The organism is Janthinobacterium sp. SUN211 (genome assembly GCF_030587315.1).
GTDB lineage: Bacteria > Pseudomonadota > Gammaproteobacteria > Burkholderiales > Burkholderiaceae_D > Janthinobacterium > Janthinobacterium kumbetense.
Genome location: NZ_JAPWIC010000011.1, coordinates 57,672 through 114,626, shown reverse-complemented (window position 1 = coordinate 114,626; position 56,955 = coordinate 57,672). Strand labels below are relative to the sequence as shown.

The window sequence follows — 56,955 nt, the reverse complement described above, 5'->3', positions numbered from 1 at the left end:
GACGACGATGGCGCGCGCCAGCGCCACGCGCTGCTGCTGGCCGCCGGACATCTGCGCCGGCAAGCGCGTTTCAAACCCTGTCAGGCCGACGGCGGCGATCACCGCTTCCACCTTCGTTTTCAGCAAAGCTGGCGCGACCTTGCGCAAGCGCAAACCGAAAGCGATGTTGTCGTATACATTCAAGTGCGGGAACAGCGCGTACGACTGGAAGACCATGCCGATATTGCGCTTGTTCGGCGCCAGCTTGCCGATTTCGCGGCCGTCGAGCACGATGCGACCCGACTGCAGCGGCATCAGGCCGGCGATGGCGCGCATGGTGGTGGTCTTGCCGCAGCCGCTAGGGCCCAGCAGGGAAATCAGTTCGCCCTGCTCGACGTGCAGGTCCAGGTCTTTCACGGACGTCGTGTTCTTGGCGTAGCCGAGGTTCAGCTTGTGCAGTTCCAGATAACTCATGGTGTGTTGCCTCTTACATGTATTTAGAAATGCCCAGCACCTTCTCGGTCACCATCACGAAGGCCATGGTGAACAAGACCAGCAAGGTCGACAGGGCAGCGATCGACGGATCGAAGCTGTTTTCCATATGCCCCAGCATCTCGATCGGCAAGGTACTGATGCCCGGGCCCGTCAAGAGCAGCGAGACGGGCACCTGGTTGAACGAGGTGACGAAGGCGAGGAAGAAGGCGGCGATCACGGCGTTGCGGATATTCGGCAGCACGATCATGAAGAACGCGCGCAAACGCGACGCGCCCAGCGTGATGGCGGCATCCTCGATATCGACGCGCAAGTTCACCAGGCTGGCGTACACGACGCGCACCGAGTACGGAATCAGCAGCGCGATATGGCCGATCAAGAGTCCAACGTAGACGGGCGCATTGATGGTCAGGACCAGGTGGTGCAGCAAGCCCAGGCCCACGAGGATGGCGGGAATGATCAGCGGCGACGTCAGTATCTGCCGGATGGCGCCGATGCCCGGCGGCGGCATGCGCGAAAACGCATACGCGACGGGAATGCCCAGCAACAGCGCGATGACGGTGGCGATCAGGCCGATTTCCAGGCTGGTCTGGAAGGCGCGGCGGAACTCGGGCGCCGACCACACTTCAAGAATCCAGCGCAGCGAATACGACTCGGGCGGGAACGCCAGGGTTTCGCCGCCGGAAAAACCGGCCAGCACGACGATGGCGAAAGGCCCCAGCAGGAACAGGAATACCAGCCATAAAACGGCACGTGAAAACAGGCTTTCTTTCATACGGAACTCCGGCTCGAGGAAATACGTTTAAGGCCGGCATTCACCAGCAAGGTCATGCAGACGAGGATGACGGCGATGACGTTCGCCGCGCCGAAATCGCTCTCCACGCTGACCTTTTGGTACAGCAGGGTTTCCAGCATCAGCACCTTGGTGCCGCCCAGCAGGGCCGGCGTCACATAGGCCGTCACGCAGCCCGTAAACACCAGGGTGCCGCCGACGACCAGGCCTTCCTGCGTCAGCGGCAGGGTGACCTTGCAGAATACTTGCCATGGATTGGCGCCCAGGGTGGCGGCAGCCGGTTCCACGTCGCGCGGCAGGTTTTCCAGCGCGCCCGCCAGCGACATCAGCATCAGCGGCAGCAGCAGTTGCAGCAGGCCGACAAACACGGCGAACTCGCTGAACAGCAGGCGCAGCGGCTCTTCCGTCAAGCCCATGTTGACCAGCGCCGCGTTGACGGCGCCGTTGCGGCCCAGCAGCACGATCCAGGCGTAGGTACGCGCGATCGGCGAGACCATCAGCGGCAGGATCATCATGCCCACCACCAGGCCGCGCCACTTCGGCGACACGCGCGCCACGGCTTGCGCGGCCGGGTAGCCGAGGATGATGGAAGCGAGCGTCACCAGCGCGGCGATGCGTAGCGTGCGCCAGAAGATGGTGCGGTTGAACTCTTGCGAAAAGAATTCGACGAAGCGGTCCACGCCCCACTGCATGCCGTCGCCGACGCGGAAGGCGTCGACCAGCAAGGCCAGGACGGGCAGCAGGAAGCAGACAACGATAAAGATCAGCGCCGGCAGGACCAGCAGCAGTCCCAGGCGCTTTTTTGGATCAGCAAACATGGTGTTTTCTCCTCGTCACCACTATTTGCTCATGGCCTTGTTCCACTGCGTCATCCAGTTGCTGCGCTGCTTGATGATGGTTTCCGGTTTGACGAATTTCAGCGAATTGATCTGGTCGGCGCCATAGGTGTTGAATTGCGCGGCGGCCACGGACAGGCGCACGTCCTTGTTGACGGGCGAGTCGACCAGGTTGGTCGCCAGCTGCGTCTGCACTTCCTTGGACAGCCAGAAATCCATCAGCTGGTATGCCAGGTCCGCATTCTTCGAGCCGGCAACGATGCCCATCACGTTCATGCCTGCCGCCTGGCCTTCGGCCGGGATGCTCCATTTCAGGGGCAAGCCCGTCTTGAGCATTTGCGACCAGGTGAAGCGCGCCACGGGCGCGGCCCAGATTTCATCCTGGGCAAACAGGGCGGCCAGCTGCGCGCTGTTTTTCGAGAACGTGACGACGTTGCCCTTCATGCCGACGATCTTCGCAAAGCCGGTGGCGTAATCGTCCGTCTTGCCGCCCCAGGCCGCATCGGCCATGCGCAGCATCAACGGGCCCTGCGTGGTGCTCACGTCGGGGAAGGCCACGCGGCCCTTCAGTTCAGGGCGCCACAGGTCCTTCCAGGACGTCAGCGGGGCGATCTTGTCGCTGCGGTACACCAGGCCCACGGAATACAGGGTGTAGCCGACGGCGTAGTTGCCGCCGATGGGGTTTTTCGCCACGTCATACAGGGCTTTGTAATTGCTCAGCTTGGAGTAATCCATGGGCTGGATCACGCCCTTTTGCGCCGCTTCCAGCATGCCGGAATCGGACAGCAAGACCAGGTCGATCACCGGGTTCTTGCTGTGCACCACCAGCTTGGCGATGCGGTCCGCGTTATTCCCCGTTTCCACCTTGATATCGCAACCGCATTTGGCCTTGAACGGCTCGTACACATACTTCATGAACAAGGGCTGGGCAATCGGGTAGGCCGAAATGACCAGCTCGCGTTTTTCCGCGTGGGCGGCGTTGGCCAGCAAGCCTAGGCTCAACGCCAACATGAGGTGCTTTTTCAAGATGCTTCCTTTCAGGGGACGGCGCTGCGGGACAGCGCCTGTAAAGATGAATCAGACTCAGAAATAATGTCGCATGCCGACGATCAACACGCTTTGCGTCTTGCCGCCCGAGGCGCCAAAGCCGAACACGCGCGCGAACGTCGCATCGCCGGCCGCTTTCTGGTAGCTCCAGGTGATGGCGACATCGGTGCGCTTGGACAGGAAGTAATCGGCCTGGAAGTTGACCTGATGCCATTTCGGCGTCTTGTTGATCACGTCATATTTACCAGTGGTAAAGAAATACGACGCGCCCAGGTTCAACGCTTCCGTCAGCTTGTGGTTCACGTTCAAGTCCACGTTTTGCAAGGTCAGGTTGCTCTGGTCCAGGTAGTGGTAGCGCACGTTGGTGTACAGCGCGCCGAACTTGGTCCTGCCCACATTATAAAAGCCTCCCGTGCCGGCGATGGCCTGGCTGTCCACGCCCGCGCCCTTGACGGCGCTCTTGTTGAAGATCAACAGGGAGCTGCCATAGTCATTGCCGATGGCGCCATTCGGCGCGTCCGGGCTGTTCGGGCGATCCATCTTGGTGTAGGCGACGGCCCAGCTGAAGGCATCGACTTTGTAGCCGGCGCCCATGCTGTAGACGCGGTTGCGGTTGGAATCTTCCGGGTTTTCGCTGAAACCGTACAAACCCGTAAACGACAGGTTGCTGATGTTCGGGCTGACGTACTTGACGGCATTTTGCACGCGCAGGTTGTTGTAGCCATTGTCGTTGTCGCCGATGTGCACGCCGTTACTGGCGATGACCACCGGACCCAGCAAGTCCTTGACGGCTTCGTACTGGCGGCCCAGGGTCAGGGTGCCCTTGTCGTTGCTCGACAGGCCCACATACGACTGGCGACCGAACAGACGGCCGCTTTGCGAGGCCGTACCCGTCATGACGTTAAAACCGTTTTCCAGCGCGAAGACGGCCTTGGTGCCGTTGCCCAGGTCTTCCTGGCCGCGGAAACCGATGCGGGGATTCTGGTTCGTGCCGCTCAGCGCATGCGTGCGGCTGCCGTTACCCTCATCCGATACATAGCCGATACCGGCCGACAGCAAGCCATACACTTGCACGCTGCTTTGCGCCTGCGCCTGCGCCGCGCCCTGCGCCGCCAGCAAGCCCCCAACTACCATCGTTCCCGTCATCCATTTGTTCATCGCCGCCGCCCTAAAAAGAATAAACCCTGAGTTTTTTTGGAATTATTTTATTGATGCGTCCCTTGCCTGGCGCACCGCCGCAAGTGCCGGCGCCGCATTCCAGGCTCTTCTCCCGAATGTTGTTGCATTCAAGACAAGTAAAGACCAGTCCAGAATATGGTAAATTGCGGGATAAGAAAATTTGTTTATTTTTATAAATCCATTACTTTTTCTAATAAGCAAAACCATGCATGAGTTGAGCAAGAAGATTTCCTTACGACATTTGCAAGCGTTTGCCACCTTAGCCCGGGTAAACAGCTTCAGCAAGGCTGCACAGGAATTGTGCGTGACCCAGCCGGCCCTCAGCGCGTCGATCAAGCTGCTGGAAAATCAACTGGGAAAAAAGTTGTTTAACCGCACAACCCACCAGCTGGAACTGACGCGCGAAGGCAAGCTGGCGCTCGATTACGCCACGCATTTATTGAATACGGCGAGCAATACCTTTGCCGATATCCAGCGCGCCATCGGCAGCGGCCGCCACCGCATCCGCATCGGCGCCATCCCCTCGGCCATGGCGATGACGGCCGTGGTGGTGGCGCGCTACTGCGAACAGCATGGCGATGAAGTGGAAATCGTCCTGTCGGACATGCCCAACGATGGCTTGCTGCACGCGCTGCATTCGGGCCAGCTGGACTTTTGCGTAGGCATCGAGGTGCCCGGCTCCGTGTCGCTGGAAAGCGTGGGCCTGTTCGAAGACGAGCTGGTGCTGGTGACGGCGGGACGCCATGCGCTGGCGCCGCTCAAGGAAGTGCGCTGGGAACAGTTGGCGGGACAGGAAATCGTCGTGTTTACCAAGGGCAGCATCTGGGAGTTCGCCTCGAGCGCGCTGCGCCAGCATGGCTTGAGTCCGTCGAGCCTGTACCAGATGATCCACAGCGAGTCGCTGTATGGCGTGGTGCGCGCCGGCATCGCCGTGGGCATCATGCCCAGCCTGTACACGACTTTCCTCAACGACGAGGACTTGCACGTGGCGCCGCTGCGCCAGCCTACGTGCAAGCGCAAGATCGCCTTGATGCGGCGCAATGAAATCAGCCGCAACCACCATGTCGACGATTGCTTTTCAGCGTTGCGGCAAGATCTGCAACAGGTCGACCAGTGGTTTTGAGTTAAACCGGGGGCTTAGGCCGGCGCCTTCAGCAAGTTCGCCAGGGCAACATACTGCTCCAGGCCCACGGTTTCCGGACGCAGGGTCGGGTCGATGCCGGCCGCCTTGATCTGCTCTTCCGTAAACATCCCGGCCAGGCAGTTGCGGATCACCTTGCGGCGCTGCGAGAAAGCTTTCATGACCACCGCTTCCAGGGTCGCCTGGTCGCACGCCAGGCGCTCGGCCACGGGGATCATGCGCACGATGGCCGATTCCACTTTCGGCGGCGGGTCGAAGGCCGTCGGCGGCACGATGAACAGCAACGACATGTCATAGCGCCATTGCAGCATCACGGACAAACGGCCATACGCCTTGCTGCCCGGCTCGGCCACCATGCGCTCGACGACTTCCTTTTGCAGCATGAAATGCTGGTCCTGCACCAGCGGCGCGAAGTCCGCCAGGTGGAACAGCAGCGGGCTGGAGATGTTGTATGGCAAGTTGCCCACGATGCGCAGCTTCTGGCCGGCCGGCACGGGAATTTGCGCGAAATCAAACTTCAGCGCATCGCCCGAGTGGATCGTCAGCTTGGCGGGATTGAAGGTCTTTTCCAGGCGCACGATCAGGTCGCGGTCCAGCTCGACCACATGCATCTGTTTCAAATGGCGCAGCAGCTGCTCCGTCATGGCGCCCAGGCCGGGGCCGATCTCGACCATGGCATCGTCCGCCTGCGGCGCGATGGCAGCCGTGATGTCGTCGAGGACGAAGCGGTCATGCAGGAAGTTCTGGCCAAAGCGTTTGCGGGCAACGTGTTTCATATTCTGTTTTTCTATTCTAGAGGCGGTGTAGCGGGGTAAAACCGGTGGGCGGTCAGGCGCGGGTGCTGGCGCGCAGCATGGCGAGCGCCGTTTGCAGGGCTTGCTCCATGCTGTGTCCATCCGCCAGCCCCAGCCCTTGCGCGGCCAGGTCCAGCGCCGTGCCATGGTCGACCGAGGTGCGGATCAGCGGCAAGCCCAGCGTGACATTGATGCCGCGCCCGAAGGTCGCATATTTCAGCACGGGCAAGCCCTGGTCGTGGTACATGGCCAGCACGCAATCGGCATCGGCCAGGTATTTGTGCTGGAACAAGGTGTCGGCCGGATACGGTCCGCGCGCATCGATGCCGCGCGCTTGCGCCGCGGCAATCGCCGGAGCGATGACATCGATTTCCTCGCGTCCCAGGTAGCCGCCCTCGCCCGCGTGTGGGTTCAGGCCGGTCACCAGGATGCGTGGCGCGGCGATGCCGAATTTCTGTTGCAGGTCGCGCTGGATAATGTCCAGGGTGACGGCCAGGCTGTCCAGCGTGATGGCGGCGGACACGTCCTTCAAGGGCAGATGCGTGGTGGCCAGCGCCACGCGCAGGGTCGGTTCGCCATGGCCGGGTTCGCCGGCCAGCATCATCACCACCTGCGGCGTATCGGTTTTTTCTGCCAGGTATTCCGTATGGCCGGAAAAGGCCGCGCCGGCGTCGTTGATCGTGCTCTTTTGCAAGGGTGCCGTGACCATGGCGCCAAACCAGCCGGCCTGGATACCTTCCACGGCCGCGTCCAGGGTAGCGAGCACGGAGCGCCCGTTTTCCTTGTCCAGCACGCCGGGGATGACATTGTTGACGGTGGGAATATCGATCACGGCCAGGCGGCCCGGTCCGAACTGGGGCAAGCCGCTGTTGCGCACGGCTTGCAGCGACAGCGCCGCCAGGCGGATGTCCGGGTCGATCAGGCTGGCCGTCAGCGCCAGGAAGGCGGCGTCGCCCAGCAGGATGCAGTTGACTTCATTGCGCATGGCCCAGGCCGCGCGTATGGAGATTTCCGGGCCGACACCGGCCGGTTCGCCACAAGTGATGGCGATGGCCGGGCGGCGTGCAAGGGGCAAGTTACTCATGCGCAATGAATCAGCAGCATTACTGGTCGTCCGCGCGGAATTCGACGTAGGCACGGTCGCGCACTTCGCGCGCCCAGTTTTCCGTCGCTTCTTCCAGCTTGCGTTCGCGCAAGGCATTGCGCGCGGCGGCGCGCTGCTTCTCTTTCGAGACGTCATCGCTCTTGCGTTCCAGCACTTCGATCAGGTGGAAGCCAAAGCTCGATTCGATCGGCTCGCTCACTTCGCCCGGTTTCAACGCATTCATCGCCGTTTCAAATTCCGGCACGGTGTCGCCTGGATACAGCCAGCCCAGGTCGCCGCCCTTGGCCGCGGAACCGTCGTTCGAGAACAAGCGGGCCAGGTCTTCGAACTTGGCGGCCTTGTTATCGAGACGCTCTTTCAATTCCAGCAATTTGCGCTTGGCTTCGGCAGCCGACAAGGTCGGTGTTACTTTCAGCAAGATATGGCGCGCATGCGTCTGCTGCACGGCAGCGACGGCTTGCGCTTCGGCCGCGCTGCGGCGGTCCACCAGCTTGAGGATGTGGAAACCGGTGTTGCTCTTGATGATAGGCGTGATCTGGCCCGGCTTCAGTTTCAGCAACTGTTCCGTGAACAGGGGCGGCACGCGGTCGCTATGGCGCCAGCCGATATCGCCGCCGCTCAGCGCATCGCTGGCGTCGGAATAGGTGGCGGCCATCTTGGCGAAATCGGCGCCCGTGCGCAACTGGCGGCTGACTTCTTCGGCGCGCGCGCGGCGTGCGGCGATCTGTTCGGGGCTGGAATTTTCCGGAATGCGCACGAGAATCTGCGCCAGGTTCAGTTCCACCTGTTCGCTGGCGGCCGCTTTTTCCGCTTCCAGGAAGTTATCCACTTCGGAATCGGAAATCTGGATCTTGGCGTCGACTTCATGCTCGCGCAGGCGCTGCATGATGATTTCATCGCGGATTTCTTCGCGGAAAGTCGCAAACGGCGTGCCTTCCTTTTCCATCTGGTTGCGCAGTTCCTGTACCGTCATTTTTTGCTGTTCAGCAATACGGCCAATCGCGCGGTCCAGGGTCAGGTCGTCCACGCGCACGCCCATTTCCTTGGCCAGCTGCATTTGGGCGCGCTCGACAATCATGCGCTCCAGCAATTGACGACGCAGGTCGGCAGGATCGGGCAAGGGCACGTTCTGCGCCTTCATGCGCTGCTCCACGCTCTTGATCCGGGCCGCCACTTCATTGCGCGTAATCACCTCGTCATTGACGACGACGGCGATGGAGTCGATGGTCTGGCCACTGCTCGAGGCCGGTGGTGTGAACCCCTTGGCCGGTGCCGCGGCGGCGGGCTTGGCGACAGGCGCTGACGCAGCCTGTTGCGCCCAGACACTACTGGTCGTGGCGCCGGAAATGGCGCACAACAAAACCGTTGCAATTTTGAGTTGGTGCATACTGGCATTACGCATAATGTGTAGAGCGCTCATGAGTTCAGGTGAATAAAAAAACCGGTTTGTGCCAGCGCCGGGAACACCGGCGGCGGCAACGGTGCCTATCTTAACGGAGTGGCTGGCTCAGTGTCTGGTAACCAGGGATGGTTTTTGTAAAAGTTTCCAGGCCATTCGCGCCCAGGCCCAGGCCATTCGACAAGCCCGTCAATTCCAGCTGGAAGAAGATCGGCGTCGAAACGGTATTGGACGTCGTCACGAAACGCTGCGCGCCCATGCGGAACACCCAGCAGTCGCCCTTGTATTCCAGGCCGATCAGGCTTTCCAGCATGCTGCGATCCTTGATGGAGTAACTGATGCGTCCCACGCCATACAGGCGGTCCGTCAACGGCCATTGCGTCGACACTTCCGCATTGCGCAAACTGCCGCGCTGGAAACGATTGCTGAAATTCAATACTTTCTTGGCGCCTGGCTGATATTGCAAGGTGTAGTTATAGCTCATCAAGCGGCGATCGCTGGGATTGTACTGCACCAGGCTGTCGGCGGTCCAAGTCTCGGACACGCGGCCCGTTGCGGCCAGCAGGATATCCGAGCGCGACTGGTTGACGGGCGTGGTCGAATTGAGCTGCACGCGCTGGTCGGCAAAATAGAAACGCTGGCCGAAGGTCAGCCGCATGCGCTCCGTGCCATCCGCCTGCAGGAAGCGCGATACCAGGGCGGCCGTGACCTGATTGGCGTCGCCGATACGGTCGCTGCCGACGAAACGGTTTTCCGTGAAGATCTGCGTCAGGTTGAAGGTGCCGTCGGCCGTATCGAAATTCGGAAACTGCGTCTGGTCGCGGTACGGCGTGTAGACGTAGAACAGGCGCGGCTCCAGGGTTTGCGTGCCGCCCTTGGCGCCAAACAGATTCGTGTCGCGTTCAAACACCAGGCCGCTGTCGACCGAGAAGGTCGGCACGGCGCGTGTAAACGAGGTCGTCGGGAACAGCGCCTTGGTCCTGGCGTCATTATCAAGCTGATAAGCACTGGCATTGAGCATCAGCTTGGGCGTGATGAAGTAGCCAGGGCGCATGATGGGGAAACTCACTTGCGGCACAGCCACGAGGCGCGACCCTTGCACCAGGGTCGGGTGCGCGAAGCGCGTCGCTTCCGCGTCGAAGGTCCAGTCGAAGCCGCCCCAGACGTCATATTTGCCAGCGTGGAAGTTCACCGCCGGCAAGCGGTCATACGGACGCGACACGGTCACCGTGGGATCGGGATCCTGCAGCACTTGGTAATTCTGCACGCGCGCCGTCAGGCTCCAGTCCTCGGTGCGGTAATCGGTGCGCAATTCGCGCAGCAACTGGCGCTCGGTGGCGGTGGCGACGGTTTTCGAAAAATCGTTCGGGTAATTATTGTCGGACGCTTCGCGCAAATCCCAGCTGTAACTCCAGCCCTTGGCCAGCGCCTGCTCATGCTTGGACTTGATCATGTAGCGGTTGGTCTTGGTTTGCTTGTCGTTAGGCAAGAATTCAAACGACGTTTCGCCCTGGTACAGGCCGGCATCCGTTTCGCCCATGTAGCGGCCCGTCGCACCGAGCTGGATGCCGCGCCGCTGGATGTAGCGCGGGTACAGGGTCAGGTCGCGGTTCGGCGCAATGTTCAGGTAGTACGGCATCAGCAGCTCGAAACCGTTCTTCGAGGCAAAGCCCGGCGTGGGCGCCAGCCAGCCCGAGCGGCGCGCGCCCGACAGCGAAAACGAGATGCCCGGCGTGCCCAGGATCGGCACGTCCTTGAAATAGATGATGGTCTTGCTGCCGGTGCCCACGTCGCGGCCCGTATCGAGGTTCAAGGTGCTCGATTTCAGGTACCAGTCCGGATTCGGCCCTTCGCAGGTACTGTAGGTACCGTCGATGACATTGGCTTCGTCGGGGTTGATGAAGTCGACGCGTTCGGCCTTGCCCTGGCCGCCGCCCACTTCGAAGCGGTATGTCGGGTTGAGCAGGAAACCCTTGCCGGTCTCCATGTTCAGCTTCAGGACGTCGCCCGTGTAGTAATCGCCGAAACGCCACATCTTGATATGGCCCTCGGCGTCGAACTCATCTTCAACTTGTTTGTAACAAGCTGTATCGGCCGTCATTTTTGTGGTTTTTCCGCGCTCGATCACGACATTTTGATCGAGATTGAGCTCCCTTTCGGGGCGTCCCTTCATGCTGTTTGCCGTCATGACGGTGGGCGCGTCGGGATCTTCCACATGAACCGGACGCGGCGCTTTCTGGGCGTGGACAGGCACCGTCGTGGCGGCGACAAGCGCGCTGATGGCGAAAGCCCAGCGCTGCGAAGGGGGGGAGGCCGAAAACCAGCTCATGAATTGGAAGGGGCAAGCACCATTGACAGGCGATTTTTTGATTTGAATCCCTTATTATATGGGAATCTGCACCATCAACCCGATTCCACAGGCCGCTTAATGTCATTCTCCCCCAATTCCCCTGCCGCGCCGGCCTCCGCCGACGCTCGCCTGACCCTGTTGAAAGCCTGGTTGGCCCCGCTGAACCTCGTAGCGCCCGATTCCGCCCGCCCCGCTTCCAGCGATGCGAGCTTCCGCCGCTACTACCGTCTCGATGTGCTGCCAGGCAATACAACATTGTCAGGAAGTACATTGATTGCCATGGATGCGCCGCCCGAGCGCGAAAACGTGCCCGCCTTCGTCAAGGTGGCCGGCTTGCTGAAAGGCGCCGGCGTGTCCGTGCCCGAGATCATCGCGCAAGACCTGGACAATGGCTTCCTGCTGCTCTCCGACCTGGGCACGACCACCTACCTCGACGCCCTGAACCACGACAATGCCAGCGTGCTGTACGCGGAAGCGCTCGAGTCGCTGATGAAAATCCAGCTGGCCAGCCAGCCGGACGTCTTGCCCGAATTCGACCGCGCCTTCATCCTGCGCGAAATGAATTTGTTCCCGGAATGGTTCATCGGCAAGCACCTGGGCGCCACCTTGACGGATGTGCAACAAACCCAGCTGGACAAGGTCTTCGAAGCCATCACGGCGAATATCTTGTCGCAGCAGCAAGTTTTCATGCACCGCGACTACCATTCGCGCAATTTGATGCACATCAACGATGGCTCGATTCCCAATCCCGGCATTCTCGATTTCCAGGACGCCGTCTTCGGCCCCGTCACCTACGACATCGCCTCGCTGCTGCGCGATGCGTATCTCCAGTGGGACGAAGAACTGGTGCTCGACTGGGTGATCCGCTACTGGCAGCGCGCCAAGCAGCTGGGCTTGCCAGTCAATCCCGACATCGACGCCTTCTACCGCGATTTCGAATTCACGGCCCTGCAGCGCCATTTGAAAATCCTCGGCCTGTTCGCGCGCCTGAATTACCGCGACGGCAAGGATCTGTACATGGGCGACCTGCCAACCGTGCTCGACTACGTACGCAAGACGGCCAACCGCTATACGGAACTCAAGCCGCTGGTGCGTCTGCTCGATGCCCTGGAGAATAAGACGCCGCAAGTCGGCTATACCTTCTGATGACACCCGCCAAAACCTACTGCGCGTCGCGCTTTGCGGCCGGCGATGCTCACCGTACTACAGTACGGTTGCGCTTCTCGGCCACAAAGCACTGCCGCTCGCTACGGTTTTGTCAGGTGTCGCTACTGCAGAATTAACTTATTGTGCGGCTCACGCCACGCAACAATTACCGAACAAAACAGAAAACGAGTCCTACCCATGAAAGCCATGATCTTTGCCGCAGGCCGCGGTGAACGGATGCGTCCGCTTACCGATACCTGTCCCAAACCGCTGCTGAAAGTGCGCGGCCGTCCACTGATCGTCTGGCATGTGCTGAACCTGGTGCGCGCCGGCATCACGGACATCGTCATCAACCATTCCCACCTGGGCCACCTGATCGAGGAAACCCTGGGCGACGGCAGCGCGTATGGCGCGCGCATCGCCTATTCGCCCGAGAGCACGCCGCTGGAAACGGCGGGCGGCATCGCCCAGGCGCGCCACCTGCTGGGCGAGGAGCCATTCCTCGCCATTTCCGGCGACATCTATTGCCCCTACTTTGATTTCACGCAAGTACTCGACGTGCTGGCCGACAAGGACGTGCTGGGCACGCCGTATCCGGCCGACCAGCGCGACATCGCCTGGACGTACCTGGTGCCCAATCCCGACTTCCATCCCACAGGCGACTTCGGCCTGACCTTGTTCGCGATCAACAATACGGACGACACCAAGTGGACCTTCGCCAACATCGGCGTGTACCGTCCCGAGATGTTCGACGGCATCGCGCCCGGCAGCCACGCCAAACTGGGCGATTTGCTACGCCAGTACGCGGACCAGGGCCGCGTGGGGGGCGAAGTCTATCCGGGCGAATGGACGAATGTGGGCACGCCGGCACAGCTCGACGCCCTCAACGGCGTCACGGCCAAGGCCAGCGCAACATGATGGCCAACTACGCGGCACGGCGCGCGGCGCTGCTGGCGCAGATGCTGCCGGGCAGCGTGGCCATCCTCGCCACGGCGCCCGAAGTGCCGCGCAACAGCGATTGCGATTATCCGTACCGCCACGACAGCTATTTCTATTACCTGAGCGGCTTTACGGAACCCGACAGCGCCGTGGCCCTCGTGGCCGCCAGCGCCACGGCGCCGGCGCGCGCCATCCTGTTTTGCCGCGCCAAGAATACGGAGCGCGAAATCTGGGACGGTTTCCGCCACGGCCCCGAGGCGGCGCGCGCCAGCTTCGGCTTCGACGCCGCCTTCCCCATCGAGGAACTCGACGTGGAAATGACGCGCCTGCTGGCCGACGTCCCCGCCATCTACTATGCGCTGGGCGGCAGCCTCGATGCGCAGGTCAAGGTCTGGCGGCACAACGTGCGGCAAAAGGCCCGCAGCGGCGTCACGGCGCCCGCCATCGCGCATGACATCCATGGCATGCTCGACGCCATGCGCCTGCTGAAAGACACGCAGGAACAGCAGTTGATGCGCCGCGCGGCCGCCATTTCCAGCGCGGCCCACGCGCGCGCCATGCGCGCCACACGGCCCGGCATGCACGAATACGCGCTGGAAGCGGAGCTGCTGTACGAATTCCGGCGCAGCGGCGCGCAATTCCCCGCGTATTCCTCCATCGTGGCCGGCGGCGACAACGCCTGCATCCTGCATTACAGCGCCAACAACGCGGTATTACAGGACGGCGAGCTGGTACTGATCGACGCCGGCTGCGAACTCGATGGCTACGCCTCCGACATCACGCGCACCTGGCCCGTCAACGGCCGTTTCAGCGGCCCGCAGCGGGCCCTGTATGAACTGGTGCTGGCCGCGCAACAGGCGTCGCTGGATATGGTCCGCCCCGGCTTGCCGCACAGCGCCATCCACGAGGCGGCCGTGCAGGTGCTGGCGCAGGGCATGCTGGACCTGGGTTTGCTGGACCGGCAGAAAAGCGGCAGCGCGCAGGACGTCATCGCCGACAAGGCGTATATGCCCTTCTACATGCACGGCACCAGCCACTGGCTGGGCATGGACGTGCACGACGTGGGCGCCTACCGCGACACGGACGCGCCCGGCAAGCCATGGCGCGCTTTGGCACCGGGCATGGTGCTGACGGTGGAACCGGGCATCTATGTGCGCCCCGGCGCGGGCGTGCCGGAGCAGTTCTGGCATACCGGCATCCGCATCGAAGACGATGTGCTGGTCACGCCGCAAGGCCATGAAGTCTTCAGCACGGCGCCCAAGGGCGTCGCTGAAATCGAACAACTGATGTCACAGGATTAACGCCGCCGCATGCATACACCGTCCACTTTCGATCTCGCCATCTGCGGCGCCGGCCCCGTCGGCATGGCGCTGGCCGCCCTGCTGGTGCAGCGCGGCAGCTGCGCCGCCGGCATCGCCCTGCTCGACGCCAAATCCCTCGACCAAGCCAGGCGCGATCCGCGCACCATCGCCCTGTCGCACGGCAGCCGCCAGATTCTCGAGGAAGCGGGCGCCTGGCCCGTGGCGGCGACCCCGATTCACCAGATTCACGTTTCGCGGCGCGGCAAGTTCGGGCGCAGCCTGATGGACCGCGGCGAGCATGGCGTCGAGGCGCTCGGCTATGTGGCCCGTTACGGCGCCGTCGTCAGCGCGCTGGCCGACGTGTGCGAACGCCTGGGCGTGGCCAGTTTGCGCCCGGCCCTGGTGACGGGCAGCGTGGAAGACGCCGATGGCGTCAGCGTGCAGCTGGAACAGGAGGGCGCCGCCTCGAGCTTGCGCGCCAGCCTGCTGGTGCAGGCCGAGGGCGGCCTGTTCGGCCAGCAGCCGGAACGCGCCGTCAGCCGCGATTATGGTCAAAGCGCCATCATTGCCCACGTGCGTACCAGCGATCCCGTCGCCCACCGCGCGTACGAGCGCTTCACCGATGAAGGGCCGCTGGCCCTGCTGCCGCAGGACGACGGCTACGCGCTGGTCTGGTGCGTGCCGCCCACGCGCGCGGAACAGTTGCTGGCGCTCGACGAGGTAACCTTCCTGGCGCGCCTGGGCGCCGCCTTCGGCAGCCGCCTGGGGCGGTTTACCCACACGACGCCGCGCCTGGCCTATCCGCTGGGCCTGAACGCCCAGGCGGGCGGCACGGCGCGCACGGTCGCCATCGGCAATGCGGCGCAAACCCTGCATCCGGTGGCGGGACAAGGCCTGAATCTTGGCTTGCGCGACGCCGCCGTGCTGGCCCGCGTGCTGGCGCAGGACAGCAGCCCGGCCGGGCTGGAACGCTACGCCAGCCTGCGCCAGGCCGACCGGGGGCTGACCGTGCGCGTCACCGACACCATGGCGCGCATCTTCACGGGCAGCGCACCCACGCAAGGCTTGCTGGGCCTGTCGCTGGGCCTGCTGGACGCATTTCCCCCTGCGCGCAAGACGCTGGCCGAGCTGATGATGTACGGCCGCCGCTGAGTCTTAGCAATAAGGAAAGAACACGGGCGAAAAAGAAACAGGCGGGCGATCCGGCATGGAGTAAACGGCCCGCGGATGCGACAATGGCTGTCACCTGGCTTTTGGCGACCGTTCCATGACAGATGCATTGCCCGCAGCACCGCCTGCCGCTCTTCCCGAAGTCCTCTTTTCCCGCCTGCTGGAAGACGCCCTCGACGCCGTCATCATCATCGACGAGCAATGCCGCATCCGCTATATAAATGGCGCCATGCAAACGCTGTCGGGCTATGCCAGCGGGGAATTGCTGGGCCAGACCCTGAACGGCCTGCTGCCCGACGCCGTCGGCGCGCAGCACGACAACCACGTGCTCAATTACATCCGCAGCTCGCGCACCTCCAGTGTGCTGGGCAAGATACGCGAATTCGCCATCCGCCACCGCGACACGCAAATGATCCCCATCGAAATGAAGGCGATGGACCTGGGCGTGGTCGATGGCATGCGCTATTTCGGCGCCTTCTTGCTCGACGTGCGCGAACGGCGCGAACTGGCGGCGAAAAACGCCAGCCTGCTGGCGCAGCTGGAACAGCAGGCGCTGCACGATGCGCTGACGTCGCTGCCGAACCGGCGCGCCTATGAAGCGCAAGCCGAGCAGGCGATGGCGCGCGCGGCACGCAGCGGCGCCGCCCTGAGCGTGGGCGTGGCCGACCTCGACCACTTCAAGAAGATCAACGACCGCTATGGCCATGCCGTGGGCGACGCCGTGCTGCGCACGGTGGCGCAGGCGCTGCGCGACACGGGACGCATCACCGACGTGGCGGCGCGCCTCGGCGGCGAGGAGTTCGGCCTGCTGTTCCCCGACGCCAGCCTGCAGCAGGCACACCAGGTGGCCGAACGCATCCGCGCAGCCGTGGCGGCGGCGGTCACCGTGCTGCCCGACGGTTCCCCGCTGCACGTCACCATCAGTATCGGCGTGGCGCCGCTGGTGCAAGGCGCCAGTCTGGATGCGGCCATGTCGGATGCCGACAAGGCCCTGTATGTCGCCAAGCACCAGGGACGCAACCAGGTCGTCGCGGCAGCGGCCGGCCAATAAAAACGGCCCGCGCAAGGCGGGCCGCTCCTCCTGCACCGGGAGACTTTACTCGATTGCCTTCACCATATCCTCGATCACCTTCTTGGCGTCGCCGAACACCATCATCGTGTTCGCCTGATAGAACAAATCGTTGTCCAGGCCCGCATAGCCGGATGCCATCGAGCGCTTGTTGACAATGATGCTCTTGGCCTTGTAGGCTTCCAGGATCGGCATGCCGGCGATCGACGATTTCGGGTCTTTCGCCGCCGGGTTGACCACGTCGTTCGCGCCCAGCACCAGCACCACGTCCGTCTGGCCGAATTCGCCGTTGATGTCTTCCATCTCGAAGACCTGGTCGTACGGCACTTCCGCCTCGGCCAGCAGCACGTTCATGTGGCCCGGCATGCGCCCCGCCACGGGGTGGATCGCATACTTGACGGTCACGCCCTTGTGCGTGAGCTTTTCCACCAGTTCTTTCAGCGAGTGCTGCGCGCGCGCCACGGCCAGGCCGTAGCCGGGCACGATGATGACGGTTTCCGCATTGCCCATGATGAAGGCGGCGTCGTCGGCCGAACCGGATTTCACGGGACGCTGTTCCTGCGCGCCCGCCACGCCGGCGGCCGGCGCATCGCCGCCGAAGCCGCCGAGGATGACGTTGAAGAACGAGCGGTTCATGGCCTTGCACATGATGTACGACAGGATCGCACCGGACGAGCCGACGAGCGAACCGGCGATGATCAGCATCGAGTTATTCAGCGAAAAACCGATGCCGGCCGCGGCCCAGCCCGAGTAGCTGTTGAGCATGGACACGACCACCGGCATGTCGGCGCCGCCGATGGGGATGATGATCAGCACGCCCAGCGCAAAGGCGATGACGGCCATGACGATGAACGGCGTCCAGGCCGGCTCGGCGCCGTCGGCAAAGCAGAACACCAGGCCCAGCGCGATCATCACCAGCGCCAGCACCAGGTTGAGCATGTGCTGGCCCTTGAAGCTGACGGGCGCGCCCTGGAACAGGCGAAACTTGTATTTGCCCGACAGCTTGCCGAAGGCGATCACCGAACCGGAGAAGGTGATGGCGCCGACAAAGGTGCCGATGAACAGCTCGAAGCGGTTACCGATGGGCAGCGCCTCGCCCTGTTTGGCGATATTGAAGGCCCACGGCTCGGAGACGGCCGCCACGGCGATGCACACGGCCGCCAGGCCGATCAGCGAATGCATGGCCGCCACCAGTTCCGGCATCTTCGTCATTTCCACGGTTTTCGCCAGGTAGGCGCCGATGGCGCCGCCCGTGACGATGCCGATGATGACGAGGGTCAGGCCCATGCCGCCCGCTTGCTGCTCCTTCAGTTTCAGGATCAGCGCCACGGTGGTGACGGCGGCAATGGCCATGCCGCTCATGCCGAAGGCATTGCCGCGGCGCGCCGTCGAGGGCGACGACAGGCCTTTCAAGGCCTGGATGAAGCACACCGAGGCGATCAGGTACATCATCGTCACCAGGTTCAGGGTGACGAAGCTCATGGCATGACTCATTCTTTTGCTCCTTGCTTGGCTTTCGGTTCTTTTTTACGGAACATCTCGAGCATGCGCTGCGTGACGAGGAAGCCGCCAAACACGTTGACGGCGGCCAGGGCCACGGCCAGGGTGCCGGCCGCCTGCGCCAGCGGGCCTTGCGTCAGGCCGGCCGCCAGCATGGCGCCGACGATGATGATGGCGGAAATGGCATTGGTGACGGCCATCAGCGGCGTATGCAGCGCCGGCGTGACGGTCCAGACGACGTGGTAGCCGACATAAATGGCCAGCACGAAGATGATCAGGTTAATGATGGTGTGACTGATTTCCATGATGTGGTTCTCTCCCGGTGCCGCGTTGTTTTTGTAACTTATTTACGTAAGATTTCGCTGCCCGCACACACCAGGCTGGCCTTGATGATTTCATCCTCGCGGTCGATCAGCAACTGGTCGTCCTTGTCGATGATGAGCTTCAAGAAGTCCAGCACGTTGCGCGCATACAGGGCCGAAGCGTCGGCCGCCACCAGGGTCGCCAGATTCGGTTCGCCCACGATGTAGACGCCGTGCTTGAGCACCGTCTTGCCCAGTTCCGAGAGCGGGCAATTGCCGCCCTGCTCCACGGCCAGGTCGACGATGACGGAACCGGGTTTCATGGCTTTCACCGTTTCTTCGGAAATGAGCACGGGCGCGGCGCGGCCGGGAATCAGTGCCGTGGTGATGATGATGTCGGCCAGTTTCGCCCGTTCATGCACCAGTTCGGCCTGGCGGCGCATCCAGTCGGCCGGCATGGCGCGCGCATAGCCGCCCGAACCCTTGGCGATCTCTTTTTCTTCATCCGTGAGGAAAGGCACGTCGAGGAACTTGGCGCCCAGCGACTCCACTTGTTCCTTGACGGGCGGGCGCACGTCGGACGCCTCGATGACGGCGCCCAGGCGCTTGGCCGTGGCGATCGCCTGCAGCCCTGCCACGCCCACGCCCATGATCAGCACGCGGGCCGCCTTGACAGTGCCGGCCGCCGTCATCAGCATCGGCATGAAGCGCTGGTAAGTGTTGGCCGCCACCAGCACGGCCTTGTAGCCGGCGATGTTCGCCTGCGACGACAGCACGTCCATCGACTGCGCGCGCGTGATGCGCGGCACGGCTTCCAGCGCGAAGGCGGACAGGCCGGCCGTGGCCATGGCGACGATATTGTCCGCGTCAAACGGGTTCAACATGCCGATCAGTACCGTGCCGCTGGCCATCAGGGCCCGTTCATCGGCATCGGGCGCGCGCACCTTGAGCACGATGGCGCAGCCATAGGCTTCCTGGGCGGTGCCGATCTGCGCGCCGGCGGCGGCATACGCGTCGTCGGGAATCGATGCCTGCAGGCCCGCTCCCGATTGCACGACGATCTGATGTTTGGCTGCCAGCTTCTTGACTGTCTCGGGCGTTGCTGCCACCCGTGTTTCACCAGGCCGTGTTTCGGCCGGTATGCCTATCCTCATGATGCCTCCGCTAATTGATAAACTGACTAGAATCTAACACGGAAAGCAGCGCGTTAAACGTTTGTGAACCAGCAACTTTTAGTCGTACGACACTAATTTCACCAGCATCCCACGATTCGTTTCACCATGCGGCGCGGCGCCCATATTGTGGGAAAGGTGTGTCAATCTCACCACAGTCGAGCGTGCGTGCGCGCTTGTTTTGGCCACAGGGAAAGCCTATATTAGCGGGCGTTTCCTGCCATCTTGCCGCCTAAGCCCCCATGCTAGTGCGCTCCCCGGGAAAGACGTAAGTACCTCCCACCGCTATTTGCTAAAACGTTGTCATTTATCAATATGTCCGCGCAACAGAAGGCCGGGTTCAAACCGCGCGCGCAGAACAAGATAAAATGTCGGCTCTTTCAAGGATGGAATCATGCCGAGAATCTGGAAACCCTCTGTCACCGTTGCCGCCATCGTCGAGCGCGACGGCCTGTTTTTACTGATTGAAGAAGAGACCAGCGAAGGCATCAAGCTCAACCAGCCGGCCGGTCACCTCGACCCGTTCGAGTCGCTGGAACAGGCGGTGATCCGCGAAACGCTGGAAGAAGCGGCCTACGATTTCATCCCCACGGCACTGGTCGGCATGTACATGTCGCGCTATCAGTCACTGCGCACGGGCGAGGACGTGACCTATTTGCGCTTCACCTTTTGCGGCACGGCCGGCGCCGAGCATGACCGCCCGCTGGACGAAGGCATCATCCGCACCCTGTGGATGACGCGCGACGAGCTGGCGGCGTGCCAGGAACGCCACCGCAGCCCGCTGGTGCTGCAGTGCGTGGACGAATACCTGGCTGGCCGGCGCGCGCCGCTGGCCCTGCTGCACACGCATGCGTCCGTTTTCAATAGCGCATAGCAACACGCATTGCCATATTATTAAAGTAACTGGAAAGCAAGATGAGCAAGAAGAAAGTCGTTATCGGCATGTCGGGCGGGGTCGATTCCTCGGTCGCGGCATGGATGCTGAAGGAACAAGGCTATGAAGTCATCGGCCTGTTCATGAAAAACTGGGAAGATGACGACGATTCGGAATACTGCTCCACGCGCCAGGACTGGATCGACGCGGCCAGCGTGGCCGACGTCATCGGCGTCGATATCGAAGCCGTCAATTTCGCCTCCGAATACAAGGACCGCGTGTTCGCCGATTTTTTGCGCGAATACCAGGCCGGCCGCACGCCGAACCCGGACGTGCTGTGCAACGCCGAAATCAAGTTCAAGGCCTTCCTCGACCACGCCATGACCCTGGGCGCCGACCTGATCGCCACCGGCCACTATGCGCGCGTGCGCCAGGCGCCCACCGATGCGGGCCGCTACGAGCTGCTGAAAGCCGTCGACGCCAGCAAGGATCAAAGCTACTTCCTGCACCGTTTGAACCAGGCGCAGCTATCCAAGACCTTGTTCCCGCTCGGTGAAATTCCGAAGACGCAAGTGCGCCAGATCGCCGAGAAACTGGCCCTGCCGAACGCGCAAAAGAAGGATTCGACGGGCATCTGCTTCATCGGCGAACGCCCGTTCCGCGAATTTTTGAACCGCTACCTGTCGTACAAGCCGGGCCCCATGAAGACGGCCGACGGCAAGACCGTGGGCGAACACGTGGGACTAAGTTTTTATACCCTGGGCCAGCGCAAGGGCATCGGCATCGGCGGCGTGAAGTCGTACCAGAACGCGGACGGCAGCAGCGACGCCTGGTATGTGGCGCGCAAGGATATCGCCAACAACACCCTGTGGGTGGTGCAGGGCCATGACCACCCGTGGCTGCTGTCGCCATCCTTGACCGCCGACCAGGCCAGCTGGGTGGCAGGCAGCGCGCCGCAGGCGGGCGCCTTGAGCGCCAAGACGCGCTACCGCCAGGCCGACGTGGCTTGCCAGCTGCTGCCGGACGGGAATGAACTGTTCAGCCTGGCGTTTGACCAGGCGCAATGGGCCGTCACGCCGGGCCAGTCGGCCGTGCTGTATGACGGCGACGTGTGCCTCGGCGGCGGCATCATCGCCAGCGCCACGGGCCTGAGCGGCGTCTAGGAATTGCCTTGCGCGGCGGCGGCCAGGGCTTGCTGCTTGCGCACCATGGCAATGACGGTATTGCGCACGGTTTTCAGGACCGTGTCGGCCATGAACGGTTTCACGATGAAGCCCGACACGCCCATAGCGTGGGCCGCCTGCAGCGAGGCGGCGTCGATACCGCCCGAGACCATGAAAATGAGCGTCTTCGGATACTGGGCGCGGATGGTCTGCACCACATTGCTCCCGTCTTCCACCTGCTCGCGCGCGATGCACACGAAATGCGGGTGGTGCTTGACCAGCAGCGCCAGCCCCAGCGCGCTGGTATGCGTCTGCCCGCAGACATCGTAGCCGCCATCGGTCAGGACCGTGTTCAGCAGGCCGCGCGCCACGGCGCTGCTATCGATCAGGACTGTCTTTAACATCATGATTACTTTCCTTGCTTGATTTATTCCGTGTTCTGGCCAAAAGAGCTCTATTTTTCCCACACGAGCTTGTTCCAGGTCACGCCTAACGTGACATCCGTTTTCAGCGCCACTAACTTTCTTGAAAGATACAGTATTTCCCGCTCTTTTCGCAGGCTTTCGCCCAGCGCGCCCGGCAAAATGCCCGCGCCGGCCATCACGGCATCGATATTGCCGTAGGCACGCAACAGTTTCGCGCCCGTCTTCAGGCCGATCTTCGACACGCCGGGGATGCTGTCGGTGACGTCGCCCATCAGCGCCAGCAGGTCGGGCAGCAGTTCCGGCGGCACGCCGAACTTTTTCTCGACCCAGGCGTGGTCGTGCCAGACGCCCTTGAAATGGTCCCACACGAGCGCGCCATGGGCGATCAAGCCGTGCAAATCCTTGTCGGTGGTGGCGATGACGGCCGCGCCGCGCCCCTCGTGCAGCCAGCGCATGACGGCCGTGCCGATCACGTCATCGGCCTCGACCTCGGGAATGCTGACCACGTGCATGCCGAAGCTGGCCAGCGTGGCATAGAAGCCGGGCAAGGCGTCGCGCAGCACCTGCGGCATGGGCTGGCGCCCCTCGCGGTAACCGGCATACAGGGCGTGGCGCCAGGTGGGGCCGCCAAAGTCGAAGGCCGGCAGGATGTGCGTCGGCTCGTGGTCGTTGATGAGGGTGCGGAACGACGACAGCGCATGGCGCAGCGCGATCTCCGCCTTCAGGTCGGAATCGGGTTCAGGACTGGCTTCGTAGACGCGGCGTACGATATTCAAGCCGTCGATAGCGAGGAGTCTGGCCATGCGGTAAGTGGATACTGGTTGAATCGGGCATTTTACCGTATGGTTCCCCGCATATCGGGCTTGAATGCCGCTTATTTGGCGAAATCGTAGGGCCCGCCTTTTTCCAGAGCGCGCTGGTAGGCCGGGCGCGCATGGATGCGCTGCAGGAAGGCCGTCAGCTTCGGCAGGCGCTCGTCGAGTCCGCCACGCATGGCCGCCGCTTCCAGCGGAAAGCTCATCTGGATGTCGGCCGCCGTGAATTCATTGCCGGCAAACCATTTGGTTTTTTCCAGCTCCGCTTCCATATAGGCCAGCTGGCTGTTGATATTGGGCATGATGAAGCTGCTCTTGACCTTACTGGCGATGCCGCGCGCGATGGGTTTGACGAAAAACGGCATCGGCGACGACTCGACCTTGTCGAACACCAGCTTCAGCAGCAACGGCGGCATGGCCGAGCCTTCCGCGAAATGCAGCCAGTAGGTCCAGCGCAGCTTGTCCGGCGTGCCCGCCGCCGGGATCAATCGGCCATTGCCGTAGCGCTCGACCAGGTAGTCGATGATGGCGCCCGATTCGGCGATGGTGTTGGCGCCATCCGTGATCACGGGCGACTTGCCCAGCGGATGCACGACCTTCAGCGAAGCGGGCGCCAGCATGGTCTTCGGGTCGCGCTGATAGCGCTTGACCTCGTAGTCGAGGCCCAGTTCCTCGAGCAGCCAGAGCACGCGCTGCGAGCGCGAGTTATTCAGATGGTGGACGACGATCATGGTTTTCCCGGTAACAATGGTTGAGTTCCAGTATAGCCGGGGACGGCCGGATCGGGCCAGCGCAAGCGAATCGACGAAAAAATTGCGAAAAACAGTATTTTCAATTGATAACTTTTCAATAATCCCTTATCTTGTTTTGTTTCCAATAAGTAAGGAAACCCCTGTGGATTTCGACGCAAACAACACTACTCCCCGACAAGAAGCCATCACCTTCAGTGCCACCGGCAGCGAATACTTCCGTATCTGGATCGTCAACCTGCTGCTGAGCATCGTCACCCTGGGCATTTATTCCGCCTGGGCCAAGGTGCGCCGCAACCGCTACTTTTATTCGAGCACCCACCTGGCGGGCGGCAGCTTCGAATACCACGGCAACGCCGTCGCCATCCTGAAAGGCCGCATCGCCGCCGTGGTGCTGATCGCCGGCTACAACATCGCCTTCCAGGTCTCGCCCGTCGTGGGCTTGCTGATGTTCGTGCTGCTGGCCGCCATCCTGCCCTGGCTGGTCTGGAAAAGCCTGCAATTCAAGCTGTACAACACCAGCTACCGCGGCATCCGCTTCGGCTTTGGCGGCAGCGCCAAGGAAGCCTACAAGTACTTCCTGTGGCTGCCCATCCTGAATACCTTCACGGGCGGCCTGATGACGCCTTTCCTGCACCAGCGTCTGAAGCGCTTCCAGCACACGCAAAGCCGTTTCGGCGCCACCCATTTCAGCTTTGACGCCACGGTCGGCAGCTTCTACAAGACCTATTTGCTGTTCTTCGCCCTGCTGCTGGGCGGCTTGCTGGTCCTGATTTTCGTCGTCTTCGGCAGCGTGTTCGCCTCGTTTGCGGCCAATGCGAATGACAAGACCAAGGTTGGCAGCCTGCTGTTTGCCATCGGCGCCCTGTACCTGTGGGCGTTCACCGTGCTGCCGCTGTTCCTGACCATGATCCAGAACCTGATCTGGAACCACACGCGCCTGCAGCAGCACCAGTTCCAGTCGCATCTGACGTGGGGCCGCACCACCTTCGTCATGCTGAGCAACCTGCTGGGCATCGTCGTCACCTTGGGCCTGTTTACGCCATTCGCCCACGTGCGCTGGCTGAAGTACCGCCTGGAAGCGACGTCCATGCTGGTGCACGGCAGCCTGGACGAATTTGTCGCCGCCACGGGCCAGCAAGTGTCGGCCACGGGCGAAGGCGTGGTCGACCTGCTGGACTTCGACCTGTCGCTGTAGCATGACGCTCGATCACCACGCGCCGGGCGCGGCCCCCGTGCCCGCGCGCTATTTCGACGGCCAGACCTCGCGCCTGTACCACGTCACGCTCAGCGTGCGCGATGGCCAGGCCGTGCTGGCCGGCGACATCGAGCGCAGCTGCCCGCTGGACGAGCTGCACGTGTCCGAACGCAGCAGCCACGCCGTGCGCAAGGTCAGCTTTGCCGATGGCGCCTACCTGGAAATCGCCGACCAGGCGGCCTTCAACAGCCTGCTGCACGACACGGGCCACCGCGACGGCTGGGTGGTGCGGCTGCAGCAAAGCTGGCGCGGCGCCCTGCTGGCCACCGTGGCCACCATCGTGGCCCTGTGGCTCAGCTATCAATACCTGCTGCCGCTGGCGGCCAAAGGCATCGCGTACACCCTGCCGCAGTCCGTCGAACGGCAGCTGGGTCAGGGCGTGCTCGACATGCTGGACCGCCATGTATTCGCGCCCAGCCAGCTCGATGGCGCGCGCCAGCAAGCCTTGCGCGCCCAGTTCGCCCGCCTGGCCACGCCCGGCGACAGCACGCCCGAGCACCGCATCGTGTTTCGCAAGAGCAAGATCGGCCCGAACGCGTTTGCCCTGCCGTCCGGCGACATCGTGCTGACCGACGAAATGATCGAACTGCTGCCGGACGACCAGGCCATCATGGGCGTGCTGGCGCATGAGCTGGGGCATTTGCAGCAGCGCCACCTGACGCGGCGCATCATCCAGACCTCGGCCGTGGGCGCCGGCGCCGCGCTGCTGTTCGGCGACGTGTCGACGGTGGTGGCGACCCTGCCGCCGCTGCTGCTGGACTTGAAGTACTCGCGCGATGTCGAACGCGACGCGGACGACTACGCGATCGCCATGCTGCGCCAGAACGGCATCCCGCTGGAACACCTGGCGCAAGTGTTTGTCGCCCTGGGCAAGCTGGACCACGGCACGCCGTACCTGTCGAGCCATCCGGCCAGCGCCGAACGGGTCGAGCGCATCCGCGCCGCACAACGGTGAACACGCGCGGCGTCCAGCGGGCGCCGCGTTCTTTCCAGCCAGCACGTTCCGTGAATCGAAGGTAGACTCATCAGTTATCAGTCTGACTTCCCCGGAGTGCCCATGCACCTAGTACCATTTCGCTACCTGACCTTCATTGCGACGGCAGCCATCTTTGTCCTGTCCCTGTTCTACTACGATCACTACTGGCTGCCCGTGCTGGCCGGTGCGCTGACCCTGGTCGGCATCAGCGACCTGCTGCAAACGAAGCGCGCCCTGCGCCGCAATTACCCCATCCTCGCGCATTTCCGCTTCTTTTTTGAAAGCATCCGCCCTGAAATCCGCCAGTATTTCCTGGAAAGCGACAGCGAGGCGACGCCATTCTCGCGCAGCCAGCGCAGCATCGTCTACCAGCGCGCCAAGGAGCAGACGGACAAGCGCCCGTTCGGCACCCAGCTCGACGTGTACGAAGCTGGCTATGAATGGATCAACCACTCCATCGCCCCCGCCAAGGTGACGGGCCACGACTTCCGCATCGACATCGGCAATCATCCGGACTGCCCACGCGCCAAACCGTATTCGGCCAGCGTCTTCAATATCTCGGCGATGAGCTTTGGCGCCCTGTCGGCCAACGCCATCCTGGCCCTGAACGGCGGCGCGCGCAGCGGCGGCTTCATGCACGACACGGGCGAAGGCAGCATCAGCCCCTACCACCGTGAGAACGGCGGCGACCTGGTGTGGGAAATCGGCTCCGGCTACTTCGGCTGCCGCAACCAGGACGGCACGTTTTCCGAGGAACGCTTCATCGCCAACGCCAGCTCCGAGCAGGTGAAAATGATCGAGCTGAAAATGTCGCAGGGCGCCAAGCCGGGCCACGGCGGCGTGCTGCCCGGCCCGAAAGTGACGATCGAAATCGCCACCACGCGCGGCGTGATGGTGGGCGAGGATTGCGTCTCGCCGGCCGCGCACAGCGCCTTTTCCACGCCGCTGGAAATGCTGCACTTTATCGACCGCCTGCGCACGCTCTCCGGCGGCAAGCCGACGGGCTTCAAGCTGGCCATCGGCCACCCGTGGGAATTCTTCGCCATCGTCAAAGCCATGCTGGAAACGGGCATCACGCCCGACTTCATCGTCGTCGACGGCAGCGAAGGCGGCACGGGCGCCGCGCCCCTGGAATTCACCGACCACGTGGGCACGCCGCTGCAGGAAGCGCTGGTGCTCGTGCATAACACCCTGGTGGGCGCAAACCTGCGCGACCGGATCAAGATCGGCTGCTCGGGCAAGATCATCACGGCATTCGACATCGCCCGCTTGCTGGCGCTGGGCGCCGACTGGTGCAATTCGGCGCGCGGCTTCATGTTCGCCCTGGGCTGCATCCAGTCGCAAAGCTGCCACACGGACCGCTGCCCCACGGGCGTGGCCACGCAAGACCCGCAGCGCCAGCGCGCGCTGGTGGTGTCGGACAAGATCTCCCGCGTGGCGCACTTCCACCAGAACACCATGAAGGCGCTGGCCGAACTGATCGCCGCCGCCGGCCTGGCGCATCCGCAGGAACTGCGCCCGCACCACCTGGTGCGGCGCATCTCGCCAAACCAGGTGAAACTGGCCTCGGCCCTGCTGCCCTTCCTGGAAGCGGGCCAGCTGCTGGATCCGAGCCAGCTGCCGCAGCTGCCGCCCGTGTTCGGCCTGTACTGGCCGAAGGCACAATCGGCATCGTTCCAGCGCCTGGATTGAACCCGGCCTTGCGCAAGTGGAGCAATACCACTTAATAACCACTTGCGCAAAAACCCAAATCCAATACAATACCAAAACAAGTACAAAACCAAGGCAGCTTGTCCGGTGACCGCCACGATGCGCCACCACGGTGCCAGAATACGTATGCCGTCGTCACAATAAATACCGGAGGAGTTGCAGCATGGAGCAGGGTTTGCGCGAGAAAGTAGGACAGCTATTCATGGTGGGCTTCGACGCCCTGCAGGCGGACGAGCATATCAAGACCTTGATACGCGACAAGAAGGTGGGCGGCGTGATCCTGTTCCGCCGCAACGTGCACACGCCAGCGCAAGTGTCCGCCCTGTGCCGCGAACTGCAGGAGATCAACGCGGAAGTGTCCGACATTCCGCTGCTGATCTCCATCGACCAGGAAGGCGGCATGGTGATGCGCATCGAGCAGGGCGTCACGCCGATTCCCGCGGCGATGGCTTTCCAGGCGGCCGGCTCCATCGACGATTGCGAACGCATGAACCAGATCAGCGGCGATGAAATGCGCCAGGTGGGCATCAACCTGCTGCTCGCCCCCGTGCTGGACGTGAACAACAACCGCAACAACCCCGTCATCGGCGTGCGCGCGTATGGCGAGGATGCCGCCACCGTCATCGACTACGGCATGGCGGCCATGCGCGGCCAGCGCGCCAGCGGCATGGCCGTCACCGCCAAGCACTTCCCCGGCCACGGCGACACGGCCATCGACACGCATTACGCCATGGCCCTGGTCCCGCACGACAAGGAACGCCTGCGCGCCGTGGAACTGGCGCCCTTCCGCGCGGCCATTGCCGGCGGCGTGGACGCCATCATGACGGCGCACGTGGTCTTCCCCGCCTTCGAGGCCAACACCAGCGTACCGGCCACCCTGTCGAAAGGCGTGCTGACGGACCTGCTGCGCGGCGAGTTGAAATACCAGGGCGTCGTCATTACCGACTGCCTGGAAATGGCGGCCATTGCCGACGGCATCGGCATCGCCCAGGGCGCCATCGCCACCCTGCAGGCAGGCGCCGACATCGTCCTCATTTCGCACCGCGAAGCGCAGCAGACGGCCGCCATCGACGCCGTCATCGACGCCGTGGAGCGCGGCGACATTGCGCTCTCCCGCATCGACGCGGCTTGTGCCCGCGTAGCTGAACTCAAGCGCAACCGCGCCGTGCGCGACTGGCGCGCGCGACCGCTCACCCCGCCGGCGCTGATGCAGCCGGCCGCCATGGCCCTGTCGCAGCTGCTGCAAAAAGCGGCATTGCGCGTGCAGGGCGATTACCGCCCGCTCGACGCGGGCCTGCCCGTGACCCTGCTGACGGTGGAAGTGCGCTCGCGCAGCGAAATCGACGAAGTGGCGCTGGGCCGCAACAAGGAAGCGCGCAGCTCGATGCTGCCGGCGCTGCTCGAAGCGGGCCTGGACGTGCGCGAGTACGCCTTGTCGGCCGAGGCGCTGGACGACGAAGTCAATGCGGCCATCGCCTTTGCGCAAGGCGCGCAGCAGATCGTGCTGCAAACGTATAACGCCATGTTCGTCGACGGCCAGCGCCGCCTCGTCGACGCCCTGCCGCAGGATAAACTGTGGCTGGTGGCGGGCCGCTTGCAGTATGACCTGGACCTGGCGCCGAATGCGCAAGGCCGCCTGGCCGCCTTCGGCTGCCGCCCGGCCGCGCTGGTGCCCGTGGTGGAAAAACTGGCGGGCAAGGCGTAAAGCCACGCCCCTCTCCTGCACATGCCGGGCCTTGCCCGGCATTTTTTATGCCGCGTCGCAATCGAAGCGCACGCCCGTCATCTGTTCGCTCAGCGTCCATAGCCGGCTTGCCTGCCCGGGATCGATGGCCCAGCGCCGCACGCCCGGCCCCATGCTGTCATCCTCCACCAAGGGGGCGATATCGCCATCCTCGCAATACACGCCACCGATGCCCTCAAGCTGCGCGCTGGTGGCGCACCAGACGGTGGTGGCCGCTCCCTGCGCCACATTCTTGAAACCCGACTGCGGCGGCGGATTCACCTTGCCATCATCATCGAGCGCACCCACGCGGCGCAAGTCGTCGACGTCCAGGTGGCGCACCAGCGGTGTCAGGATGGCGCCCGGATGCAGCGAGTAGGCGCGCACGCCGTGCGCCGCACCACGTCGGTCCAGCTCCACGGCAAACAGCGCATTGGCGCTTTTCGACTGCGCATACGCGCGCCATTTGTCGTACGGCTGGCGCAGGAAATGCGGGTCATCCAGGTCGACGCCCGCCTGCCGGTGTCCCAGCGACGACACGCACACGACGCGCGCGCCCTGCGCCTGCCGCAAGGCGGGCCACAGGCGCGCCGTCAACTGGAAATGCCCCAGGTGATTCGTCGCGAACTGCGCCTCGTAGCCACGTGCATCGCGCAGCAAGGGCGTGGCCATGATGCCGGCGCCGTTCACCAGCAGGTGCAGGGGGCGGCCGGTGGCAAGGAAGGCGGCCGCGAATGCGTCGATCGATTGCGGATCGAGCAGGTCGAGCGCCGCGACCTCCACACCAGTCATGCCGGCCAGGACCGCTTGCGCCTGATGCTGGTCGCGCGCCGGGACGAGCACCCTGGCGCCGGCGCCAGCCAGCACGCGCACCGTTTCCAGCCCCAGGCCCGACGCGCCGCCCGTGACGATGGCCTGCACGCCGGACAGGTCGCGGCCGGCCAGCACCTCGCTGGCGGTCGTGGCCGCGCCGAAGCCGGAATGAAGGGGAATTTGCCTGTGATCACCGTATGTCATGTCTGCCTCTGCATGTGAGTGGCCAGCGCGGGATGGCTGGCGACATGCGTATTTTGCGCGAGCAGTTCTGGACGGTGAATGGCGTAAAATCCGCAATACTATCGCCATCGTCCAGAATTGCCGCCACCATGGATTTGCTCTCCGATGTACTCTCGCTGTTTGATACGCGCAGCTCCTACTTTGCCGGCCTGAAGGCGGGCGGCGAGTGGGCCATCGATTTTCCGCCGCCGGACGGCGTCAAGTTCAACGCCGTGATCGAAGGCGCTTGCTGGCTGACGGTCGCGGGTATCGACGCTCCCGTGCAGCTGCAGACGGGCGACTGCTTCCTGCTGGCGCCGGGACGCGCGTTCACCCTGGCCAGCACGCCCGGCTTGCCGGCCGCACCAGCGCTGGACGTGTACCGGCACACGCAGCAGGGCGTGGCCCGCCACGGCACGCCGCAGCACGATTTCTTCCTCATCGGCGGACGCTTCCACTTTGGCGACGAAGCGGCCATCCTGCTCGACTGCCTGCCGCCGCTGCTGCACGTGCGCGGCGATACGGACCAGGCCAGCGTGCTGCACTGGGCCTTGCAACGGCTGGCACAGGAACTGCAGGCGACGGCGCCCGGCGCGGCGCTGATGACGCGCCACCTGGGTCACATGATGCTGCTGCAAATGCTGCGCCAGTATCTTGAAGCGCAGGCCTCGCACCCGGTGGGCTGGCTGTTCGCGCTGGCCGATCCACGGCTGCGCGCCGCCATCGAGGCCATGCACGCGCAACCGGCGCGGCGCTGGACCTTGTCGCAGCTGGCTGCCGTCGCGGGGCAGTCGCGCTCCGCCTTTGCCTTGCACTTCAAGAAGCGGGTGGGCGTGACACCGCTCGACTATCTGCTGCGCTGGCGCATGCGCCTGGCCACGCGGCGCCTGAAGGACGGCAGCGCACCCGTCACCTTGATCGCACAGGCGCTGGGCTACGATTCCGACAGCGCCTTCAGCCACGCCTTCAAGCGCGTCATGGCCTGCTCGCCGCGCCAGTACCGGCTGCGCCACGCGAACGCGCAGGCGTAAAAAAACCCGCGCTTGCGGGTTTTAATCATACAAGGTCAGCGCGCCGGCACGGGCGGCAAGGCCGCTACCGCCAGCAAGGCAAACGGTCCGAGAAACAGGCCGATACCGAACCACAGTCCCCCGTGGCGGCCGCGCCGGCTGGCCAGCAGCCAGGTGGCGACCGCAAACAAAAACATGAAGATCAACAGTATCGCCATTGCCACTCCTTGCCATGCGGAAAGCCCAGTGTAGCCCACGGGCGCACCCGTGGCTAGACGTACATCAGTCCTGGCGCTGCACCTGCATCAGGATCACGCGCTTGCTGCTGCCATCGGCTGGCGGCGTGCTTGACGGCGGCGGCGGGCTGTCGCACGAGCCGCAGGAACCGCAACCGCTGCCGCAGCCCGGCGCCACCTTGAAGAAGGTCGACATCTTCACCTCATCGAGGCCGCAGCGCACGAGGCCCCGCACGATGGCGCGGCGCACGCCCGCCGGCAGGTACTTGGTCGAAAAATGCAGCAGCGCGGCTGCGACGATCAGGGCGACGATGAGGGTTTGCCACATGGTTTTCTCCTAAGCGCCCAGCATCAGGGCGACACGGTACGTGATGAACGAGGCGGCATACGCCAGCGCAAACATGTAGCCGGCCATCAGCAGCGGATAGCGCCAGCCGCCCGTCTCGCGTTTCACCACGGAGAGCGTCGACAGGCACTGCGGCGCGAACACATACCAGGCCAGCAAGGACAGCGCGGTGGCCAGCGACCACGAATGGGCGATCAGCGGCTCCAGGGTGGTGGCCAGCGCATCGCCCGTTTGCGACAGCGCATACACGGTACCCAAGGCGCCGACGGCCACTTCGCGCGCCGCCATGCCAGGCACCAGCGCGATGCAGATCTGCCAATTGAAGCCGATGGGCGCGAAGATCACTTCCAGGCCGCGGCCCAGGATGCCGGCCAGGCTGTAGTAGATCGGCGGATGGATGGCGTTATCCGGCGCGCCGGGGAAGGTGCTGAGGAACCACAGGATGATCATCAGGCTCAGGATGATGGTACCGACGCGCGTGAGGAAGATTTTCGCGCGCTCCCACAGGCTGACGGCCAGGTTGCGCAGGTGCGGCCAGTGATAGGCGGGCAATTCCAGCATCAGCGGCTGGTTGCCGCGCACGCCCATGCCGCGCTTCATGACCCAGGCCACGGCCATGGCCGAGATGATGCCGGCGAAATACAGCACGAACAGCACCAGGCCTTGCAGGCTCAGATAGCCCCATACCTGGCGTTCCGGGATAAAGGCGGCGATGATCAGCGCATACACGGGCAGGCGCGCCGAGCACGTCATCAGCGGCGCGATCATGATGGTGACCAGGCGGTCGCGCGGATTCTGGATGGTACGTGCCGCCATCACGCCGGGAATGGCGCAGGCAAAGCTCGACAGCAGCGGGATGAAGGCGCGGCCGGACAAGCCCACGCCGCCCATCAGGCGGTCCAGCAGGAAGGCGGCGCGCGGCAGGTAGCCGCAGTCTTCCAGGCTCAGGATGAAGAAGAACAGGATCAGGATCTGCGGCAGGAACACCAGCACGCTGCCGACGCCGCCGATGATGCCTTCCACCAGCAAGCTTTTCAGGTGACCGTCTGGCATGTTCGCCGTCAACACGGCGCCCAGGTGGCCCACGCCATCGGTGATCATTTCCATCGGCGTGGCGGCCCAGGCAAACACGGCCTGGAAGATCAGGAACATCAGCACGGCCAGGATGATGGGACCGAACACGGGGTGCAGCACCACGTCGTCGATCTTTTCCGTCAGGTTGCCCTTGTCGCTCGTGTCATTGCTGACGGCGGACAGGATGCGGCGCACTTCGCGCTGGGTTTCTTCGACGGTGACGGCATCGATGGCCGCCAGCGGTTTCGCTTCCACTGCCGGCAGCGGCAGCATGGCGTCGATGGCGTTCAGCAAGGCTTTTTCGCCATCGTGCTGCACCGCCACGGTTTCCACCACGGGCATGCCCAGTTCCTGCGACAGTTTCACCGTGTCGATCAGCATGCCGCGCTTGCGCGCCACGTCCGTCATGTTCAGGGCCAGCAGCATGGGCAGGCCCAGGCGCTTGACTTCCAGCACCAGGCGCAGATTCAGGCGCAGGTTGGTGGCGTCGACGACGCAGATGATGGCGTCCGGACGCGGGTCGCCGCGGCGCAAGCCGCCCACCACGTCGCGCGTGATGGCTTCATCGGGCGTGGTGGCCGACAGGCTGTAGGCGCCCGGCAGGTCGAGCAGGCGCACGGGCTTGCCGGCCGGCGAGGTGAAATGGCCTTCCTTGCGCTCGATGGTCACGCCGGCGTAGTTCGCCACTTTCTGGCGCGCGCCCGTCAAACGGTTGAACAGGGCGGTCTTGCCGCAGTTCGGATTGCCCAGCAAGGCAATTTGTGGCTGATGCGGCGGCTTGTGCACGCCTGCATCCACGATAGTTTCGACAGCACCCATGGTCATTCCGGTTGAAGCAGCGGTTGAATCGTAATCAGCGCCGCTTCGAAGCGGCGCAGTGCGAACGTGGCATTGCCGACCTTGATGGCCAGCGGATCGCCGCCGGGAATGCCGCGCTTGAGCATGCGGATACGTTCGCCGGGAACGAATCCCAACTCCATCAAGCGGCGGGCCAGGTCGACGCCGTCCTCCGTCTGTCCTGCCGTGTGGGGCGTGATATGCAACACCGTGCCGCTCTGGCCGACTGCCAGCGCATCGAGCGTCATCATGGGTGGAACTAGAGTCATGAGCAAATTCCGTTCAAATTAAGAACACCTGATACCGGCGACGGCGCAAGGCGCCTTGCACCGGTTCCAGGTTTGTGAGGTAAAACGCAACTGTTGCGCATTACCGACAAGCGGCCATTCAATCTGTCCAGACGGTGACCGTCCGAGACAATACCAGCATTATAAACATGAATGCGAATAGTTTTTATTTAGCCCGGAGAGCCGCCCCCATCAAGGGCTGCGTCATTCGGAAACATGGCCTGTGAAGCTGCGGCGCCAGGCCGCCAATTGCCGCACACTTGATCAAAATCACTTGCATTGTCCCCCGCTTTGCGCGACAATGAAACGTAATGATAATGATTCTCATTAAAACACTAGCAACAATGCTTTCCAGCACTAGTGTCTGTTCATCCTCCAGCCAGAAGGTGTATCAATGATTGTATGTGTCTGCAACAACATATCTGATCGTGAAATCCGTCAAGCCGTCGATCTTGGCCTGTCCAGCATGGCCGAACTGCGCCGCGACCTGGGCGTGGCCACCTGCTGCGGCAAATGCCACACCTGCGCGCGGGAAGTGCTGAACGATCACCTGAACGCCACCGTGGCGCTGCAAGAAACCGTATTGATGCGAGCTGTACTGACAAACTAAAGAAAGCGATGAACGCCATGACGATGATGCCCCCGCCCGTAACGGTGCAGGCCGTGCAGCAATTTGCCGACTTCGACAAGAAGCGCAACAAATTCGCGCCGCTGATGGCCATCGTCGTCCTGCACATCGCCGGCTTTTACGCCATTCAGAGCGGCCTGCTGAGCCGCGTGGTCACGGCGGCCATGCCGACCATCACCACCATCAGCATCATCGCCCCGCCGGCGCCGCCCAAGCCGCCGGCACCGTCCGTACCGAAAACCGTGGAATTGAGCGCCCCCGTGCCGCGCGCCGTGATCCCGCCGCTGCCGCTGATCGCCGTAGCGCCGAGCGAACCGACGATCACGCCGCCGCAGCCGACGCGCGCCGAAGCGGCACCGGTTGCCACCGCCGCACCGACAGCGCCATCGACACCGTCGCCGACGCCACCGGCGCCGTCGACGCCGCGCACCGTCAGCAGCGTCGAATACATCAAGGCGCCGCAACTGATCTACCCGAATCTGTCGCGCCGCCTGGGCGAAAGCGGCACCGTGGTGTTGCGCATCCTGATCAATGAAAAGGGCTTGCCCGAGCAAATCCTGATTCATAAATCGACCGGCTACGGCAACCTCGATGAAGCGGGCCGCCAAGCCGCCCAGCGCGCGCTGTTCAAGCCGATGATCGAGAACGGCAAGCCTGTTCCCGTGTACGTGTTAGTACCGCTGACCTTCCAACTGAGCTAGCCTTCCGGCGGCCCTTGCGCCGCTGCCAGCCCGCAAGCACCGCACCCTGTGCCCTGCTTGCTTTTTTGCGCCCTGTTTTCTGTACCAGTCAAGCAACTGCTTGTTTCAGTCTGCCAGCCTACATCCCCGGGCCAGGCAGACTTTTTTTTGCGCGCTACATCTCCGCCCACATCCTGAGCAGATTGTGATAATGCCCCGTCAAGCCCACCGTCGCCGGCGAATCGCCGTGTTCTCCGCGCACGCTCTGGATGTTTTGATCGAGCTCAAACAGCATGCTGCGCTTCCAATCCTCGCGCACCATGCTTTGCGTCCACAGGAAGGAGCAGATGCGCTCGCCGCTGGTGACGGGCAGCACCTGATGCACGCTGCTCGACGGATACACGATCACGTCGCCGGCCGGCAATTTCACTTCATGCGTGCCATACGCGTCGACCACCACCAGCTCGCCGCCTTCGTACTCGTCCGGCTCGCTCAAAAACACGGTCGACGAGACGTCGGCGCGCATCGATTGCATGCCGTTTTTCGGCGTGCGGATGGCACCGTCGATATGCAGGCCATAGTGCTCGCCGCCCGCATAGCTGTTGAAGAACGGCGGCAGGATGCGCAGCGGCAGCACGGCGGAAAAGAACAGGGGATTGGCCATCAGCGCGCGGCTGACGATCTCGCCCAGTTCCAGCGCCAGCGGCGAACCTTCCGCCAGCTGGCGGTTGCGCTTGACTTGCGCGCCTTGCGCCCCGACGCTGGCGCGCCCGTCGACCCAGTCCGTCTGCGCCAGGCGCTGGCGAAACTGCGTGACCTGTTCCGGCGTCAGCACGCCGGGTATATGCAGCATCATCTTGCTATCCTTTTTCAGTAAATATCGCTGCCTGATTATCGCATCGCCGGCAGCGGCCAAGAAGACACAAAAGCAAGAACGGAGCAACATTTCCCGCCTTTTCAGCGCGGCCATGCAGGCGCGCCAGCCGCAGCAAAAAAACGCCAGGAACGCGAATGAGAATGGCCATCATTTTCCTTAGCAAATAAAAAACGGAAAAATGTGCCAATCCATTTGAGAATGGGTTTTATTCGCACGATATTTACGTTAAAAAGACGGAAAAATGCCGTTTACCGCCCGAAATCGCCCATATTTTGCGCTATCATGCGGGCATAGCGAAACCGGCAACCTGCGCGCCACCAGGCAGCCAGCGCCACCCGGCAGTGAACGCCAGCAGCCTCCGGTTTCATCATCGAACGCGACACAGAACAAAGGAAATCCCATGAAGGGCGATAAAGAAGTCATCCGCATGCTCAACGCACAGCTCACCAACGAACTGTCGGCCATCAACCAGTACTTCCTGCATGCGCGCATGTACAAGCACTGGGGCCTGGAAAAGCTGGGCAAGAAGGAATACGAAGAATCGATCGGCGAAATGAAACACGCCGACAAGCTGATCGACCGCATCCTGATGCTCGACGGCCTGCCGAACCTGCAAGCGCTGCACAAGCTGCTGATCGGCGAGAACACGCCGGAAATGCTGGAATGCGACTTGAAGCTGGAACGCGCCGCGCACGCCACCGTCAAGGAAGGCATCGCCATCAGCGAAAAAGCGGGCGACTACGTCTCGCGCGACCTGTTCCTGATGATCCTGGAAGACACGGAAGAACATATCGACTGGCTGGAAACGCAGATCGACCTGATCGCCAAAGTCGGCATCCAGAACTACCTGCAAAGCCAGATGGCGATTGAAGAGTAATTTTTCTTCGAGGCAGATAAAAAAACCGGCAATCGCCGGTTTTTTTACGTCCGCGCCTTATTGCGGCACGGTGTCCTTGAACGACTGCCGCTCGGACAGTTTATCGAACAGGCGCGCCAGCGCGGGGTGATCGGCGCGCCAGTCGATTTCCGGGAAGCGGAAGCTGAGCCAGCCCAGGGTGCAGCCCACGGCCACGTCGGCCAGCGTGTAGTTCTTGCCGGCGCAATACGCGCTCTCGCCCAGGCGCGCTTCCAGCGCCGCCAGGCCCAGGGTGACTTTGTCCAGCTGGCGCGCGATCCAGGCCGCGCTTTGCTGCTCGGGCGGGCGCTGCGTGCGCTCCAGGCGCACCAGCACGCCCGCGTCGAGAATGCCGTCGGCCAGCGCTTCCCAGTTCTTGATATCGGCCCGCTCGCGGCCGTTGCCGCCGGCCGGCAGCAGCTTGCACACGGGCGTGAGCGTGTCGAGGTATTCGACGATGACTTTCGAATCGATCAAGGTGCTGCCATCCTCCATCACCAGGCAGGGCACCTTGCCCAGGGGATTGGCCTGGGCGATGCGGGTTTCCGGCACCCACACGTTTTCCAGCTCGAAGACATAGTCGAGCTTTTTTTCCGCCAGCACGATGCGGGCTTTGCGGACATACGGGCTGGCGAGGGAACCGATCAGTTTCATAGGTACTTTAAGGTAAGGGAGCAGCAAGCAGTATAGCATCGGCGGCAGCGCTGTTTGGCAGCACGCGCCCGGCGGCCCGGCGGGTGTGGCAGGCACGCCGCATCGGCGCCGGATTCGGTCCAAAAGCGGCGTGCCGGCGGCCAACGGACGGCTGGCCAGCGGCCAGCGGTGGTAAAATCGCCCTTTACTGTGGCGCCGTCAGTGTTGCTGTATTGCAATGGCCCTTCCCTCCCCGCGCGCCACACGCCAACCGTTTCTTTAACTTGCGTCCGCTCTCATGACTTCTACTACTCCGTATTCCACGCTGTCGGCCCTGTCTCCGCTCGATGGCCGCTACGCCAGCAAGACCGATCTGCTGCGCCCGATCCTGTCCGAAGCCGGTTTCATGCACCACCGCGTGAAAGTGGAAATCTCCTGGCTGCAAGCGCTGTCGCAAGCCGGTTTCGCCGAAATCAAGCCGTTTTCGGCCGAAGCGACCGCCCTGCTCGACAAGATGGCAGCCGACTTCTCGGAAGCCGACGCGGCCCGCATCAAGGCCATCGAAGCGGTCACCAACCATGACGTCAAGGCCGTCGAGTACTGGCTGAAGGAACAAGTGGCGGACGTGCCGGAACTGGTGGCGGCGTCGGAATTCATCCATTTCGCCTGCACCTCGGAAGACATCAACAACACTTCGCACGGCATGATGCTGAAAGCGGCCCGCGATGGCGTGATGCTGCCGGCCTTGAACGGCCTGGTGGCCAAGCTGACGCAGATCGCGCACGACAATGCCGACGTGCCGATGCTGTCGCGCACGCACGGCCAGACGGCCAGCCCGACCACCCTGGGCAAGGAATTTGCCAACGTCGTGGCCCGCTTGCAGCGCGCCGTGAAACGCATCGAACAAGTGGAAATCCTCGGCAAGATGAATGGCGCCGTCGGCAACTACAACGCCCACCTGTCCGCCTACCCCGGCTTCGACTGGCCCGCATTCTCGCAGGCCGTCATCGAACAGCGCCTGGGCCTGGTGTTCAATCCGTACACCATCCAGATCGAGCCGCACGACTACATGGCCGAACTGTTCGACGCCTTCGCGCGCGCCAACACGATCTTGCTGGACCTGAACCGCGACATCTGGACGTACGTGTCGCTGGGCTACTTCAAGCAGAAACTGAAAGCGGGCGAAATCGGTTCCTCGACCATGCCGCACAAGGTCAACCCGATCGACTTCGAAAACTCGGAAGGCAACCTGGGCCTGGCCAACGCCGTGCTGAAACACCTGTCGGAAAAACTGCCCGTCTCGCGCATGCAGCGCGACCTGACCGATTCGACCGTGCTGCGCAACATCGGCGTGGGCCTCGGCTACACCCTGCTGGCCTATGACAGCTGCCTGCGCGGCTTGAACAAGCTGGAAGTGAACCATGCGCGCCTGGCGCAAGACCTGGACGCGACGTGGGAAGTGCTGGCCGAGCCCGTACAAACCGTGATGCGCCGCTATGGCATCGAAAACCCGTACGAGCAGCTGAAAGAGCTGACGCGCGGCAAGGGCATCTCGAAAGAAGCGCTGCAAACCTTCGTCAATGGCCTGGCCATTCCGCAGGATGCCAAGGACGTGCTCCTGACCATGACGCCGGCTAACTACATCGGTATCGCCGCGCAATTGGCCAAAGCCATCTAAGCAGTTTCCACATGGGGATCTTCACGATCCCACTCCCGCGGGGCGGCCAGCACACAAATGCTGCCCGCCCCGCGGTTTTTCCGGCAATCTTTCTTGTAGAATCTGCAGCACGCAGCGCAATTTGCTTTTCTTTGGTATATTAGGCCGAATTAGTCCTAACACGTACTACTTTCAAGAAAGCCGTCGATGCAACGCTACACCACCACCGCCATCATCCTGCACTGGCTGACCGCCCTGCTGATCATCAGCGCCTTCGTCATGGGCCTGGTCATGGTCGATATTCCCGGCCTGACGCCCACCAAACTCAAATATTTCTCGTGGCATAAGTGGCTGGGCGTGACCGTGCTGGCCATCGCCGCCATCCGCCTGTTGTGGCGCAAGGCCAACGTGCCGCCGCCGCACCCTGCCAGCATGGTGGCCTGGCAAAAGAAGGCGGCCGACGCCATGCACGTGCTGCTGTACATCCTGATCTTCGCCGTGCCCGTCTCCGGCTACCTGTACACCCTGGCCGCCGGCGTGCCCGTGGTCTACCTGGGCCTGTTCCAGCTGCCCGTCATCATGGCGCCGAACCCGGAACTTAAGCCGCTTTTAAAAGAAATTCATTATGTTCTGAACATGACGATGGCCGCCGCCGTGGCCGCCCATGTGCTGGCGGCGCTGAAGCACCAGTTCATCGACCGCGATGGCGTGCTGAAACGCATGCTGCCATAAGAACGTCGAACCAAACCCGCTGCGCGTCGCGATTTGCGGTTTTGTCCGGCGTTCCAAGCCCTTCTTAATCTGCTTTGCTCACTGAAACTCCAGGAAAAATAAGATGAAAACCACCCAACGCATCGTCCTCGCTTCCCTGCTGGGCCTGTCCGTGGCCGCCACTGCCGCCACCCTGCTGAAAGTCGATCCCGCCAAGACCAGCGTGTCGGCCGTGTTCAAGCAAATGAACGTGCCCGTGGAAGCGAAGTTCAAGAAATTCAATATCGCCATCGATTACAACCCGGCCACGCCGGATGCGTCGAAAGCATCGGTGGAAATCGAGACGGCCAGCATCGATATCGGCGACCCGGAATACAACAAGGAAGTGGCCAAGAAAGAATGGTTCAACGCGGCCCAGTTCCCGAAAGCCACCTTCGTCTCGAGCAGCATCAAGGCCGCCGGCGCGGGCAAGCTGACGGTCAGCGGCAAGCTGAGCATCAAAGGCAAGACCACCGACGTGACCTTCCCCCTGACGGTGAAAGCCGACGGCGGCAAATATGCGTTCGACGGCGCCCTGCCGATCAAGCGCCTGACCTACAACATCGGCGAAGGCGAGTGGAAAGACACGAGCATGGTTGCCGACGAGGTCACCATCAAGTTCCACGTCGCCGCGCAGTAACACCTGAGAAAACGTCCATGGCTGCGTTGCTCTTGTCTCGTCGTACTATTCGTACTGCCTTCGGCAAGGCGCCTTGCCCTGAACGTTTTTCAATCGCTACTGATTAAAATCACACCACCAACCGATTCTTTTTAGGATATTGATGAAACTTAAGCACTTGATGATCGCCGTGCTGGCAGCCGCCGGCGCGGGTTCGGCCATGGCCGCTACCGACACCTACAACCTCGACCCGACGCACACGTTCCCCAGCTTCGAAGCCGATCACATGGGCATGTCCGTGTGGCGTGGCAAGTTCAACAAGACCAAGGGGACGGTCACCCTGGACCGCGCCGCCAAGGCGGGCAGCCTGGACCTCGTCATCGATGCCGATTCGATCGACTTCGGCCTGGACGCCATGAACACGCACGCGAAGAAAGCGGACATGTTCAACGTCGAGAAATTCCCTGAAATCACCTACAAGAGCAAGTCGCTCAAGTTCAACGGCGAGCAGCTGGTGGAAGTCGATGGCGAACTGACCCTGCTGGGCGTGACCAAGCCCGTCAAGTTGAACGTGAGCAAGTTCAAGTGCATCATGCACCCGCGCTACAAGCGTGAAGTGTGCGGCGCCGATGCCACGGCAGAATTCAAGCGCAGCGACTTTGGCTTGAACTACGGCATGCCGGCGTTCTCGCCGGAAGTCAAGCTGGCCATCCAGGTGGAAGCCATCAAGGCCGATTAAACACTGCCTTGCCGCATGACAAGCCCGCCTCGCTGCCCGCAGCCAGGCGGGCTTTTGCATGCGCCATGCGAATCCGCTGGACTTTTCTATCGTGCGGCATCAGTATCAATTTGCCATGACGTGCAGGCCGCACCGCTCTGGCACAACCACTCATCCATCGCGCGGAGGATTACATGAATTTCATTATCTGGATCGTTATTGGCGGTGTCATCGGCTGGCTGGCCAGCATGGTCATGAAAACGGATGCGCAACAGGGCATCTTCCTCAATATCGTCGTCGGTATCGTCGGCGCCTTCCTGGGCGGCTGGCTGCTGGCGCCCCTATTCGGCACGGGTACCATCAACAGCGACAATTTCAGCCTGTCTTCGCTGCTCGTCTCGTTCCTGGGCGCCGTGATCCTGCTGGGCATCGTAAATCTTTTGCGCCGCGGCAAAATACGCTAAGCAGACCAAAAGCAGCACATCCGCAAGTGGCCGGGCCGCGCAGGCGCCCGGCCATTTTTATTGCTGCCAGGACAATTGTATGGACAATACCACAGCCGCGGCACGGGAAAATGCCAGCTGGCAGCCGCTTTCTGCCCCTGTGATGCCGAAAATAATGTCATTTAAACAAGCAACCACAAACATGCCGCCGGGAAAATGTGATTGACTAGTGCGAGTTCGGTGCGGATACTCTAGGTCACCCGCTGAGAAAAAACACTGGGTACACGTTGGTTCCGACTTCCCTTCATGTAAAAGACTAGAACTCGAATGAAAAAATCTTTAATCGCGCTCGCTATCCTGAGCAACTTCGCACACGCCGACGAAGGCATGTGGATGCCCCAACAGCTGCCACAAGTAGCCAAGGAACTGAAAGCGGCCGGACTGAAACTCGATCCGACCACCCTGACCAAACTGACCGAGTTCCCGATGGGCGCCATCGTCAGCCTGGGCGGTTGCTCGGCCTCGTTCGTCTCGCCGCAAGGCCTGGTTGCCACCAACCACCATTGCGTCTACAACAGCGTAGCGGTCAATTCGACCAAGGAGCGCGATTTGCTGGCCAACGGTTTCCTGGCCAAGACGTTCGCTGAAGAATTGCCGGCCGCCCCCGGCAGCCGCATCTTCGTCACCTCCGCCGTGACCAATGTCAGCGACAAGATCATCACCTCCGACGTGGCCAAGCTGCAAGGCAAGGCACGCATCGACGCGATCGAGAAAAACCAGAAGAAACTGGTCGCCGAATGCGAAAAAGAAGCGGGCTTCCGCTGCACCGTGTCGAGCTACTACGGCGGCCTGGAGTTCTACCTGATCAAGCAACTGGAAATCCGCGACGTGCGCCTGGTGCACGCGCCTCCTGCCGGCGTGGGCAAGTTCGGCGGCGACACCGACAACTGGATGTGGCCGCGCCACACGGGCGACTACGGTTTCTACCGCGCCTACGTCAGCAAAGACGGCAAAGCTGCCGACTTCAGCAAGGACAACGTGCCATACCAGCCAAAACACGTGCTGAAACTGGCCAAGGATGGCTTGAAAGAAGGCGATTTCGTCATGGCGCTGGGCTACCCTGGCCGTACCAACCGTCACCGCCTGCCATCGGAAGTGGCGTTCACGTTTGACTGGAACTACCCGGCCTTCGTGAAAGCGTCGGGCGAAACCCTGGCCATCATCGCGCGCGAAACCAAGGACAACAAGGATGTTGCCCTGAAATACGCGGGCCAGGTGGCTGGCGTGAACAATTACTACAAGAACCGCCAAGGCATGCTCGATTCGTACGCGGGCAGCGACTTCCTGGCACGCAAGACGGCAGAACATGAAGCCCTGAAAACCTGGGTCAACGCGAATGCTGCCCGCAAGGCGGAATTTGCCGGCGACATCGAGCAAGTGGAAAAGCTGATCGCCGAGCGCGATGCCGACACCAAGCGCGATTTCTTCCTGGGCTACGCACAGCCACGCCTGCTGAACACGGCACGCAGCCTGTACCGCCTGTCCAACGAAAGCACCAAGGCCGACACGGAACGCAAGTCCGGCTACCAGTCGCGCGACTTGCCACGCCTGGAAGCGGGCATCACGTCGGTCGAGCGCACCTACGATGAAAAAGTCGACAAGGCGCTGGTACTAAACAGCCTGACCAAGTACGCCGCGCAACCGGCAGCACAGCGCCGCGCCAGCTTTGACGCCGCCATCGGCATCAAGGACGGCATGTCGCCAGCCGACCTGTCCGCCGCCCTGGACAAACTGTATGCGGGCAGCAAGCTGGCCGACAAAGCCGAGCGCGCAGCATGGCTGAAACGCACGCCAGCCGAATTCCAGGCCAGCAAGGACAGCTTCATCCAGGCAGCCGTCGCCATGTACCCGGATTCGCTGAAAAACGAAGCGGAAGACGAAGAACTGGCCGGCAAGATCCAGCAAGCCTACGCCAACTACATGAAAGCAAAAATTGCCTTCATGAAGAGCAAAGGCCAAGCCGTCTATCCTGACGCCAACAGCACCCTGCGCGTCACCTTCGGCCGCGTTGCCGGCCGTGACCATGGCGCCGACGGCACCACCTGGACCGCGTTCACCACCGTCAATGGCGTGGTGGCCAAAGCCACGGGCCAGGGCGAGTTCAATGCACCGGCAAATCAACTGGCCGCGATCAAAGCCAAGGACTTCGGTAAATTCGTCGATCCGAAGCTGAAAACCGTGCCGGTCGACTACCTGGCGACCCTGGACATCACCGGCGGCAATTCCGGTTCGGCTGCGCTGAACTCGAAAGGCGAATTCATCGGCCTGGCCTTCGATGGCACCTTGGACTCGATCATTTCCGATTGGGACTACAACAAGGCCAACACCCGTTCGATCCAGGTCGACCTGCGCTACATGCTGTGGAACATGAAACACATCGACCACGCAGACAACCTGCTGAAAGAAATGGGCGCTGAATAACAAAAAGCAATAACCCGGCAACGGGCGCTTTAGCCTGAGCCACTCCTGCGGGAGTGGCTTTTTTTCGCCTAACGTTTTTTCACTTTCGCAAAACGGTAAGGCACGGCTTGCTCTGCGCCAAACACTTGCGCGCTGCCACTTCCCAACGGCAACATGACCCGCCGGCCATCCTGCAGCAGCAAGGCCAGGTCGGCGCCGGGAAAGCGCTGCGCCAGCAATGGATGGGCTTGCCGCTCGATGGGGGCGGCGGGAATCACGATGCGGTAATCGCTCTCGCCAAAGTCCAGCAGCAGCGCGGGAAGCGCTTCAAGCCCCGGCAGCGCCGTGATGCGCAGGCGCGCGCTTCCCTTGACGAGCTCGAAGGCCGACCACAGGGGCAAGGTGCGCTGCGTGGCGCCGATCTGCAGCAGCGGCGCGTGGCGCGCATCCGCCGACGTCAGCACGATGTCAGGCCGCTCTTCCGGCACGGCGCCATCGATGGCCAGCAGCCAGCCCCGGTAGCGTATCAACGCGCCCTGCGCGACGGCCGTGACGGACCCGCCCTGCGCCACCGGTTCCTTGCCCGCAGGCAAGCGCAATGGCGCCGCCTGCGCCGCCAGGCCTATCCCCCACACCAGCGCCGCCAGCGCTGCCATCGCCGCCTTGCCCATGCCGCCTCCCCTTGCGCGTGAAACGTATTCATAACACAAGTATGGCAACCAGCCCCTGCGGCGCCTCAAGGCAAGAGCCGGTGCTACAATTGGCCCCTAGCGGGCGTACTTACCCAGCGCGCCTTCCCCCTCCCAGACTCAGACCGCTATGCCACCAGACTTGCGCACGACCTACGAACTCGGTAACCACAACCAGACCACGACCTGGCTGGAATGCATCACCTTCTATCAAGATCTTGCCGCACGCTATCCGCAGGTGCTGCACTTCGAACAGATCGGCCTGTCCGACTCGGGCGTGCCCATCCACGCTGGCGTCGTCAGCGCGGATGGCGTGTTTGACCGCGAGCAAATCAAGCGCGCAGGCCGCACCGTATTCTTCAACAATAACGGCATCCACCCGGGCGAACCGGAAGGCATCGACGCCTGCATGGCCATCGTGCGCGACCTCTGCACGCAGCCGGAACGCCTGGCGGCGCTGGGCAGCACGGTATTGCTGTTCATTCCGATCTACAATGTCGATGGCAGCCTGAACCGCGCCAACACGTCGCGCGTGAACCAGGATGGCCCGGAGCAATTCGGTTTCCGCGGCAACAGCCGCCACCTGGACTTGAACCGCGATTTCATCAAGTGCGACAGCCTGAACGCGCAAGTGTTCAACCGCCTGCTGGCCAGCTGGGACCCGGACGTGATGGTCGACACGCACACGTCGAACGGCGCCGACTATCCGTACACGATGACCCTGATCCACACGCAGACGGATAAGCTGGGCAATGGCCTCGGCCCCTTCCTGCAAGACACCATGCTGCCGCACATCTTTGCCCAGATGGAAAACGCTGGCTGGCCCACCTGCCCGTACGTGAATCCCGTCAAGGACAGTCCCGACCACGGCATCGCCGAATTTCTCGAAGTGCCCCGTTTCTCGACCGGGTTTGCGGCCTTGCATCACGTCATTGGTTTCATGCCGGAAACGCACATGCTGAAACCGTTTGCCGACCGCTACGCATCCATGCGCGCCCTGCTCGACATCACCATGGCGTTCACGGTCAAACATGGCGAACAGATCAAGCAGCTGCGCGCGCAAGCGAAGGCGGCCGGACGCACGCAAGCCGCATGGCCGATCCACTGGGCCATGAATGAAGAACAGCCGTCGACCTTCCCCTTCAAGGGCTATGCGGCGCAATACACGCCGAGTATCCTGGGCGACTACCAGCGCCTGTCGTATGACCGCTCGCAGCCGTGGGAACGCGATATCAAGTATTACAACCGCTTCGATGCGGACGTCACCGTGGCCGCGCCAAAAGCCTATATCGTGCCGCAAGCGTGGCGCGAAGTCATCGAACGGCTGCGCTGGAACGGCGTCGAAATGAACCGCATCACCACCGAACAGACGATAACGGCGCGCTACTACCACATCACCGACGTCGGCACGCGGGCCACGGCCTACGAAGGCCACATGTTCCACGACAATGTGGAACTCGAAGCGCGTACGGGCCAGTTCACCGTGCAGGCAGGCGATTATGTCGTCAGCCTGGACCAGGACAACGCCCGCTACGCCGTGGAAACCCTGGAGCCGCAGGCGCACGACAGCTTCTTCCGCTGGGGTTTCTTCAACAGCGTGCTGGAGAAGAAAGAAGCGTTTTCCGATTACGTGTTCGAAGACATGGCATCCGAGCTGCTGCGCGACGAGCCGGCGCTGGCCGCCAAATTCGCCGAGTGGAAAGCAGCGAATCCGGCCCTGCTGAGCAATCAGGAAGCCGTGCTGAATTTCATCTTTGCACACTGCCAGCGCTTTGCCGAGCCAGAATGGCGTAGATATCCCGTGATTGCCCTGATGTAAATCAAGGCTGTAGCGACTGCAACATCCTGGCGCCGCATCGGAGACCCCGGTGCGGCGCCTCTTTCTGTGCCCTACCCACAAGGTAATCCCATGCACTACGCACTGAACCTGCGCACCTTTATTTACAGCCATTATTTTTACCTGGGCTTGCGCGTTGCCATCGGTCTCGTCGGCCTGGCCTTGCTGACCCAGGAAATCAGCGACAGCGCCACCGCGATGACGGTGTGCATCGGCGCCCTGTGCACAACCCTGATGGACATGCCCAGCCCGCTGCGCCACAAGTTCAATGAGATGCTCGCTTCCGTGCTGCTGTGCAGCGCCGTCACTTTGCTAATCAGCCTGTGCGGCCCCGTGCAGTGGCTGTTGATGACGGTGCTCGTGCTCGTGAGTTTCCTCGCCAGCATGATGGTGGTGTACGGCAAGAAATCCATGCCCTTGCAGCTGGCCGCCCTGTTCATCATGACCATGTCGATGGAGCACCAGATGACGTGGCAGCAATCGTTCCACCATGCGGGCCTGTTCATGCTCGGTGGCCTCATCTATCTGGCCTACGCCATGGCCATCGCCTGGGTCTTGCGCCACCGCATCAAGCAGCAAGTGCTGGCCGAAGCCCTGTTCGAACTGGCCGCCTACATCGACATCAAGGCCGATTTCTACGACACCCGTTTTAACCTGACGGAACAGTTCAACAAGCTTGTGCGCCATCAAAGCATCCTGGCCGACCGCCAGCAGGCATCGCGCGACTTGATCTTGCGCAGCCACAAGAACAGCAAGGATGCTATCGTCGTGCAGGTGCACGTGTGCATGCTGGATCTGTATGAACTGATACTCTCCACGCACACGGATTACGCGCTGCTGCGCCAGCACCTGGCGGACTCCGACGTGCTGAAATCCTTGCACGACCTGGCTTACAAGGCGGCGCGCGACATCGAAGCCGTGGCCTACGCCGTCACGCGCAAGCGCGCCTCGTATGCGCAGATCAGTTACGACAAGGAATGGGCCGATATCGAAGAGGAAATTGCCCGTCTGCACGCAAAAGGCGATGCTGCGCAGGAAGCGCTGGCCACCCTGCGCGCGCAGCGCAACAAGATCCGCGCCATTCTGAAAATGATCGCGGAATTGCACTTGGCCAGCCAGAAAGTGTATGACAACGTGCCGTTCTGGAGCGGCGCGGACATGGCGCCGTTCTTGTCGCAGCAGAAATACGAACTGAAAACCCTGCTGTCGAATCTGCGCCCGGACTCGCCCGTGTTCCGCTTCGCCCTGCGCGTCTCGATGGCCATCTCGGTGGGATTGCTGATCGGACACTGGCTGCCATATGCGGCGCACAGCTACTGGATCGTATTGACCATCGTCATCATCTTGCGCCCCACGTTCAGCATGACGCGCCAGCGCCGCGCCGACCGCATCATCGGCACCATCATCGGCTGCATCATCACGGCCATCGTGATCCGCTTCGTGCACAGCAATATCGTGCTGATGGCCATCCTGTTCCTCTCCATCGTGGCCACGCCCACCTTCATCTATTTGCGCTACCGCTACACGGCCATCGCCGTGAGCCTGATGATTCTGCTGCAAATGCACCTGGTGGCGCCCAGCAACCCGAACCTCGTCAGCGAGCGCCTGATCGATACCCTGATCGGCGCGGCAGTGGCGACCGTGTTCAGCTTCGTGCTGGCCAATTGGGAATACCAGAGCCTGCCACGGCTGGTGCGCCAGGTGCTGAATGTGAATGTGAGCTATATGCAGGCCAGCTTCGCGCTGCTGCAGGGGAAATGTTTCGATGACTTCGCCTACCGCATCGAGCGCAAGCGATTGATGGACAGCCTGGCTGCGCTCAGCTCGGCGCTGGTGCGCATGCTCGATGAACCGGCCAGCAAGCAGCGGGCCGTGGAAGACATCAACCTGTTCATCGTGCAAAATTATTTATTGGTCGCCCACGTGGCGGCGCTGCGCTCCATCCTGGGCCGGCATGCCAGCCAGCTGCCCGTCGCGCCCGTCAACGCCCTGCTTGGCCACAGCCATACGCAAGTGTGTCTGACCCTGTCGCGCGCGCTGGAACAGCTCGACAACCAGGCCGCCATCAGCGCCCCGCTGGCAGTGCCTGCCGCGCCGCCCGTCAGCGACGTGGCCTGGTCGGGCTGGCCTCTGGTGCAGCGCCGCATCCGCTTGTTACAGGCAGATGCGGACAAGATCGTGATACATAGCGCGGCGATCGTGCATATTGTAGCGCCGCGCTAAGCTGGCGCAACTTACTTCAGATACTGCTCAAACCAGCCGATGGTGCGCTTCTGCAAGTCGCGCTGATGCTCGGGCTTGCGGAAGGAATGGCCTTCGCCGTCGTAGATGAACAGGCTGGACGGCACGCCCATGGCGCGCAAGCCGTGCCAGAATTCCAGCGACTGGGCAGCTGGCGTTTCCACGTCGCGCTCGCCCACGTAGATCAGGGTCGGCGTCTTGGCCGCCTTGATCGATTCGATGGGTGAAGCCTTGCGGTAGACGGCCGGATTGTCATACGCGGAGGCGCCAAAGAACGGGATCATCCACTGGTTGATGCCGTTCTGGCCGTAATAGCTGATCCAGTTCGACACGCCCGCACCCGCCACGGCCGCCTTGAAACGGTCGCTATGCGTGACGCCCCACATGGTCATGAAGCCGCCATACGAATGGCCGATCAGGCCCAGGCGGTCCCCATCGATGGGCGCCACTTTTTGCGCGGCATCAATGCCGGCCAGGATGTCGCGCCAGTCGCCGCCGCCGAAGTCGGCCATGTTGGCGCGCGTAAAGGCCTGGCCCTGGCCAAAGCTGCCGCGCGGATTGGGCAGGAAGACGAAATAACCCTTTTGTGTCAATTCGTGGATCAGGGTGCTCGCTCCCACGTAACGGGGCGAGGCGGCGGCGCCCGGGCCGCCATGCACATTGACGACCATCGGGTAGCGCTTGCCTGCGTCCGCCTTCAACGGCCCCAGCAGCCAGCCTTGCACCTTGTATTGCTCGTTATTCCAGCCCACGTTCTGCACCGTCAGTTGCGGCGCAAAACCGTCATTGTCGCGCGTAATCTTTTTCAGCTGGCCCACCGGTCCCGCCACCAGGTAGCTGGCGTGCGTGAAATCTTCCTGAGCGGCAGCGGCGTGACGCCCATCGGCGCTGAACGACAGGCGGCCATCGCTGCCGCTGCTGCTGAGCTCACCGAGCAGCACAGGCCGGGCCGGGCCGCTTTGCGCATCGATGGGCACCAGCGCCAGCTGCGAGTCGATCAGGGCCGTTGCCAGCAAGCCGGCGCCGCGCCAGACGACGCCATTGAAGGTGCCGCGATAGTCTGGCGTGAGATTGCGCGGCGTGCCGCCGGCCAGCGGTACGGTGTAGATATCGCCGCCGATGGAGCCGAAATCGCTCATCAGGCCGCCGATGAAGACCACCGTCTTGCCGTCCGGCGAGACCGAAGGCAGGTTCAGCTGCATGGCCGGTGACGCGATCACGCGCAGGGCGCCCGTGGCCGCATCAATATGGCTGAGCTTGGCGACCCACCAGTTGCTGTCGCCATTGCCTTGCGCGCTGGTGGCGACAAAGCCGCGGCCATCGGGCGTCCAGCTGTATTCATACACATAGGTGTCGCCTGGCGACAGCAGACGCGGCTCGCCGCCGCTGGCCGGCACGACGGCGATGCGCTGGGCATCGTCTTCGCTGCCCACTTCGCCCACCTGGCGCGCCCCCGCTTCCACGGCGCCGGCCAGCTTGCGCGCGCCCACCGTCGCGAGCAGGGCCAGCTGCTTGCCATCCGGCGACCAGCGCGCCGTACTGGCCACACCTTTGATGCTCGTCAATACTTGGGCTTGCGCCTGTGTCATCGTGGCCAGGTACAGTTGCGCCGTGCCGGCCTTAGCGTCGTAGCCGACAAAAGCCAGCTGCCGGCCATCGGGCGACCAGCTGGGCTTGTCGTAGGAACACACGGCGCACGGATCGAATTGCTGCACGATGGCGCCGTTGGCGGCGTCGCGCACGACGATGACCGCATGCGGGCGCTGCGGCTGTTCGCCCGCCCGGCTCGATTCGATGGCGGCGATGCGCTGGCCGTTGGCCGACAGGGCGACGGCACGGTAATCGCGCAAGGCCGGCGCGGTGGCGGGAGCGGCCTGTGCCAGGGTGCCCAGAAGGCTGCTTGCCAGCAAGCTGCAAGCGGCCAGATCAGTTATTTTCATCATGTAAATTCCGGTTAGAAATAAAAAAAACCGCCGGCAAGCGCGGCGGTTTCGGATGGAACAGACTGCATTAGCGGGCCTTCTTGCCCAGGTGCGAATGCCGCATGCTGTACAGGAAGTAAATGGCCACCGTTACCGCCATCCACACACTGAACACGACAAACGTCGTATGCGGCAAATCGCGCATGATGTACAGGCAAGCGAGCACGCTGAGGCCAGGAATCACGTACGGCCCGAACGGCACGCTGAAGCCTTCGATGCGGTTCGCGCCCTGCTTGTGGCGCAGCACGGGCACGGCAATCGACACCACCATGAAGGCTGTCAAGGTACCGATGCTGACCATGTCCCACAGATACGTGGCATCGACGGAACCGGCCACCACGGCCACCACCAGGCAAACGATGATCGTATTGCTCACCGGCACCAGGGTGCGCGGGTGGATCTTCTGGAACGACTTCGGGATCAGGCCGTCGCGGCTGACGGCAAACAGGATGCGCGTCTGGCCATAGATCGTCACCAGGGTCACGCTGAAGACGGAAATGACGGCGCCGGCCGACAGCACCAGTGCGGGCCAGGTCTTGCCCGTGACGTTTTGCAGGATCACCGCCAGGCCCGCTTCCTGGCCTTCGAACAATTTCGCCTGTTGCGCGCCGAGGGCGGCCACGGCCACCAGCAAATAAAATACGGTGACGATGAGCAAGGCGCCGAGGATGCCGCGCGGCACATTGCGCGTGGGATTTTTCACTTCGTCACCGGCCGTCGCCACCGTATCGAGGCCGATGAAGGAGAAGAAGACAGTGCCGGCCGCCGCCGTCACGCCCGTCATGCCGGCAAAGCCCTTGCTATTGTCGGCATTGAAGAAGGGGAAGAAATTGTCAGCATTGAAGCCGGAAAACGCGATGACGATGAAAAACACGAGGATCGCCAGTTTGATGATGACCATGATGGCGTTCATCAGGGCCGATTCCTTGGCGCCGCGCAGCAGCAAAAAGCCGCACATGCAGATCAAGAAGATGGGCGGCAAGTTGATGTGGCCGGCATGAAACTCCATGCCATGCGGGCCGGAAACGATCATCGGCGTGCGCAGCATCTCGGGAATGTGCCAGCCGAAGGCATTTTCCAGGAAGTTGTTCAGGTAGGACGACCAGCCGATGGCCACGGCACTGCCCGCCAAGCCGTATTCGAGCAGCAGACAGGCGGCCATGATGAAGGCCAGGAACTCGCCCACGGTGGCGTAGGCAAACGAATACGAGGAGCCGGAGGCGGGAATGCGGAACGACAGCTCCGCATAGCACAGGGCCGTCAGGCCGGCCGTGATGGCGGCGATCAGGAAAGACAGGACGACCGATGGGCCCGCCTTGGGGACGGCTTCGACCATGGTAAAGAAAATGCCCGTGCCGATGGTGGCGCCCACGCCGATCATGGTGAGGGAAAACAGGCCGATGGACCGGCTCAAGCCACTGCTGCTGAGGCCTTCACCATATTCGACCGTGGTATCGATCGGCTTGGTGCGGCAAAGTTTCTGGACCAGGGTTTGGCTCACTAGCATTCCTTTATGAGGCACACGTATTTTCGCATGACGGGTAAAAACAAATAGCACTCCGGCCCCACCTGGCAAAAAACCGGAAAGATCGCGTCCATTTTCAAAACTAAGCGATTATAGGGCTTTCATCGGTTCAGCTAAACAGAACTTTGATGCAAGGAAACAACGCCAGGCGTGCGCCATCAAACGCGCACTGGCGTTAGTGCTGCATGGAATGGCCAATATGAAAGAAAAAGCGCGCCGCTGCAAGTGCAGGGGCGCGCTTTTGATTCAGCTCAACTAGGCTGGATTACTTCTTGCCGTGCGGCACATCGGCCGGCGGCCAACCCGCTTCGTAGCCTTGCGGCACGTCATCGCGGCGGTCTTTCGGCGCCAGGCCCAGCGCGTAGTACAGCACCGTCAGCAGGATCAGCCAGGCCGGTCCCACCATCAGGGCGATGCGCGTATCGGGGAAATACGCCATCAGGCCGATCACCAGCGCCAGGAAAGCCAGCGAAATCCAGGAACCGTAGGGCGCGAACGGCATGCGGAAGGCCAGGTTCTTGATTTCCAGCGGCGTCAAGGTCTTGCGGAACTGGATTTGCGTGACGAGGATCACGCCCCAGGTCCAGACGGCGCCGAAGGTGGAAATCGAGGTGACCCAGATAAACACTTTTTCCGGCACCAGGTAGTTCAGCAGCACGCCCAGCAGCAGGGCAAACACGGATACCAGGATGGCGCGGCGCGGCACGCCGCTGGCCGTCGTTTCCGCAAACGCCTTCGGTGCCTGGCCTTGCAGCGCCAGGTTGTACAGCATGCGGCCCGTGCTGAAGATACCACCATTGCACGACGACAAGGCTGCCGTCAGCACGACGAAGTTGATGATGCCGGCGGCCGTCTTGATGCCCAGGCGTTCGAACGTCATGACGAAGGGACTGCCGGTGGTGCCGATTTCATTCCATGGGTAAATCGACAGGATGACGAACAGTGCGCCGACATAGAAAATCAGGATGCGCCAGAACACGGAATTGATGGCGTCGGGAATCGATTTCTTCGGGTTCGCCGCTTCGCCGGCCGTCAGGCCGATCATTTCCACGCCCAGGTAGGCAAACATCACCATCTGCAGCGACATCAGCACGCCCTGCGCGCCATTCGGGAAGAAGCCGCCATGCGTCCACAGGTTGGAAATGCCGATGGCCACGCCGCCATTGCCGAAACCGAAGATGATCATGCCCGTGCCGCCGACGATCATCAGGATGATGGTGACCACCTTGATCAGGGCAAACCAGAATTCGAATTCGCCGTAGGCTTTCACGGCCAGCAAATTGATCGCGCCCATGGAGCCGAGGGCCGCCAAGGCCCAGATCCAGCGCGGCACATCGGGGAACCAGATGCCCATGTAGATGGCGACGGCGGTAATTTCCGCCACGCACGTGACCAGCCACAGGAACCAGTAGTTCCAGCCCGTCAGGTAGCCTTGCAGGGGGCCCAGGTAATCCTGGGCATAGCGGCTGAAGGAACCGGCCACGGGATTGTGCACGGCCATTTCGCCCAGCGCGCGCATGATCATGAAGATGACCGCGCCACCGATGATGTACGACAGCATGATGCCGGGACCGGCCATCTTGATCGCATTGCCGGAACCCAAAAACAGGCCCACGCCAATCGCGGCGCCCAGCGCCATCAGGCGAATCTGCCGCTCGCCCAGGCCGCGGTGCAAGCCTTGTTCACTCGTTTTCATTACGTGTCTCCGTTTTTTTCTTGAATACACCGATCCCTCCACCCCAATGGCGGTTCCGCTCTTGCTGGAAAGGAGGAAAAGGCGAGCCGGCGACAGGCACCGGCATGCTCAGGTGATCAGGCCAGTTCGGCGATCAGTTCGATCTCGACGCAAGCGCCCAGCGGGATTTGCGCCACGCCGAAGGCGGAGCGGGCGTGCTTGCCGCTGTCGCCGAAGACTTCGACGAACAGTTCCGAGGCGCCATTGGTCACCAGGTGCTGTTCCGTGAATTCGGAAGTGGAATTGACCAGGCTCATGACCTTGACGATGCGCTTGACCTTGCTCAAGTCGCCGCCGCACGCGTCTTGCAAGGTGGCGATCAGTTCGATGGCGATGCCGCGCGCAGCGATCTTGCCTTCTTCCGTGGTGACGTCCTTGCCCAGTTGCCCCACCCAGACCTTGCCATCCTTCTTGGCCAGGTGGCCGGACAGGAAGACGGTGTTGCCCGTGCGGGCATGCATCACGTAAGCGGCAGCTGGTGCGGCAACGACTGGCAATTCGATGTTGAGGGCTTTGAGTTTTTCGTAAAACGACATGCTATTTCTCCAAGAAAACAATATAAGCGAAACCAAAATTCATGCACGGCAGGGCACGGAGGATGACGCCCTGGCAGCGCGGCAGTGACCGACAACAGTGCCAGATTAAACGTCATCATATTGGTGAACCAGCAGTTTTAGTTCACAAATAGGCCCGGTTATTCAGTGGATTATACCGACAATCAAACAAAATTCAGCATCGGTTCATGAAGCATGCTCTCCAGGCATCGAGCGTGTATTTTTTCATTCAATTATCACTTATGCAATGTCAAGCCCTCCGGGTCAAGGTTTATCGCCTCCAGAAATGCCTGGTCATGCGAAACCACAAGTAACGCCCCCTGATATTGCAGCAGCATCTGCTCGAGCGCCTGCAGGCTGGCCAGGTCCAGATGATTGTCGGGCTCATCTAACAGCAGCAATTGTGGCGGCGTCTGCGCATACAGTTCGGCCGCCAGCGCCACCTTCATGCGCTCGCCCCCGCTCAGCAAACGGCTGGGCATGGTGGCGCGCGCGCCGGCAATGCCCAGCAGCGCCAGCCGCGTGCGCAACTCGCCTTCCGGCACAATGCTGTTGCGTTCCTGCAAGCGCTGCACGGCGCTCCACTCGCCGTCTTGCAGCCCAGCATGCTGGTCCAGCCGGGCCACCTGCGCATGGCAGCGCAGCGCGCCGCTGGCGGGCGCCAGCTGTCCCGCGATCACGCGCAGCAGGGTCGACTTGCCGCTGCCATTGTCTCCCGTCACGGCCAGGCGGCGCGGGCCGCTCAGCACCAGGTTGATGGCGTGCGCCTGGCCATGCGGCAAGACCAATTCGCGCAGCTCCAGGATCAGTTTCCCGTTCGGCACGCCACTCTCGGGCGCCAGCAGCAGCCGTTCGGCCTCGGGCGCGCAGCGGGCGCTGGCGTCCATCACCCTTTGCTGGCGCGCCTGCTGCGCCTCTTGCGCGCGCACGCGCAGCCTGCCCTGGTTATCCTGGCTTTTCTCCTTTTTCGCGTCCAGCAGCAGCTTGCTTTGATTGCCTTCGCGGCCCTCGCGCTCACCGCGCGTCACCCGTTTCTGCTGGCGTTCGGCCTGCTGCTGCGCCTCGCGCTGTTCGCGCCTGGCGCCGGCCTTTTCCGCCTGCAGGGCGGCGGCGTAGCCAGCCTGCTCCAGCGCGCGCTGCTGCGCAAACATGGCGTAATTGCCGCCATAGCTGCGCAAGCCCTGCGGCGACAACTCGACAATTTCATCGACGTGCTGCAGCAAGCCGCGGTCATGGCTGATCAGCAGCAAGCCGCCCGGCCAGCGCGCCATTTGCGCCACCAGGCGGGCACGTTGATGGACATCAAGGTGATTGCTCGGCTCATCGAGGACCAGCCAGTCCGCCTGCGACAGCCAGGCGCCTTGCAGGGCGATGCGCTGGCGCTCGCCACCGCTCAGGCCAGCCGTCGGCGTGTCGGCGTCGACATGAGATAAATCAAGCGCGTCGAGCGCCTGGCGCAAGCGCGCATGGGCATCCCAGCGGTCTCCCACCAGGGCGTAGTCGGCCTCGTCGATGCTGCCTTCGGCGATGCGCGCCAGCGCCGCCAGCAAGCTGGCCACGCCGGCGAGGGCCGCCACGGTGGGATAGCGCTGCGGATCGAGTTCCTGCGCCACGTAATGCACGGCGCCGTCACAGCGCACGGCGCCAGAAGACGGCTGCGCCTGGCATGCCAGCAGGCGCGCCAGCACGCTCTTGCCCACACCGTTATCGCCGACGAGGCCGATACGATGCGGGGCAAACGCGAATTGCAAATCGGAGAACAGGGTGCGGCCATCGGGCAGCACGAAGGAAAGACGGTCG

Annotated in this window: 52 protein-coding genes (2 of these 52 running past the window's edge); 24 read left to right on the top strand and 28 right to left on the bottom strand. The window is 62.5% G+C overall.

The annotated features are described in order from the left end of the window. The 5 genes in view from O3301_RS27185 to O3301_RS27165 are tightly spaced (at most 57 nt apart) and all read right to left on the bottom strand, a layout consistent with a single transcriptional unit that may run on beyond the window. Nucleotides 1-453 carry the 5' end (the start) of an ABC transporter ATP-binding protein gene (locus O3301_RS27185; RefSeq protein WP_099666258.1) on the bottom strand. 579 nt of this gene lie to the left of the window's left edge, so only the first 453 of its 1,032 coding nucleotides appear in the window; the start codon lies at nt 451-453; its stop codon lies beyond the left edge, outside the window. A gap of 13 nt (nt 454-466) precedes the next feature. Beyond that, nucleotides 467-1,246, bottom strand: coding sequence for an ABC transporter permease (locus O3301_RS27180; RefSeq protein WP_305058000.1), 780 nt, complete (start codon nt 1,244-1,246; stop codon nt 467-469). After that, nucleotides 1,243-2,082, bottom strand: coding sequence for an ABC transporter permease (locus O3301_RS27175; protein ID WP_099666257.1), 840 nt, complete (start codon nt 2,080-2,082; stop codon nt 1,243-1,245). Before O3301_RS27175 ends, O3301_RS27180 begins: the two co-directional genes overlap by 4 nt. A 21-nt stretch (nt 2,083-2,103) precedes the next feature. After that, entirely contained in the window at nt 2,104-3,126 is a 1,023-nt protein-coding gene (locus tag O3301_RS27170; protein ID WP_289912733.1) for an ABC transporter substrate-binding protein, read from the bottom strand. A gap of 57 nt (nt 3,127-3,183) precedes the next feature. Then, nucleotides 3,184-4,305, bottom strand: coding sequence for a porin (locus O3301_RS27165; protein ID WP_369812246.1), 1,122 nt, complete (start codon nt 4,303-4,305; stop codon nt 3,184-3,186). A gap of 226 nt (nt 4,306-4,531) precedes the next feature. On the opposite strand from O3301_RS27165, the gene O3301_RS27160 reads away from it, so the two are divergent. Further along, nucleotides 4,532-5,449, top strand: a complete 918-nt coding sequence (locus O3301_RS27160; protein WP_034778821.1) for a LysR family transcriptional regulator — start codon at nt 4,532-4,534, stop codon at nt 5,447-5,449. Between the two features lie 14 nt (nt 5,450-5,463). On the opposite strand, the gene rsmA is transcribed toward O3301_RS27160, so the two are convergent. The 4 genes from rsmA to O3301_RS27140 all read right to left on the bottom strand — a co-directional run bounded on the left by rsmA (nt 5,464) and on the right by O3301_RS27140 (nt 11,094). Beyond that, the gene (rsmA, locus tag O3301_RS27155) at nt 5,464-6,243 is read right to left on the bottom strand and encodes a 16S rRNA (adenine(1518)-N(6)/adenine(1519)-N(6))-dimethyltransferase RsmA (RefSeq protein WP_076573213.1); all 780 of its coding nucleotides are present in this window, start codon (nt 6,241-6,243) and stop codon (nt 5,464-5,466) included. 52 nt (nt 6,244-6,295) lie between these two features. After that, nucleotides 6,296-7,345, bottom strand: coding sequence for a 4-hydroxythreonine-4-phosphate dehydrogenase PdxA (gene pdxA / locus O3301_RS27150; RefSeq protein WP_305057999.1), 1,050 nt, complete (start codon nt 7,343-7,345; stop codon nt 6,296-6,298). 19 nt (nt 7,346-7,364) lie between these two features. Beyond that, nucleotides 7,365-8,753 (bottom strand): peptidylprolyl isomerase, encoded by a 1,389-nt coding sequence (locus tag O3301_RS27145; protein ID WP_305057998.1) that lies wholly within the window; start codon nt 8,751-8,753, stop codon nt 7,365-7,367. A gap of 103 nt (nt 8,754-8,856) precedes the next feature. Continuing rightward, nucleotides 8,857-11,094 carry an LPS-assembly protein LptD gene (locus tag O3301_RS27140; protein ID WP_289907287.1) on the bottom strand — a complete coding sequence of 746 codons (2,238 nt, stop codon included), beginning with the start codon at nt 11,092-11,094 and terminating at the stop codon, nt 8,857-8,859. Nucleotides 11,095-11,193: 99 nt separating this feature from the next. On the opposite strand from O3301_RS27140, the gene O3301_RS27135 reads away from it, so the two are divergent. The 5 genes from O3301_RS27135 to O3301_RS27115 all read left to right on the top strand — a co-directional run bounded on the left by O3301_RS27135 (nt 11,194) and on the right by O3301_RS27115 (nt 16,722). Beyond that, nucleotides 11,194-12,261, top strand: a complete 1,068-nt coding sequence (locus O3301_RS27135; RefSeq protein WP_305057997.1) for an aminoglycoside phosphotransferase family protein — start codon at nt 11,194-11,196, stop codon at nt 12,259-12,261. 198 nt (nt 12,262-12,459) lie between these two features. After that, nucleotides 12,460-13,179, top strand: coding sequence for an N-acetylmuramate alpha-1-phosphate uridylyltransferase MurU (gene murU / locus O3301_RS27130; RefSeq protein ID WP_305057996.1), 720 nt, complete (start codon nt 12,460-12,462; stop codon nt 13,177-13,179). Continuing rightward, nucleotides 13,179-14,501 (top strand): Xaa-Pro aminopeptidase, encoded by a 1,323-nt coding sequence (pepP, locus tag O3301_RS27125; RefSeq protein ID WP_305058048.1) that lies wholly within the window; start codon nt 13,179-13,181, stop codon nt 14,499-14,501. The genes murU and pepP overlap by 1 nt, the downstream gene beginning before the upstream one ends. A gap of 9 nt (nt 14,502-14,510) precedes the next feature. Continuing rightward, complete coding sequence (locus O3301_RS27120) at nt 14,511-15,653, top strand: FAD-dependent monooxygenase (RefSeq protein ID WP_289917748.1); 1,143 nt, start codon at nt 14,511-14,513, stop codon at nt 15,651-15,653. A 115-nt stretch (nt 15,654-15,768) separates the two neighbouring features. Further along, nucleotides 15,769-16,722, top strand: coding sequence for a sensor domain-containing diguanylate cyclase (locus O3301_RS27115; RefSeq protein WP_077408800.1), 954 nt, complete (start codon nt 15,769-15,771; stop codon nt 16,720-16,722). A 45-nt stretch (nt 16,723-16,767) separates the two neighbouring features. Here the strand turns inward: O3301_RS27115 and O3301_RS27110 are convergent, their stop codons facing one another. Genes O3301_RS27110 through O3301_RS27100 form a run of 3 tightly spaced genes read right to left on the bottom strand, consistent with a single transcriptional unit; the run spans nt 16,768 to nt 19,696 of the window. Next, nucleotides 16,768-18,222 (bottom strand): NAD(P)(+) transhydrogenase (Re/Si-specific) subunit beta, encoded by a 1,455-nt coding sequence (locus O3301_RS27110; RefSeq protein WP_099666245.1) that lies wholly within the window; start codon nt 18,220-18,222, stop codon nt 16,768-16,770. A gap of 8 nt (nt 18,223-18,230) precedes the next feature. Beyond that, nucleotides 18,231-18,545, bottom strand: coding sequence for an NAD(P) transhydrogenase subunit alpha (locus O3301_RS27105; protein ID WP_034778841.1), 315 nt, complete (start codon nt 18,543-18,545; stop codon nt 18,231-18,233). Nucleotides 18,546-18,583: 38 nt separating this feature from the next. After that, a complete protein-coding gene (locus O3301_RS27100; RefSeq protein ID WP_099666244.1) occupies nt 18,584-19,696 on the bottom strand; it encodes a Re/Si-specific NAD(P)(+) transhydrogenase subunit alpha in 1,113 nt (370 codons plus the stop codon). A gap of 412 nt (nt 19,697-20,108) precedes the next feature. Between O3301_RS27100 and O3301_RS27095 the strand changes: the two genes are divergently transcribed. Continuing rightward, entirely contained in the window at nt 20,109-20,588 is a 480-nt protein-coding gene (locus O3301_RS27095) for an NUDIX hydrolase (protein ID WP_010401817.1), read from the top strand. Between the two features lie 41 nt (nt 20,589-20,629). Next, nucleotides 20,630-21,751 (top strand): tRNA 2-thiouridine(34) synthase MnmA, encoded by a 1,122-nt coding sequence (gene mnmA, locus O3301_RS27090; RefSeq protein ID WP_251351315.1) that lies wholly within the window; start codon nt 20,630-20,632, stop codon nt 21,749-21,751. Here mnmA and O3301_RS27085 read toward each other — a convergent pair. From O3301_RS27085 to O3301_RS27075, 3 genes are all read right to left on the bottom strand, one after another. Beyond that, on the bottom strand, nt 21,748-22,155 hold the full coding sequence (locus O3301_RS27085) for a response regulator (protein ID WP_034779039.1): 408 nt from the start codon (nt 22,153-22,155) through the stop codon (nt 21,748-21,750). The two genes, mnmA and O3301_RS27085, sit on opposite strands and share 4 nt — an antisense overlap. Before the next feature lie 50 nt (nt 22,156-22,205). Next, complete coding sequence (locus O3301_RS27080; RefSeq protein ID WP_034778849.1) at nt 22,206-22,979, bottom strand: 5'-3' exonuclease H3TH domain-containing protein; 774 nt, start codon at nt 22,977-22,979, stop codon at nt 22,206-22,208. Nucleotides 22,980-23,050: 71 nt separating this feature from the next. Beyond that, the gene (locus O3301_RS27075) at nt 23,051-23,722 is read right to left on the bottom strand and encodes a glutathione S-transferase (RefSeq protein WP_305057995.1); all 672 of its coding nucleotides are present in this window, start codon (nt 23,720-23,722) and stop codon (nt 23,051-23,053) included. A gap of 163 nt (nt 23,723-23,885) precedes the next feature. Between O3301_RS27075 and O3301_RS27070 the strand changes: the two genes are divergently transcribed. The 4 genes from O3301_RS27070 (at nt 23,886) to nagZ (ending at nt 29,389) form a co-directional block, all read left to right on the top strand. Next, nucleotides 23,886-24,938: a YjgN family protein gene (locus O3301_RS27070; protein WP_305057994.1), complete on the top strand. Its 1,053-nt coding sequence runs from the start codon at nt 23,886-23,888 to the stop codon at nt 24,936-24,938. A 1-nt stretch (nt 24,939) separates the two neighbouring features. Then, a complete protein-coding gene (locus tag O3301_RS27065; RefSeq protein ID WP_289912717.1) occupies nt 24,940-25,953 on the top strand; it encodes a M48 family metallopeptidase in 1,014 nt (337 codons plus the stop codon). Nucleotides 25,954-26,055: 102 nt separating this feature from the next. Beyond that, nucleotides 26,056-27,666 carry an FMN-binding glutamate synthase family protein gene (locus tag O3301_RS27060; protein WP_289912715.1) on the top strand — a complete coding sequence of 537 codons (1,611 nt, stop codon included), beginning with the start codon at nt 26,056-26,058 and terminating at the stop codon, nt 27,664-27,666. Nucleotides 27,667-27,847: 181 nt separating this feature from the next. Further along, nucleotides 27,848-29,389: a beta-N-acetylhexosaminidase gene (gene nagZ, locus O3301_RS27055; protein WP_305057993.1), complete on the top strand. Its 1,542-nt coding sequence runs from the start codon at nt 27,848-27,850 to the stop codon at nt 29,387-29,389. A 45-nt stretch (nt 29,390-29,434) separates the two neighbouring features. Here the strand turns inward: nagZ and O3301_RS27050 are convergent, their stop codons facing one another. Next, nucleotides 29,435-30,424 carry an oxidoreductase gene (locus O3301_RS27050; RefSeq protein WP_305057992.1) on the bottom strand — a complete coding sequence of 330 codons (990 nt, stop codon included), beginning with the start codon at nt 30,422-30,424 and terminating at the stop codon, nt 29,435-29,437. 44 nt (nt 30,425-30,468) lie between these two features. Between O3301_RS27050 and O3301_RS27045 the strand changes: the two genes are divergently transcribed. Continuing rightward, nucleotides 30,469-31,473 carry an AraC family transcriptional regulator gene (locus O3301_RS27045; RefSeq protein WP_305057991.1) on the top strand — a complete coding sequence of 335 codons (1,005 nt, stop codon included), beginning with the start codon at nt 30,469-30,471 and terminating at the stop codon, nt 31,471-31,473. 35 nt (nt 31,474-31,508) lie between these two features. On the opposite strand, the gene O3301_RS27040 is transcribed toward O3301_RS27045, so the two are convergent. The 4 genes from O3301_RS27040 to O3301_RS27025 form a co-directional block, all read right to left on the bottom strand. Continuing rightward, nucleotides 31,509-31,670 carry a hypothetical protein gene (locus tag O3301_RS27040; RefSeq protein ID WP_161784184.1) on the bottom strand — a complete coding sequence of 54 codons (162 nt, stop codon included), beginning with the start codon at nt 31,668-31,670 and terminating at the stop codon, nt 31,509-31,511. A 64-nt stretch (nt 31,671-31,734) separates the two neighbouring features. Next, nucleotides 31,735-32,016 carry a hypothetical protein gene (locus tag O3301_RS27035; RefSeq protein WP_305057990.1) on the bottom strand — a complete coding sequence of 94 codons (282 nt, stop codon included), beginning with the start codon at nt 32,014-32,016 and terminating at the stop codon, nt 31,735-31,737. 9 nt (nt 32,017-32,025) lie between these two features. Beyond that, nucleotides 32,026-33,927 carry a ferrous iron transporter B gene (locus O3301_RS27030; RefSeq protein ID WP_251351323.1) on the bottom strand — a complete coding sequence of 634 codons (1,902 nt, stop codon included), beginning with the start codon at nt 33,925-33,927 and terminating at the stop codon, nt 32,026-32,028. A 2-nt stretch (nt 33,928-33,929) separates the two neighbouring features. Then, nucleotides 33,930-34,214 carry a FeoA family protein gene (locus O3301_RS27025; RefSeq protein ID WP_077408814.1) on the bottom strand — a complete coding sequence of 95 codons (285 nt, stop codon included), beginning with the start codon at nt 34,212-34,214 and terminating at the stop codon, nt 33,930-33,932. A gap of 412 nt (nt 34,215-34,626) precedes the next feature. On the opposite strand from O3301_RS27025, the gene O3301_RS27020 reads away from it, so the two are divergent. After that, a complete protein-coding gene (locus tag O3301_RS27020) occupies nt 34,627-34,842 on the top strand; it encodes a bacterioferritin-associated ferredoxin (RefSeq protein ID WP_034745611.1) in 216 nt (71 codons plus the stop codon). Between the two features lie 17 nt (nt 34,843-34,859). Beyond that, entirely contained in the window at nt 34,860-35,561 is a 702-nt protein-coding gene (locus tag O3301_RS27015; RefSeq protein WP_077409313.1) for an energy transducer TonB, read from the top strand. A 154-nt stretch (nt 35,562-35,715) separates the two neighbouring features. On the opposite strand, the gene O3301_RS27010 is transcribed toward O3301_RS27015, so the two are convergent. Continuing rightward, on the bottom strand, nt 35,716-36,396 hold the full coding sequence (locus O3301_RS27010) for a Fe2+-dependent dioxygenase (RefSeq protein ID WP_077408815.1): 681 nt from the start codon (nt 36,394-36,396) through the stop codon (nt 35,716-35,718). Nucleotides 36,397-36,817: 421 nt separating this feature from the next. Here O3301_RS27010 and bfr point away from each other — a divergent pair, with 421 nt between their 5' ends. Beyond that, complete coding sequence (gene bfr / locus O3301_RS27005) at nt 36,818-37,294, top strand: bacterioferritin (protein ID WP_034745609.1); 477 nt, start codon at nt 36,818-36,820, stop codon at nt 37,292-37,294. A 57-nt stretch (nt 37,295-37,351) separates the two neighbouring features. Here the strand turns inward: bfr and O3301_RS27000 are convergent, their stop codons facing one another. Then, on the bottom strand, nt 37,352-37,966 hold the full coding sequence (locus O3301_RS27000) for a glutathione S-transferase N-terminal domain-containing protein (RefSeq protein WP_070290828.1): 615 nt from the start codon (nt 37,964-37,966) through the stop codon (nt 37,352-37,354). 277 nt (nt 37,967-38,243) lie between these two features. Between O3301_RS27000 and purB the strand changes: the two genes are divergently transcribed. From purB to O3301_RS26970, 6 genes are all read left to right on the top strand, one after another. Next, entirely contained in the window at nt 38,244-39,623 is a 1,380-nt protein-coding gene (gene purB, locus O3301_RS26995; protein ID WP_289900613.1) for an adenylosuccinate lyase, read from the top strand. 186 nt (nt 39,624-39,809) lie between these two features. Next, nucleotides 39,810-40,334: a cytochrome b gene (locus tag O3301_RS26990; protein ID WP_046684510.1), complete on the top strand. Its 525-nt coding sequence runs from the start codon at nt 39,810-39,812 to the stop codon at nt 40,332-40,334. Between the two features lie 103 nt (nt 40,335-40,437). Further along, complete coding sequence (locus O3301_RS26985) at nt 40,438-40,992, top strand: YceI family protein (protein WP_034778891.1); 555 nt, start codon at nt 40,438-40,440, stop codon at nt 40,990-40,992. 142 nt (nt 40,993-41,134) lie between these two features. Further along, entirely contained in the window at nt 41,135-41,710 is a 576-nt protein-coding gene (locus O3301_RS26980) for a YceI family protein (RefSeq protein ID WP_077408818.1), read from the top strand. A 173-nt stretch (nt 41,711-41,883) separates the two neighbouring features. Further along, nucleotides 41,884-42,153 carry a GlsB/YeaQ/YmgE family stress response membrane protein gene (locus O3301_RS26975; protein ID WP_071075198.1) on the top strand — a complete coding sequence of 90 codons (270 nt, stop codon included), beginning with the start codon at nt 41,884-41,886 and terminating at the stop codon, nt 42,151-42,153. A gap of 306 nt (nt 42,154-42,459) precedes the next feature. Beyond that, nucleotides 42,460-44,613, top strand: coding sequence for a S46 family peptidase (locus O3301_RS26970; RefSeq protein ID WP_305057989.1), 2,154 nt, complete (start codon nt 42,460-42,462; stop codon nt 44,611-44,613). A 68-nt stretch (nt 44,614-44,681) separates the two neighbouring features. On the opposite strand, the gene O3301_RS26965 is transcribed toward O3301_RS26970, so the two are convergent. Further along, on the bottom strand, nt 44,682-45,263 hold the full coding sequence (locus O3301_RS26965) for a hypothetical protein (protein ID WP_305057988.1): 582 nt from the start codon (nt 45,261-45,263) through the stop codon (nt 44,682-44,684). Nucleotides 45,264-45,411: 148 nt separating this feature from the next. Here O3301_RS26965 and O3301_RS26960 point away from each other — a divergent pair, with 148 nt between their 5' ends. Both O3301_RS26960 and O3301_RS26955 read left to right on the top strand, forming a co-directional pair. Beyond that, on the top strand, nt 45,412-47,100 hold the full coding sequence (locus O3301_RS26960; RefSeq protein WP_305057987.1) for a M14 family zinc carboxypeptidase: 1,689 nt from the start codon (nt 45,412-45,414) through the stop codon (nt 47,098-47,100). Nucleotides 47,101-47,190: 90 nt separating this feature from the next. Beyond that, nucleotides 47,191-49,341 (top strand): FUSC family membrane protein, encoded by a 2,151-nt coding sequence (locus tag O3301_RS26955; RefSeq protein WP_305057986.1) that lies wholly within the window; start codon nt 47,191-47,193, stop codon nt 49,339-49,341. Nucleotides 49,342-49,352: 11 nt separating this feature from the next. On the opposite strand, the gene O3301_RS26950 is transcribed toward O3301_RS26955, so the two are convergent. From O3301_RS26950 to O3301_RS26930, 5 genes are all read right to left on the bottom strand, one after another. Continuing rightward, the gene (locus O3301_RS26950; RefSeq protein WP_305057985.1) at nt 49,353-51,302 is read right to left on the bottom strand and encodes a S9 family peptidase; all 1,950 of its coding nucleotides are present in this window, start codon (nt 51,300-51,302) and stop codon (nt 49,353-49,355) included. 67 nt (nt 51,303-51,369) lie between these two features. Further along, the gene (locus O3301_RS26945) at nt 51,370-52,842 is read right to left on the bottom strand and encodes an amino acid permease (RefSeq protein ID WP_099666227.1); all 1,473 of its coding nucleotides are present in this window, start codon (nt 52,840-52,842) and stop codon (nt 51,370-51,372) included. A 289-nt stretch (nt 52,843-53,131) separates the two neighbouring features. Further along, nucleotides 53,132-54,562, bottom strand: coding sequence for an amino acid permease (locus tag O3301_RS26940; protein WP_099666226.1), 1,431 nt, complete (start codon nt 54,560-54,562; stop codon nt 53,132-53,134). Nucleotides 54,563-54,678: 116 nt separating this feature from the next. Continuing rightward, nucleotides 54,679-55,137, bottom strand: coding sequence for a RidA family protein (locus O3301_RS26935; RefSeq protein ID WP_076571881.1), 459 nt, complete (start codon nt 55,135-55,137; stop codon nt 54,679-54,681). 254 nt (nt 55,138-55,391) lie between these two features. Next, nucleotides 55,392-56,955: the 3' portion of an ATP-binding cassette domain-containing protein gene (locus O3301_RS26930; protein WP_305057984.1), read on the bottom strand. The gene runs 20 nt beyond the window's last position; only the last 1,564 of its 1,584 coding nucleotides appear in the window; the start codon falls outside the window, past its right edge — the gene reads right to left on this strand; it ends in the stop codon at nt 55,392-55,394.

Coding starts and splice junctions, on each gene's coding strand:
- O3301_RS27180 (WP_305058000.1), bottom strand. CDS start 1,246: ATGAAAGAAAGCCTGTTTTCACGTGCCGTTTTATGGCTGGTATTCCTG.
- O3301_RS27175 (WP_099666257.1), bottom strand. CDS start 2,082: ATGTTTGCTGATCCAAAAAAGCGCCTGGGACTGCTGCTGGTCCTGCCG.
- O3301_RS27165 (WP_369812246.1), bottom strand. CDS start 4,305: ATGAACAAATGGATGACGGGAACGATGGTAGTTGGGGGCTTGCTGGCG.
- O3301_RS27160 (WP_034778821.1), top strand. CDS start 4,532: ATGCATGAGTTGAGCAAGAAGATTTCCTTACGACATTTGCAAGCGTTT.
- rsmA (WP_076573213.1), bottom strand. CDS start 6,243: ATGAAACACGTTGCCCGCAAACGCTTTGGCCAGAACTTCCTGCATGAC.
- pdxA (WP_305057999.1), bottom strand. CDS start 7,345: ATGAGTAACTTGCCCCTTGCACGCCGCCCGGCCATCGCCATCACTTGT.
- O3301_RS27145 (WP_305057998.1), bottom strand. CDS start 8,753: ATGCACCAACTCAAAATTGCAACGGTTTTGTTGTGCGCCATTTCCGGC.
- O3301_RS27140 (WP_289907287.1), bottom strand. CDS start 11,094: ATGAGCTGGTTTTCGGCCTCCCCCCCTTCGCAGCGCTGGGCTTTCGCC.
- O3301_RS27135 (WP_305057997.1), top strand. CDS start 11,194: ATGTCATTCTCCCCCAATTCCCCTGCCGCGCCGGCCTCCGCCGACGCT.
- murU (WP_305057996.1), top strand. CDS start 12,460: ATGAAAGCCATGATCTTTGCCGCAGGCCGCGGTGAACGGATGCGTCCG.
- pepP (WP_305058048.1), top strand. CDS start 13,179: ATGGCCAACTACGCGGCACGGCGCGCGGCGCTGCTGGCGCAGATGCTG.
- O3301_RS27120 (WP_289917748.1), top strand. CDS start 14,511: ATGCATACACCGTCCACTTTCGATCTCGCCATCTGCGGCGCCGGCCCC.
- O3301_RS27115 (WP_077408800.1), top strand. CDS start 15,769: ATGACAGATGCATTGCCCGCAGCACCGCCTGCCGCTCTTCCCGAAGTC.
- O3301_RS27110 (WP_099666245.1), bottom strand. CDS start 18,222: ATGAGCTTCGTCACCCTGAACCTGGTGACGATGATGTACCTGATCGCC.
- O3301_RS27105 (WP_034778841.1), bottom strand. CDS start 18,545: ATGGAAATCAGTCACACCATCATTAACCTGATCATCTTCGTGCTGGCC.
- O3301_RS27100 (WP_099666244.1), bottom strand. CDS start 19,696: ATGAGGATAGGCATACCGGCCGAAACACGGCCTGGTGAAACACGGGTG.
- O3301_RS27095 (WP_010401817.1), top strand. CDS start 20,109: ATGCCGAGAATCTGGAAACCCTCTGTCACCGTTGCCGCCATCGTCGAG.
- mnmA (WP_251351315.1), top strand. CDS start 20,630: ATGAGCAAGAAGAAAGTCGTTATCGGCATGTCGGGCGGGGTCGATTCC.
- O3301_RS27085 (WP_034779039.1), bottom strand. CDS start 22,155: ATGTTAAAGACAGTCCTGATCGATAGCAGCGCCGTGGCGCGCGGCCTG.
- O3301_RS27080 (WP_034778849.1), bottom strand. CDS start 22,979: ATGGCCAGACTCCTCGCTATCGACGGCTTGAATATCGTACGCCGCGTC.
- O3301_RS27075 (WP_305057995.1), bottom strand. CDS start 23,722: ATGATCGTCGTCCACCATCTGAATAACTCGCGCTCGCAGCGCGTGCTC.
- O3301_RS27065 (WP_289912717.1), top strand. CDS start 24,940: ATGACGCTCGATCACCACGCGCCGGGCGCGGCCCCCGTGCCCGCGCGC.
- O3301_RS27060 (WP_289912715.1), top strand. CDS start 26,056: ATGCACCTAGTACCATTTCGCTACCTGACCTTCATTGCGACGGCAGCC.
- nagZ (WP_305057993.1), top strand. CDS start 27,848: ATGGAGCAGGGTTTGCGCGAGAAAGTAGGACAGCTATTCATGGTGGGC.
- O3301_RS27050 (WP_305057992.1), bottom strand. CDS start 30,424: ATGACATACGGTGATCACAGGCAAATTCCCCTTCATTCCGGCTTCGGC.
- O3301_RS27045 (WP_305057991.1), top strand. CDS start 30,469: ATGCGTATTTTGCGCGAGCAGTTCTGGACGGTGAATGGCGTAAAATCC.
- O3301_RS27040 (WP_161784184.1), bottom strand. CDS start 31,670: ATGGCGATACTGTTGATCTTCATGTTTTTGTTTGCGGTCGCCACCTGG.
- O3301_RS27035 (WP_305057990.1), bottom strand. CDS start 32,016: ATGTGGCAAACCCTCATCGTCGCCCTGATCGTCGCAGCCGCGCTGCTG.
- O3301_RS27030 (WP_251351323.1), bottom strand. CDS start 33,927: ATGGGTGCTGTCGAAACTATCGTGGATGCAGGCGTGCACAAGCCGCCG.
- O3301_RS27025 (WP_077408814.1), bottom strand. CDS start 34,214: ATGACTCTAGTTCCACCCATGATGACGCTCGATGCGCTGGCAGTCGGC.
- O3301_RS27020 (WP_034745611.1), top strand. CDS start 34,627: ATGATTGTATGTGTCTGCAACAACATATCTGATCGTGAAATCCGTCAA.
- O3301_RS27015 (WP_077409313.1), top strand. CDS start 34,860: ATGACGATGATGCCCCCGCCCGTAACGGTGCAGGCCGTGCAGCAATTT.
- O3301_RS27010 (WP_077408815.1), bottom strand. CDS start 36,396: ATGATGCTGCATATACCCGGCGTGCTGACGCCGGAACAGGTCACGCAG.
- bfr (WP_034745609.1), top strand. CDS start 36,818: ATGAAGGGCGATAAAGAAGTCATCCGCATGCTCAACGCACAGCTCACC.
- O3301_RS27000 (WP_070290828.1), bottom strand. CDS start 37,966: ATGAAACTGATCGGTTCCCTCGCCAGCCCGTATGTCCGCAAAGCCCGC.
- purB (WP_289900613.1), top strand. CDS start 38,244: ATGACTTCTACTACTCCGTATTCCACGCTGTCGGCCCTGTCTCCGCTC.
- O3301_RS26990 (WP_046684510.1), top strand. CDS start 39,810: ATGCAACGCTACACCACCACCGCCATCATCCTGCACTGGCTGACCGCC.
- O3301_RS26985 (WP_034778891.1), top strand. CDS start 40,438: ATGAAAACCACCCAACGCATCGTCCTCGCTTCCCTGCTGGGCCTGTCC.
- O3301_RS26980 (WP_077408818.1), top strand. CDS start 41,135: ATGAAACTTAAGCACTTGATGATCGCCGTGCTGGCAGCCGCCGGCGCG.
- O3301_RS26975 (WP_071075198.1), top strand. CDS start 41,884: ATGAATTTCATTATCTGGATCGTTATTGGCGGTGTCATCGGCTGGCTG.
- O3301_RS26970 (WP_305057989.1), top strand. CDS start 42,460: ATGAAAAAATCTTTAATCGCGCTCGCTATCCTGAGCAACTTCGCACAC.
- O3301_RS26965 (WP_305057988.1), bottom strand. CDS start 45,263: ATGGGCAAGGCGGCGATGGCAGCGCTGGCGGCGCTGGTGTGGGGGATA.
- O3301_RS26960 (WP_305057987.1), top strand. CDS start 45,412: ATGCCACCAGACTTGCGCACGACCTACGAACTCGGTAACCACAACCAG.
- O3301_RS26955 (WP_305057986.1), top strand. CDS start 47,191: ATGCACTACGCACTGAACCTGCGCACCTTTATTTACAGCCATTATTTT.
- O3301_RS26950 (WP_305057985.1), bottom strand. CDS start 51,302: ATGATGAAAATAACTGATCTGGCCGCTTGCAGCTTGCTGGCAAGCAGC.
- O3301_RS26940 (WP_099666226.1), bottom strand. CDS start 54,562: ATGAAAACGAGTGAACAAGGCTTGCACCGCGGCCTGGGCGAGCGGCAG.
- O3301_RS26935 (WP_076571881.1), bottom strand. CDS start 55,137: ATGTCGTTTTACGAAAAACTCAAAGCCCTCAACATCGAATTGCCAGTC.